General features: G+C 67.3%; 56 protein-coding genes, 1 tRNA gene and 1 pseudogene (1 of these 58 cut by a window edge). 24 read left to right on the top strand and 34 right to left on the bottom strand.

The window, feature by feature from the left end; genetic code table 11:
* The 3 genes in view from AB9O74_RS13005 to AB9O74_RS12995 are tightly spaced (at most 32 nt apart) and all read right to left on the bottom strand, a layout consistent with a single transcriptional unit that may run on beyond the window.
* Positions 1-1,216, bottom strand: the 5' portion of a protein-coding gene (locus AB9O74_RS13005; protein WP_369349611.1) for a metallophosphoesterase. It extends 134 nt beyond the left edge of the window; the window shows 1,216 of its 1,350 coding nt (coding positions 1-1,216); the start codon lies at positions 1,214-1,216; the stop codon falls past the left edge of the window.
* A 32-nt stretch (positions 1,217-1,248) separates the two neighbouring features.
* The gene (locus tag AB9O74_RS13000) at positions 1,249-2,367 is read right to left on the bottom strand and encodes a phytase (protein ID WP_369349546.1); all 1,119 of its coding nucleotides are present in this window, start codon (positions 2,365-2,367) and stop codon (positions 1,249-1,251) included.
* The gene (locus tag AB9O74_RS12995; protein ID WP_369349545.1) at positions 2,367-4,937 is read right to left on the bottom strand and encodes a TonB-dependent receptor; all 2,571 of its coding nucleotides are present in this window, start codon (positions 4,935-4,937) and stop codon (positions 2,367-2,369) included. The genes AB9O74_RS13000 and AB9O74_RS12995 overlap by 1 nt, the downstream gene beginning before the upstream one ends.
* 162 nt (positions 4,938-5,099) lie before the next feature.
* Here AB9O74_RS12995 and upp point away from each other — a divergent pair, with 162 nt between their 5' ends.
* Together upp and AB9O74_RS12985 are read left to right on the top strand one after the other, a co-directional pair.
* Positions 5,100-5,735 carry a uracil phosphoribosyltransferase gene (gene upp, locus AB9O74_RS12990; protein ID WP_346477916.1) on the top strand — a complete coding sequence of 212 codons (636 nt, stop codon included), beginning with the start codon at positions 5,100-5,102 and terminating at the stop codon, positions 5,733-5,735.
* A 106-nt stretch (positions 5,736-5,841) separates the two neighbouring features.
* Complete coding sequence (locus tag AB9O74_RS12985) at positions 5,842-6,126, top strand: PsiF family protein (protein ID WP_369349544.1); 285 nt, start codon at positions 5,842-5,844, stop codon at positions 6,124-6,126.
* 121 nt (positions 6,127-6,247) lie between these two features.
* On the opposite strand, the gene AB9O74_RS12980 is transcribed toward AB9O74_RS12985, so the two are convergent.
* The 6 genes from AB9O74_RS12980 to rsmD all read right to left on the bottom strand — a co-directional run bounded on the left by AB9O74_RS12980 (position 6,248) and on the right by rsmD (position 11,033).
* The gene (locus AB9O74_RS12980) at positions 6,248-7,135 is read right to left on the bottom strand and encodes an MBL fold metallo-hydrolase (protein WP_346477915.1); all 888 of its coding nucleotides are present in this window, start codon (positions 7,133-7,135) and stop codon (positions 6,248-6,250) included.
* Between the two features lie 96 nt (positions 7,136-7,231).
* A complete protein-coding gene (ggt, locus tag AB9O74_RS12975) occupies positions 7,232-8,968 on the bottom strand; it encodes a gamma-glutamyltransferase (protein ID WP_176989702.1) in 1,737 nt (578 codons plus the stop codon).
* On the bottom strand, positions 8,965-9,249 hold the full coding sequence (locus AB9O74_RS12970; protein WP_019183239.1) for a YfhL family 4Fe-4S dicluster ferredoxin: 285 nt from the start codon (positions 9,247-9,249) through the stop codon (positions 8,965-8,967). The genes ggt and AB9O74_RS12970 overlap by 4 nt, the downstream gene beginning before the upstream one ends.
* A 125-nt stretch (positions 9,250-9,374) precedes the next feature.
* On the bottom strand, positions 9,375-9,866 hold the full coding sequence (locus AB9O74_RS12965; RefSeq protein ID WP_070427135.1) for a hypothetical protein: 492 nt from the start codon (positions 9,864-9,866) through the stop codon (positions 9,375-9,377).
* Positions 9,867-9,913: 47 nt separating this feature from the next.
* Positions 9,914-10,423: a pantetheine-phosphate adenylyltransferase gene (coaD, locus tag AB9O74_RS12960; RefSeq protein WP_019183241.1), complete on the bottom strand. Its 510-nt coding sequence runs from the start codon at positions 10,421-10,423 to the stop codon at positions 9,914-9,916.
* 7 nt (positions 10,424-10,430) lie between these two features.
* Positions 10,431-11,033 carry a 16S rRNA (guanine(966)-N(2))-methyltransferase RsmD gene (gene rsmD / locus AB9O74_RS12955; RefSeq protein WP_346477913.1) on the bottom strand — a complete coding sequence of 201 codons (603 nt, stop codon included), beginning with the start codon at positions 11,031-11,033 and terminating at the stop codon, positions 10,431-10,433.
* Between the two features lie 285 nt (positions 11,034-11,318).
* Between rsmD and htpG the strand changes: the two genes are divergently transcribed.
* A complete protein-coding gene (gene htpG, locus AB9O74_RS12950; protein ID WP_179459204.1) occupies positions 11,319-13,217 on the top strand; it encodes a molecular chaperone HtpG in 1,899 nt (632 codons plus the stop codon).
* Positions 13,218-13,266: 49 nt separating this feature from the next.
* Here htpG and AB9O74_RS12945 read toward each other — a convergent pair whose 3' ends face one another.
* The gene (locus AB9O74_RS12945; protein ID WP_369349543.1) at positions 13,267-13,563 is read right to left on the bottom strand and encodes a hypothetical protein; all 297 of its coding nucleotides are present in this window, start codon (positions 13,561-13,563) and stop codon (positions 13,267-13,269) included.
* Positions 13,564-13,728: 165 nt separating this feature from the next.
* On the opposite strand from AB9O74_RS12945, the gene ftsY reads away from it, so the two are divergent.
* From ftsY to AB9O74_RS12930, 3 genes are read left to right on the top strand one after another with little or no spacing between them, the layout of a single operon-like run.
* The gene (gene ftsY / locus AB9O74_RS12940; protein WP_369349542.1) at positions 13,729-15,192 is read left to right on the top strand and encodes a signal recognition particle-docking protein FtsY; all 1,464 of its coding nucleotides are present in this window, start codon (positions 13,729-13,731) and stop codon (positions 15,190-15,192) included.
* Between the two features lie 50 nt (positions 15,193-15,242).
* Positions 15,243-16,382 (top strand): A/G-specific adenine glycosylase, encoded by a 1,140-nt coding sequence (gene mutY, locus AB9O74_RS12935; protein ID WP_369349541.1) that lies wholly within the window; start codon positions 15,243-15,245, stop codon positions 16,380-16,382.
* 4 nt (positions 16,383-16,386) lie between these two features.
* On the top strand, positions 16,387-16,656 hold the full coding sequence (locus tag AB9O74_RS12930; RefSeq protein ID WP_019183247.1) for an oxidative damage protection protein: 270 nt from the start codon (positions 16,387-16,389) through the stop codon (positions 16,654-16,656).
* Positions 16,657-16,679: 23 nt separating this feature from the next.
* Here AB9O74_RS12930 and AB9O74_RS12925 read toward each other — a convergent pair whose 3' ends face one another.
* The 10 genes from AB9O74_RS12925 to AB9O74_RS12880 all read right to left on the bottom strand — a co-directional run bounded on the left by AB9O74_RS12925 (position 16,680) and on the right by AB9O74_RS12880 (position 23,751).
* A complete protein-coding gene (locus tag AB9O74_RS12925; RefSeq protein WP_176989695.1) occupies positions 16,680-17,144 on the bottom strand; it encodes a DUF6491 family protein in 465 nt (154 codons plus the stop codon).
* Positions 17,145-17,249: 105 nt separating this feature from the next.
* Complete coding sequence (gene lolD, locus AB9O74_RS12920; protein WP_369349540.1) at positions 17,250-17,963, bottom strand: lipoprotein-releasing ABC transporter ATP-binding protein LolD; 714 nt, start codon at positions 17,961-17,963, stop codon at positions 17,250-17,252.
* On the bottom strand, positions 17,956-19,197 hold the full coding sequence (locus AB9O74_RS12915) for a lipoprotein-releasing ABC transporter permease subunit (RefSeq protein WP_176989693.1): 1,242 nt from the start codon (positions 19,195-19,197) through the stop codon (positions 17,956-17,958). The genes lolD and AB9O74_RS12915 overlap by 8 nt, the downstream gene beginning before the upstream one ends.
* A 23-nt stretch (positions 19,198-19,220) precedes the next feature.
* Entirely contained in the window at positions 19,221-19,670 is a 450-nt protein-coding gene (locus AB9O74_RS12910; RefSeq protein WP_369349539.1) for a hypothetical protein, read from the bottom strand.
* Positions 19,621-19,869, bottom strand: coding sequence for a succinate dehydrogenase assembly factor 2 (locus AB9O74_RS12905; RefSeq protein ID WP_019183252.1), 249 nt, complete (start codon positions 19,867-19,869; stop codon positions 19,621-19,623). Before AB9O74_RS12905 ends, AB9O74_RS12910 begins: the two co-directional genes overlap by 50 nt.
* A 105-nt stretch (positions 19,870-19,974) precedes the next feature.
* The gene (locus AB9O74_RS12900; protein ID WP_088432210.1) at positions 19,975-20,760 is read right to left on the bottom strand and encodes a succinate dehydrogenase iron-sulfur subunit; all 786 of its coding nucleotides are present in this window, start codon (positions 20,758-20,760) and stop codon (positions 19,975-19,977) included.
* 163 nt (positions 20,761-20,923) lie between these two features.
* A complete protein-coding gene (gene sdhA, locus AB9O74_RS12895; RefSeq protein WP_354274217.1) occupies positions 20,924-22,714 on the bottom strand; it encodes a succinate dehydrogenase flavoprotein subunit in 1,791 nt (596 codons plus the stop codon).
* 31 nt (positions 22,715-22,745) lie between these two features.
* Positions 22,746-23,132: a succinate dehydrogenase, hydrophobic membrane anchor protein gene (sdhD, locus tag AB9O74_RS12890; protein WP_176989690.1), complete on the bottom strand. Its 387-nt coding sequence runs from the start codon at positions 23,130-23,132 to the stop codon at positions 22,746-22,748.
* Positions 23,129-23,521: a succinate dehydrogenase, cytochrome b556 subunit gene (gene sdhC, locus AB9O74_RS12885; protein WP_179459214.1), complete on the bottom strand. Its 393-nt coding sequence runs from the start codon at positions 23,519-23,521 to the stop codon at positions 23,129-23,131. Before sdhC ends, sdhD begins: the two co-directional genes overlap by 4 nt.
* Before the next feature lie 56 nt (positions 23,522-23,577).
* On the bottom strand, positions 23,578-23,751 hold the full coding sequence (locus AB9O74_RS12880) for a DUF1674 domain-containing protein (protein WP_176989688.1): 174 nt from the start codon (positions 23,749-23,751) through the stop codon (positions 23,578-23,580).
* Positions 23,752-23,790: 39 nt separating this feature from the next.
* On the opposite strand from AB9O74_RS12880, the gene AB9O74_RS12875 reads away from it, so the two are divergent.
* Complete coding sequence (locus AB9O74_RS12875; RefSeq protein WP_369349538.1) at positions 23,791-24,660, top strand: folate-binding protein YgfZ; 870 nt, start codon at positions 23,791-23,793, stop codon at positions 24,658-24,660.
* A 124-nt stretch (positions 24,661-24,784) separates the two neighbouring features.
* Here the strand turns inward: AB9O74_RS12875 and AB9O74_RS12870 are convergent, their stop codons facing one another.
* Positions 24,785-25,876, bottom strand: a complete 1,092-nt coding sequence (locus tag AB9O74_RS12870) for an ABC transporter ATP-binding protein (protein WP_176989686.1) — start codon at positions 25,874-25,876, stop codon at positions 24,785-24,787.
* Positions 25,877-26,230: 354 nt separating this feature from the next.
* On the opposite strand from AB9O74_RS12870, the gene zwf reads away from it, so the two are divergent.
* The 5 genes from zwf (at position 26,231) to AB9O74_RS12845 (ending at position 32,221) form a co-directional block, all read left to right on the top strand.
* Positions 26,231-27,670: a glucose-6-phosphate dehydrogenase gene (zwf, locus tag AB9O74_RS12865; protein WP_369349537.1), complete on the top strand. Its 1,440-nt coding sequence runs from the start codon at positions 26,231-26,233 to the stop codon at positions 27,668-27,670.
* Complete coding sequence (glk, locus tag AB9O74_RS12860; RefSeq protein ID WP_176989684.1) at positions 27,667-28,674, top strand: glucokinase; 1,008 nt, start codon at positions 27,667-27,669, stop codon at positions 28,672-28,674. Before zwf ends, glk begins: the two co-directional genes overlap by 4 nt.
* A complete protein-coding gene (gene pgl / locus AB9O74_RS12855) occupies positions 28,671-29,393 on the top strand; it encodes a 6-phosphogluconolactonase (RefSeq protein WP_176989683.1) in 723 nt (240 codons plus the stop codon). The genes glk and pgl overlap by 4 nt, the downstream gene beginning before the upstream one ends.
* Before the next feature lie 45 nt (positions 29,394-29,438).
* Positions 29,439-31,355, top strand: coding sequence for a phosphogluconate dehydratase (edd, locus tag AB9O74_RS12850; protein WP_369349536.1), 1,917 nt, complete (start codon positions 29,439-29,441; stop codon positions 31,353-31,355).
* 206 nt (positions 31,356-31,561) lie between these two features.
* Positions 31,562-32,221, top strand: coding sequence for a bifunctional 4-hydroxy-2-oxoglutarate aldolase/2-dehydro-3-deoxy-phosphogluconate aldolase (locus AB9O74_RS12845; protein ID WP_176989681.1), 660 nt, complete (start codon positions 31,562-31,564; stop codon positions 32,219-32,221).
* 54 nt (positions 32,222-32,275) lie between these two features.
* Here AB9O74_RS12845 and AB9O74_RS12840 read toward each other — a convergent pair whose 3' ends face one another.
* From AB9O74_RS12840 to ispG, 3 genes are all read right to left on the bottom strand, one after another.
* The gene (locus tag AB9O74_RS12840; RefSeq protein WP_019183265.1) at positions 32,276-32,923 is read right to left on the bottom strand and encodes a response regulator; all 648 of its coding nucleotides are present in this window, start codon (positions 32,921-32,923) and stop codon (positions 32,276-32,278) included.
* A gap of 222 nt (positions 32,924-33,145) precedes the next feature.
* The gene (locus AB9O74_RS12835; protein WP_369349535.1) at positions 33,146-33,853 is read right to left on the bottom strand and encodes a phosphatase PAP2 family protein; all 708 of its coding nucleotides are present in this window, start codon (positions 33,851-33,853) and stop codon (positions 33,146-33,148) included.
* Positions 33,834-35,099: a flavodoxin-dependent (E)-4-hydroxy-3-methylbut-2-enyl-diphosphate synthase gene (gene ispG / locus AB9O74_RS12830; RefSeq protein WP_313212901.1), complete on the bottom strand. Its 1,266-nt coding sequence runs from the start codon at positions 35,097-35,099 to the stop codon at positions 33,834-33,836. Before ispG ends, AB9O74_RS12835 begins: the two co-directional genes overlap by 20 nt.
* A gap of 144 nt (positions 35,100-35,243) precedes the next feature.
* On the opposite strand from ispG, the gene AB9O74_RS12825 reads away from it, so the two are divergent.
* Together AB9O74_RS12825 and AB9O74_RS12820 are read left to right on the top strand one after the other, a co-directional pair.
* Positions 35,244-36,470 (top strand): ATP-binding protein, encoded by a 1,227-nt coding sequence (locus tag AB9O74_RS12825; RefSeq protein ID WP_346478635.1) that lies wholly within the window; start codon positions 35,244-35,246, stop codon positions 36,468-36,470.
* Positions 36,467-37,051 carry a response regulator transcription factor gene (locus AB9O74_RS12820; RefSeq protein WP_176989677.1) on the top strand — a complete coding sequence of 195 codons (585 nt, stop codon included), beginning with the start codon at positions 36,467-36,469 and terminating at the stop codon, positions 37,049-37,051. Before AB9O74_RS12825 ends, AB9O74_RS12820 begins: the two co-directional genes overlap by 4 nt.
* 70 nt (positions 37,052-37,121) lie before the next feature.
* Here the strand turns inward: AB9O74_RS12820 and AB9O74_RS12815 are convergent, their stop codons facing one another.
* From AB9O74_RS12815 to pcnB, 7 genes are all read right to left on the bottom strand, one after another.
* Positions 37,122-37,646, bottom strand: a complete 525-nt coding sequence (locus tag AB9O74_RS12815) for a hypothetical protein (RefSeq protein ID WP_369349534.1) — start codon at positions 37,644-37,646, stop codon at positions 37,122-37,124.
* Between the two features lie 434 nt (positions 37,647-38,080).
* A complete protein-coding gene (gene pgi / locus AB9O74_RS12810; RefSeq protein ID WP_369349533.1) occupies positions 38,081-39,595 on the bottom strand; it encodes a glucose-6-phosphate isomerase in 1,515 nt (504 codons plus the stop codon).
* Positions 39,592-39,972: an aspartate 1-decarboxylase gene (panD, locus tag AB9O74_RS12805; protein ID WP_019183273.1), complete on the bottom strand. Its 381-nt coding sequence runs from the start codon at positions 39,970-39,972 to the stop codon at positions 39,592-39,594. Before panD ends, pgi begins: the two co-directional genes overlap by 4 nt.
* Before the next feature lie 247 nt (positions 39,973-40,219).
* Positions 40,220-41,062, bottom strand: coding sequence for a pantoate--beta-alanine ligase (gene panC, locus AB9O74_RS12800; RefSeq protein WP_176989674.1), 843 nt, complete (start codon positions 41,060-41,062; stop codon positions 40,220-40,222).
* Positions 41,059-41,874: a 3-methyl-2-oxobutanoate hydroxymethyltransferase gene (gene panB / locus AB9O74_RS12795; protein WP_176989673.1), complete on the bottom strand. Its 816-nt coding sequence runs from the start codon at positions 41,872-41,874 to the stop codon at positions 41,059-41,061. Before panB ends, panC begins: the two co-directional genes overlap by 4 nt.
* Positions 41,875-41,905: 31 nt before the next feature.
* A complete protein-coding gene (gene folK, locus AB9O74_RS12790; protein WP_369349532.1) occupies positions 41,906-42,394 on the bottom strand; it encodes a 2-amino-4-hydroxy-6-hydroxymethyldihydropteridine diphosphokinase in 489 nt (162 codons plus the stop codon).
* A gap of 3 nt (positions 42,395-42,397) precedes the next feature.
* Positions 42,398-43,765: a polynucleotide adenylyltransferase PcnB gene (gene pcnB, locus AB9O74_RS12785; protein ID WP_369349610.1), complete on the bottom strand. Its 1,368-nt coding sequence runs from the start codon at positions 43,763-43,765 to the stop codon at positions 42,398-42,400.
* 50 nt (positions 43,766-43,815) lie between these two features.
* Here pcnB and AB9O74_RS12780 point away from each other — a divergent pair.
* Positions 43,816-43,890 (top strand) — tRNA-Glu (locus tag AB9O74_RS12780).
* A 149-nt stretch (positions 43,891-44,039) separates the two neighbouring features.
* Here the strand turns inward: AB9O74_RS12780 and AB9O74_RS12775 are convergent.
* Positions 44,040-45,470, bottom strand: a complete 1,431-nt coding sequence (locus AB9O74_RS12775; protein ID WP_369349531.1) for a sugar porter family MFS transporter — start codon at positions 45,468-45,470, stop codon at positions 44,040-44,042.
* Between the two features lie 139 nt (positions 45,471-45,609).
* On the opposite strand from AB9O74_RS12775, the gene AB9O74_RS12770 reads away from it, so the two are divergent.
* Positions 45,610-46,542 (top strand): SMP-30/gluconolactonase/LRE family protein, encoded by a 933-nt coding sequence (locus tag AB9O74_RS12770; RefSeq protein WP_369349530.1) that lies wholly within the window; start codon positions 45,610-45,612, stop codon positions 46,540-46,542.
* Between the two features lie 105 nt (positions 46,543-46,647).
* Positions 46,648-46,971, top strand: a complete 324-nt coding sequence (gene fdxA, locus AB9O74_RS12765) for a ferredoxin FdxA (RefSeq protein WP_123728932.1) — start codon at positions 46,648-46,650, stop codon at positions 46,969-46,971.
* Positions 46,972-47,041: 70 nt separating this feature from the next.
* On the opposite strand, the gene AB9O74_RS12760 is transcribed toward fdxA, so the two are convergent.
* Both AB9O74_RS12760 and dapA read right to left on the bottom strand, forming a co-directional pair.
* Positions 47,042-47,566 (bottom strand): hypothetical protein, encoded by a 525-nt coding sequence (locus AB9O74_RS12760; protein ID WP_176989670.1) that lies wholly within the window; start codon positions 47,564-47,566, stop codon positions 47,042-47,044.
* 26 nt (positions 47,567-47,592) lie between these two features.
* Positions 47,593-48,486 carry a 4-hydroxy-tetrahydrodipicolinate synthase gene (dapA, locus tag AB9O74_RS12755; protein ID WP_176989901.1) on the bottom strand — a complete coding sequence of 298 codons (894 nt, stop codon included), beginning with the start codon at positions 48,484-48,486 and terminating at the stop codon, positions 47,593-47,595.
* A gap of 164 nt (positions 48,487-48,650) precedes the next feature.
* On the opposite strand from dapA, the gene AB9O74_RS12750 reads away from it, so the two are divergent.
* The 7 genes and pseudogenes from AB9O74_RS12750 to AB9O74_RS12720 form a co-directional block, all read left to right on the top strand.
* Positions 48,651-49,211 (top strand): glycine cleavage system protein R, encoded by a 561-nt coding sequence (locus tag AB9O74_RS12750; RefSeq protein ID WP_019183297.1) that lies wholly within the window; start codon positions 48,651-48,653, stop codon positions 49,209-49,211.
* A 78-nt stretch (positions 49,212-49,289) separates the two neighbouring features.
* Positions 49,290-49,769: a peroxiredoxin gene (locus AB9O74_RS12745; protein ID WP_176989669.1), complete on the top strand. Its 480-nt coding sequence runs from the start codon at positions 49,290-49,292 to the stop codon at positions 49,767-49,769.
* 81 nt (positions 49,770-49,850) lie between these two features.
* Entirely contained in the window at positions 49,851-51,248 is a 1,398-nt protein-coding gene (locus tag AB9O74_RS12740; RefSeq protein ID WP_176989668.1) for a PhoH family protein, read from the top strand.
* A 23-nt stretch (positions 51,249-51,271) separates the two neighbouring features.
* Positions 51,272-51,751, top strand: a complete 480-nt coding sequence (locus AB9O74_RS12735; RefSeq protein WP_176989900.1) for a hypothetical protein — start codon at positions 51,272-51,274, stop codon at positions 51,749-51,751.
* Between the two features lie 30 nt (positions 51,752-51,781).
* Entirely contained in the window at positions 51,782-52,453 is a 672-nt protein-coding gene (locus AB9O74_RS12730; RefSeq protein WP_369349529.1) for a YoaK family protein, read from the top strand.
* Between the two features lie 43 nt (positions 52,454-52,496).
* The gene (thiD, locus tag AB9O74_RS12725; RefSeq protein ID WP_369349528.1) at positions 52,497-53,306 is read left to right on the top strand and encodes a bifunctional hydroxymethylpyrimidine kinase/phosphomethylpyrimidine kinase; all 810 of its coding nucleotides are present in this window, start codon (positions 52,497-52,499) and stop codon (positions 53,304-53,306) included.
* Positions 53,303-54,259 (top strand): annotated as a pseudogene (locus tag AB9O74_RS12720) (alpha/beta fold hydrolase); the annotation flags it as partial. The gene thiD and the pseudogene AB9O74_RS12720, both read left to right, overlap by 4 nt.

The raw sequence follows: 54,259 nt of genomic DNA, 5'->3' as shown, positions 1-54,259 counted from the left end.
ACAGGCGGCCGGTGACGGTGCGCGCCTCGTAGCGCAGGTGCGTCGGATCGATCTTCAACACCTGGAACAGCTGCGTGTCCTCCCCCACCGGCGCCATGGTGGTGCGGGCCTCGTCGGAGAGCCGGTACTGCTTCGGCCCGGCGACGGTGACGACGAACTGCGGCGTCGCGCCCTGCCCTTCGCCACGGCGGCCGTAGGTGTGGTCGTGTCCCTGCAGGACCAGATCGACCTGGTGGCGGCGCACCACCGGCAGCAGCACATCGCGCAGTTCGGTGTTCTCGCGGCCCTCGCGCGGGGAATAGAACGGCTGGTGCAGCAACACGATGCTCCACGGGTGCGGATTATCGGCCAGCACCGTGTCAAGCCAGGCGGCCTGCGCCTTGGCCGTGCCCAGATCGAGCGCGGAGGTACCGTCGAGCACGGCGATGCGCACGCCCTGGTAGTCGAACCAGTAGGTACTGGTATCGGCGGCGTCCACGCCGTTGCGCGGCAATGCGAACGTCACCGGCCAGTGGCGGCCCAGCACGCGGCGCTCCTGCGGCGTGTCTTCGAACTCCTCGAAATACTCGTGGTTGCCGATCGCCGGGGCGACCGCGGTCTCCTGCGGCAGCCAGCCGGCGGCCGCGAACCACTCGCCCCACTCGCTGTCATCCTGCCCGTCGCCGCCACTGACCAGGTCCCCGGCGAACAGGCTCAGGCGCGCGTCCGGGGCCGCCTTGATGCCGGCCCGCATGACCCGGGAAACGTGGCTGAGGTTCTTGTTCTGGGTGTCACCGAAATACAGCAGCGTGAGCGACTGATCGGCACGCCCGGCGGTGCGCAGCTGGTTCCAGGCACTCCAGGTGTTCTGGCCCTGCACGCGCCACAGGTACAGGGTGTCCGGCTGCAGGCCGGTCACGTCGGCACGGTGATGATGGGACGCGCCGAGTTCAGTGGTCAGCGCCTGGGTGGTCGCGGTGACGCGGGTCGGCGTACCGACATCCGGTGAGTCGCCGGCCACGACCCATTCCAGCACGGGCGCCTTCACCGAGGTGTCGGTACGCCAGGCGACCGAGAAGCCACGCGCGGCGTCCTGCGCCGGCGAGGCGACCAATCGATCCGGGAAGCCGGTCGCTGCGTAGTGGCGGTTTCCGGCCGGCACCTGGGTGTTCGGCTCGGCACCCTTCTCGGCATCTTTCTTCGCCACGGCACTGCCGCTGCACAGCAGCAGCGCCATCGCCAGGGCGGTCAGAGCGGCAGGAACGCGGCTCACGCGCCACACTCCAGCGGCAGCGACAACTGCTTGGCGATGCTCGCCCAGTCGAACGCCACCACGCCCTGGTCATCGTGCACCGCGTACAGCGCGCCATGCGGGAAACGTGCGGACGGCGCCTGCATCGACCAGATGCCGTCGGTGTTGGCCACCGTATTGCCCTGGAACGCGCCGACATGTTTCAGGCTGTGCCGGTCGAACAGGTGGAACACACTGCGCTGCTTGCCCTGCTCCGTGGTGATCCACCAGCCATCCTTGCCGCAGGTCCGCAGCATCACCCCTTCGGCCTGGGCCTGGAACGCATCGCGTCCGAAGGTGGTGCCGCTGAAACGGCCTTCCAGCGTGTAGACCTTGAACTCGCTGGCGTAGGTTTCGTCTTCTTCGGCGATCAGCAGGCGGTCGTTGGCCGGGTCGCCCCAGATCGATTCGACCACCCGCAGCGCGCCCGCTTCGGTCGTGTCACCGATGCTGGCGGTGAGCGTGGCCTGCGCCTTGCCGTCCTGCACGGTGAGCGCGTAACGGCGCACGCGCTTGTCCAGTTCGGCCAGCGGCGGCAGCACGTCGTTGCCCTGCGCGTCTTCGCCGGCATCGTAGGAATCGGTCACGTACACGTCGTAGCCGCTGCCCTGCTTGTTCACCCACAGGCCGTAGGGCTTGCGCAGGTCGTCGGCGGCGAACACACCCAGCGGGGTGAAGTCCGGCAGCTGCAGCACCTGCACGCGATGGTTGTCGCGCTCCACGATCAGCACCAGATCATCGACCACGGCGATGCCGTTGGGGCGGTCGAACTGGCCGGGGGCGGTGCCGAGGCTGCCGACGTCACGCAGCTTCGCGCCGGTCTGCCCGTCGTAGACCACCAGCTTGTCAGTGGCCTTGGCGGTCGCGATCAACCAGACCTGGCCCTCGGGCGTGGTCCAGCTGGCCGGCGAGTCGATGTTGTCGTCCGGGGTCATCGGGGTCAGGAACGCCTCGGCGACCGTGGCGACATCGCGTGCGGCGGAGGCGTCGGCCGCAGCCGTCGGGGCGACCGGTGCCGCAGCGTCGGGCGTCGCTGGCGGCGTGCAGGCGGTCAACAGCGCCAGCGCGAGCAGGCTCAGGCAATGGGAGGCGCGCATCACAGGGCCACCTTCAGGCCGAGGGCGTAGGTGCGGCCATATTCTTCGTTCTGCAGGGTGCGCGAGCGCACGCCCTGGTAGAGCTCCAGCGGCTTGTCGAGCAGGTTCTGGGCTTCGAAGTAGAGGCTCACGTTGGCGGTGAACTTGTAGTCCAGGCTGAAATCGAGCTGGGTATTGGGCGCCACGTAGATATCGTAGGCGCGGCTGTCGCCCAGCGAATCCAGGTACTCGCTGCGGTAGACCGCAGCCACGCGGGTGCTGAAACCGGCCTTTTCATAGCCCAGGTGTGCGCTGTACACATGCTTGGAGGCGCGCGGCAGCATGAAATCGTCGCGCTCGCGGCCGGCCACGCCGGGATCGAAATCGGTGTCCAGCCAGGTGCCGCTGGCGCCGACCAGCAGGCCATCCCAGCCCGCGGGCAGAAAGGCAAGCTGCTGCTGCCAGTTGAATTCCGCGCCCTTGACCGTGGCCTTGTTGCCGTTGATCACACGGGTGACCTCGAAGTCCGGGTACGCGGGATCCGTGTTGCTCACCGTGTTGACGATATAGCCATCGATCGACTTGTGGAACACGCCCAGCGAGACGATGCCGGTGCTGCCGAGATACTTCTCGAGCGACAGGTCGATGTTCTTCGATTCGTACGGATCCAGCTGCGGATTGCCGATCCGGACTTCCTCGTCGCCCCGGCTCAGACCGACGCGCGGCGCCACATCGCCGAACGACGGGCGCGAGACGGTCTTGTTGGCGGCCGCGCGCAGCACCCAGTCATCGCCGGCGTCGTAACGCAGGTGCAGGCCGGGCAGCACGTTGGTGTAGCTGCGGCTCACGCTCAGCGGCGTGACCGTGAAGCTGCGGCCGTTGCTGGCCACTTCGACGCTGTTGCCGGTCGCGCTGAACTGGGTGTTCTCCACGCGCACGCCGCCGATGATGCGCAGCGCGCCGACATCCCAGGTACCCATCGCATAGCTGGCGAAGATGTCTTCGCTGGCGGTGTAGTCCTCTTCCAGCGAGGTCAGCGCATTGCCGCCGGCGTCCTGCGGACGGGCGCTGTACTGGCCGCCATGCTGGGCCCAGTAGCGACGCATGGCGTCCGAGCTCATGCCCTGGCCGAGGCTGCCACCGCGGTGATCGGGGGTGGCGGCGGTCCAGTCCGACAACGCCACGTCCGGGCCGACGCGCAGTTCGCGCTCGTCGACATTGACGTCGCGGTCGCGCCAGCGGCCGAGCAGGCCGAACTTGACGCTGGAGGAATCCCCATCGAAGCGCACGTTGATCTGCGCACTGCGCTCGCTGTCGTTGACCTGCTTCGGCGAGAGCACGAAGCGGTCGAAATCGTAGTTGCCGTTGTCCATCCACTGCGCGCTGGTCAGCGTATAGCGCGGGATGCCGCTGTTCTGATCGACGCTCGCGCCGAGGTCGTCGCCGTTGTACTCGAAGCGCGCCTCCATCTCATCGTTGACGCGCTCTTCGGTGCGGGTGTAGCCGACCTTGTAATCGATCACTGCATTGGTGAGGCGGTTTTCGCCACCGGCGCTGGTGGTGAAGGTATTTTCCTTCTTGGTGCGGTAACGCATCCGCTTCTGGATCGCATCGGCCGGCAGGTCCTCGACCCGGTACTGGTTGTTGCCCAGCGCGGTGACCTCGCCATCGCCGAAGTTGAAGATCGTGCGCTGGCGGGTTTCTGCATCGTCGAACTGGCTGTACAGCGTGCGCAGGTAATAGCGGTTGTCTTCATCCGGACGCCAGTCGAGATTGAGGTTGGCGCCGATGCGCTTGCGTTCGATCTCGTACTTGCGCTGCTGCAGGCTGTTGGCGAACAGGTCGTCCTCCGCACCGCCGTCGAATTCGCCGTACTCCACTTCGGTGTTGTCCGACTCGAACTTGCGGTTCTGGTAGTTCACGCCCAGCGCGACGCCGAACGTATCGGCGAACACTTCGCTGTAATTGATCGCCGCCTTCGGGCTGGTGTTGCCGGAGAGCTGCTGGTGGCTGGCTTCGATCTTGCCGCGCAGGTTGCGGCCTTCGCGGTCGAAGGCGGAGGCGGACTCGACCAGGATCGCACCGCCGATCGCGTCGCCGGGCATGTCCGGGGTCGGCGATTTGACCACGCGCAGGCGCTCGGTCGAATCGGAGGGAATCACGTCCAGCGGCGCCGCACGGCTCGAATCTTCCGGGGTGCCGATGGCGATGCCGTCGACACTGACGCTGTTGAGGTTGGCATCCAGGCCGCGGATGACCACGAAGCGCCCCTCGCCCTGGTCACGGGTGACGCTGACGCCCGGCAGGCGCTGCAGCGATTCGGCCACGTTCTTGTCCGGGTAGACGCCCATGGCATCGGAGGAGACCGCATCTTCGATCGCATCGCTGCTGCGCTTGAGGTCGACCGCACGGGTCTGCGACTCCAGCTGCGGGCGGACCTCGACGCGGTCCAGGTCGATGGCGGCGGCCCCGGCGGCGGCGCTGCCGGCCACCGTGCTGCCATCGGGGGTGTCGGCGGCATGCGCCGACGGGGTGATCACCGCCAGCAACGAAAGGCTGATCGCCAGGCCCAACGGACGCTTCTTCTGCACTGCATTCCCCAATCTGTGTAAAGAATGGGTCAGCACGGTATGTCCGGGAGGTTGCATGGGGATGACACCGGGGACATCGAGGCGATCAGTGGCGGCTTCGGCTTTTGGCTTCGGTGGGGTGTTGCGGCACACTATCGGCCTCTCCTTTGCCAGTCTCCCCCCATGAAAATCGTCGAAGTGCGCCATCCGCTGGTGCAGCACAAGATCGGCCTGATGCGCGATGCGTCCCTGAGCACCAAGGACTTCCGCGAGCTGGCCAATGAACTCGGTGGGCTGCTTGCCTATGAGGCCACCGCCGATCTGGAGACCGAGGCCCACACCATGGCGGGCTGGGCCGGGCCGGTGACGGTGCAGCGCATCGCCGGGGCCAAGATCACGGTGGTGCCGATCCTGCGCGCCGGCCTGGGCATGCTCAGCGGCGTGCTCTCGCTGATCCCGGCTGCGCGCGTGAGCGTGGTCGGCCTGCAGCGCGATGAGGAAACCCTGCAGCCGGTGCCCTACTTCGAGCGCCTGACCGGCCGCCTGGAAGAGCGCGATGCGCTGATCCTGGACCCGATGCTGGCCACCGGCGGCACCCTGATCGCCACCATCGACATGCTCAAGCGCGCCGGCGCCCGCCGCATCAAGGGCATCTTCCTGGTCGCCGCACCGGAAGGCATCGCCGCGGTGCAGGCCGTGCACCCGGACGTGGAAATCTTCACCGCCGCGATCGACGCCCAGCTCAACGACAAGGGCTACATCCTGCCGGGCCTGGGCGATGCCGGCGACCGCATTTTCGGGACCCGCGTGGTCGGTTGACCCACGCGTTGGCTGGCGGCCCTGCGCGGCCGCCGGCTTCTTCACGCGGCCTGCTCAGGGCGAGGCAGAAGCTGCGCGCAACCCTACCCGTGCGTGGAGTGTTGCCATGAAGACTGCGTCCCTGCTGGCCTGCCTGCTGCTGATCGGCAGCCCCGTGCTGGCCCATGCCGCTACCCCGCAGCAGCAGCGCATGGCCGACTGTTCGGCCAAGAACAAGGGCAAGACCGGCGAGGACTACAAGTCCGCGCAGAAGGCCTGCCTGAGCGCGCCGGCACCGGTGGCGACCACGCCGCAGGAACGCATGAAAACCTGCAATGCCGATGCCGCCGCGAAGAAGCTGGCCGGCGATGCGCGCAAGACCTTCATGAGCGGGTGTCTGAAGGCGCATTGAGGATCGCGCCGGTTTTGGACGGTGCGTGGATGGGGTGCCGTGCCGACCAACGGTCGGCACCTACCGGCTTGCTTGGACGGACGACCAACGGTCGGCACCTACCGGTGTGGTTGCGCAGGCGTTACGCCAGCGCGCGGGCCTTCAGTTCGCCCTGTTCGTGCAGGGTGCCGAAGCGGCCCTTCTCATCGCGTGACACCTGCGCCAACGCGCAGTGCGGGTCATGGGTGAAGAACAGATGGACGTTGCGGGCGAACTTGTCTTCCAGGAAGCTGCGCTTCTCGTCGATCAGCAGCTCGGCGTTGCGGTCGTAGCCCATGGTGATCGGGACGTGCACCCATGAGCGGCCCGGGATCAGGTCCGCACAGAACACCACGCCGCCTCGCGGCTGACCCTCCACGGTCTCCGGCCCGATGATCTCCGCCAGCATCAGGCCCGGGGTATGCCCGTCGCTGAAGCTGAAACGCACGCTGTCGCCCAGGGTCTTGGAGTACGGGCCATCGACGATTTCCAGCCGACCGCTCGCCTCCAGCAGGCCGGGCAGTTCCGGAATGAAACTGGCGCGGTCGCGCGGATGCGGATGCAGCGCGCGGGCCCAGTGCTCGGCCCCGACCAGGAAGGTCGCATTCGGGAACAGCAGTTCGGGCGAGCGGCCCTCGCTCCACGGCGCCAGCAGGCCGCCGGCGTGGTCGAAGTGCAGGTGGCTCAGTACCACCACGTCGATGTCTTCGTGCTCGAAACCCGCCTCGCGCAGCGATTCGATCAGCACGTGGCTGGGTTCCTGCACGCCGTAACGGTCCCGCAGTTTCGGCTCGAAGAAGGCGCCGATGCCGGTTTCAAACAGCACGGTCTTGCCGGCCAGCGGGCTGGCCAGCAGCGCGCGGCAGGCCAGCTCGATCCGGTTGAGATCGTCCGGCACTGCCCATTTTTCCCAGACCGCGCGCGGCGCATTGCCGAACATCGCGCCGCCGTCGAGTTTCTGCGAGTTACCGCGGATGGACCATAGTTTCATCCGCAAATTATCGTCGCGCGACCGTTAAATATTCGCTAGCCGTCGCCCATGAAAAAACCCCGCCACTGGGACGGGGTTTTTCGTTTCCGCACTCAATCAGTGTGCTTGGCTGACCTTGGCGCTGCCCACCGGATTGCGCGGATCGCTGCCACCGCTGAGCACGTTGCTGCGGCGGTCCCATTCCACGGTCTGCAGGTTGCCCCAGACGTGGCTGGAACCCCGGCCGCCGGCGGCGCTGTCGCCCGGCAGATCGATCTTGTGGCCCATCGCCTGCAGCTGCTTGATGGTATCCGCATCGAAGGTGCCGTCCTCGGCCTCGATCAGGTCCGGCAGCCACTGGTGGTGGTAGCGCGGCAGCGCGGCGACCTGCTGGGCGGTCAGGCCGTCGTCGTAGCCCAGGATGCCGAGCAGCACCATGGTGATGATGCGGCTGCCACCGGGCGTACCGAGCACCACGACCTTGTCGGCGGATTCCATGAAGGTCGGCGTCATCGAGCTGAGCATGCGCTTGCCCGGCTTGGGTGCGTTAGCCGCATAGCCCATCACACCGAAAGCGTTGGGCGTGCCCGGCTTCAGCGCGAAATCGTCCATTTCGTTGTTCAGCAGCACGCCGGTACCCGACGGAATCAGGCCCGAGCCGTACAGCAGGTTCACGGTCTGGGTCGCACCGACGCGGTTGCCCTCGCGGTCGATGATCGAGAAATGCGTGGTCTCGTCATCTTCCAGCGGGGTCGGGTTGCCCGACAGCAGATCGCTCGGGGTGGCCTTCTCCGGGTGGATGGTGGCACGCAGGCCCTGGGCGTAGTCCTTGCTGGTCAGCACCTTCTGCGGGATATCCACGAAGTCCGGGTCACCCAGGAAGAAGGTGCGGTCGCGGTAGGCGCGGCGCATCGCTTCCACCACCAGATGGGTGCGGTGGGCCTGGTCCATCGACTTCAGGTCCCAGCCTTCCAGGATCTGCAGCATGGCGGCCAGCGCAATGCCACCGGAGGACGGCGGCGAGGCGGTGGTGATGGTCCAGTCGCGGTACTTGAACGCGATCGGCTCGCGCAGCTTGACCCGGTAGCCGGCCAGCTCCTCGGCGGTCCAGTGGCCGCCGGCCTGCTTGACGCCCTTGAGCAGCAGCGTGCCGGTCTCGCCGCGGTAGAACCCATCAAAGCCCTGGTCGGCCAGGCGCTCCATGGTCCGCGCCAGTTCCGGCTGGCGGAACAGGTCGCCCTCGGCGATCGGCTTGCCATTGCGCTCGTACACCTCGCGCGTGCCGGGATAGCGCTGCATCACCTCGCGCCGGGACTGATAGCCCTTGGCCATGCGCGCATACACCGGGAAGCCCTCGCGTGCGATGCGCATCGCCGGTTCCAGCGAGGTCTTCAGCGGCAGCTTGCCGTGTTTGGAGGACAGCTCCACCAGCGCTGCCGGCAGGCCCGGAATGCCGGCCGACCACGCACCGTTGACCGAACGGTCGCGGTCCAGCTCGCCCTTCTTGTCCAGGAAGGCGGCCGGCGTCGCGGACTGCGGCGCGGTTTCGCGCGCATCCAGCATCACGTCCTTGCCGGTGGCGGCATCGTGCAGCAGGAAGAAGCCGCCGCCGCCAAGGCCCGAGCTGATCGGCTCGACCACCGCCAGGGTGGCGGAGACCGCCACGGCCGCATCAAATGCATTGCCGCCCTTGGCCAGGATTTCCATGCCGGCTTCCGTCGCCAGATGGTGACCACTGGCGACGGCCACGCCATCCGGATGTTTGGCCAGGACCGCCTGCGCGGATCCGGCAGCCCAGGCACTCGGGGCCACCAGCAGGACGAGCAGCAACCAACGACGCGACAGCGTTCTCATTTCGGCAGAAACTCCGTGACATACAATTCGGGATGATCGCGCTGCAGCCCGCGCAGTTTGGCGAGCAGGGCGTCCTGGGTTTCCGGAATGTCCGGATCGGGATCGATGCATTCGACCGGGCAGACGACCACGCACTGGGGTTCGTCGAAATGCCCCACGCACTCGGTGCAGCGGGCCGGATCGATCACGTAGATGGTTTCACCCATCGAGATGGCCTGATTGGGGCAGGCCGGCTCACAGACGTCGCAATTGACGCAGAGCTCATTGATTTTCAGCGACATGGCGTTACTCCACGCCCGCGCCGGCGGATGAGAACCGGCCCACGCGGGCGCGCGGGCCGGTCATCGGTGACGCCCCTGCGGGCGCCACCCGGGCCGCGCACAAGGCGCGGCCGCCACTGCACGGGTTACTTGGCTTCGACGAAGATGTACTCGGCGCCGGTCGGCTGGATGATCGACTGGACGCGGGCGTTGTCGGCGGCCTTGCCGATGAAGACCACGCGCACACCCTTCATCGAGTCCGGCGAGACGTCCTTGAACACGGCCTGGATCATGTCGGCCATCTTGGCCGAGGCCGAGGAACCGAAGGCCAGCATGTTGCCCGGCTGCACGCCACGGGCGACGGCCTGGGTGGCGCTTTCGACCTGACGCTCATACTTGGCGGCGAATTCCGGATCCGATTCCGGCGAGAGGTAGTACAGGTACGGGCTGTTGCTGATGTTGCCCATGTTCTGCACGGCCACGGCCTGCAGGTACTTCTTCCAGCCGGCATCGTCATCGGCAGCCGGGGCGACCAGCGCCTGCTGGGCTTCGACGACCGGTGCGGCCTCTTCCTTCTTGCAGGCGGTGAAGGCCAGCGCGAACGACGCGATCAACATGGCACGCATGGTGTTGTTCATGGAATTCCTCCCTTGGTGATTCTTGGTATGTATGGGTCTGACAGGTACTACGCTTGGCCCGACTTCGCTTCACGGACCTTGCGCAGCGCCTCAAGCACGGCGGACGGCACAAAGCCGGACACGTCGCCGCCCAGGCGGGCGATCTCGCGGACCAGCGAAGACGAAATGAAGCTGTGCTGCTCGGCCGGGGTCAGGAACAGCGTCTCGACCTCCGGGATCAGATGACGGTTCATGCTCGCCATCTGGAATTCGTATTCGAAATCGGACACCGCGCGCAGGCCGCGCAGCAGCACCCCGCCCTGCACCGAGCGCACGAAATGCGCCAGCAGGGTATCGAAGCCACGCACTTCCACGTTGCGGTTGTGGCCCAGCGCATCGCGGGCCAGCTGAACGCGCAGCTCCAGCGGCAGCGTCGGCCCCTTGGACGGACTCTGCGCCACGCCCACCACCACCTTCTCGAACAGGGGCGCAGCGCGGTTCACCAGATCGATGTGACCGTTGGTGATCGGATCGAAGGTGCCCGGGTACACGGCAATGCGGCGGTTGGCCACGGTCATACGTCAGCTACGCGTGTTGGTCTGGTGAAAGTGTAGCAGTGGCGCGCCGATACAGGGCAAAACGGACCTCCCGGGTGCCCCCCTCGCGGTGCAGCAGCCACGTCGCGGGCATCTTCGGCGCCTGATCGGCCGGCGACTCCACGTACAGCCAGGCATCGGCGGCCAGATGCGACGGCAGGCCGGCGATCACCGCCTCCCACAGCCCATCGGCAAACGGCGGATCGACGAACGCGATATCCGCCAGCGGCCCGGCCGGCTGCCGCAGCCACTGCAGCGCATCCGCCTGGACCACCGCGATCTGGTCCTGCGCCCCCAGCCTGGCGACCGACTCGCGCAACTGCCGGGACAATGCCGCATCGCGCTCGACCAGCGTCGCCTGCGCCGCCCCGCGCGACACCGCCTCCAGCCCCAGCGCCCCGCTCCCGGCGAACAGATCCAGCACCCGCGCCCCGCCCAGGCGCGGCATCAGCCAGTTGAACAGCGTCTCCCGCACCCGGTCACTGCTGGGCCGCAGCCCCGGCGACAGCGGTACCGGCAGCTTCGTATTACGCCACCTGCCCCCGATGATCCGCACCTGGCCCACGGCGGCTGCCGGCTGGCGCGGCTTCATGCGTGGCTCCTGGGGCAGAGGGCGATGGGAGGGGCGAACGGGCGGAAACGGGTCATGGGCACGGATGGCAGGCAGTTCAGGACGACATTCTAGGCGGTCCGGTGGTTGCCTCCACCCGCGACCCGATGCCGGAAGGAAATGCAGCCACGCATGGCGTGGCTCTACCGGCCGCACGTACGACCTACGTGCCGAGGGCGGCGGCCTTGAATTCGGGACAATCCACCCCTACCCCTTGAGCCAGCCGCCGCGCCGGGCGCGGCAATGTCCCAAGGAGCAACACGACCCATGACCGTGCAGACCCAAAAAGAAACCCTGGGCTTCCAGACCGAAGTCAAACAGCTGCTGCAGCTGATGATCCACTCGCTGTACTCCAACAAGGAAATCTTCCTTCGCGAGCTGATCTCCAACGCGGCCGACGCCTCGGACAAGCTGCGCTTCGAAGCGCTGACCCAGCCGGACCTGCTCGAGAACGACGGCGACCTGCGCATCCGCGTCAGCTTCGATGCCACGGCCAACACCCTGACCATCGACGACAACGGCATCGGCATGAGCCGTGACGAAGCGATCGCCCACCTGGGCACCATCGCCAAATCCGGCACCGGCGACTTCCTGCGCCAGCTCTCCGGCGACCAGAAGAAGGACTCCCAGCTGATCGGCCAGTTCGGCGTTGGTTTCTACAGCGCCTTCATCGTCGCCGACCAGGTCGACGTCTACTCCCGTCGCGCCGGCCTGCCCGCCAGCGAGGGCGTGCACTGGTCCTCGCGCGGCGAAGGCGAGTTCGACGTGGAAGGCATCGACAAGCCCGAGCGCGGCACCCGCATCGTCCTGCACCTCAAGGATGACCAGCGCGACTTCGCCGACGGCTGGCGCCTGCGCGGCATCATCAAGAAGTACTCCGACCACATCGGCCTGCCGATCCAGATGGTCAAGGAACATCACGGCGAAGACGCCCCGGCCGAGATCGAATGGGAAACCGTCAACCGTGCCAGCGCGCTGTGGACGCGGCCGCGTACCGAGATCACCGACGCCGAGTACCAGGAGTTCTACAAGCACGCCGCGCACGACCACCAGGATCCGCTGGCGTGGAGCCACAACAAGGTGGAAGGCAAGCTCGAGTACACCTCGCTGTTGTACGTCCCCGGCCACGCCCCGTTCGACCTGTACCACCGCGATGCGCCCAAGGGCCTGAAGCTCTACGTCCAGCGCGTCTTCGTCATGGACCAGGCCGAGCAGTTCCTGCCGCTGTACCTGCGCTTCATCAAGGGCGTGGTGGATTCCAACGATCTCTCCTTGAACGTCTCGCGCGAAATCCTGCAGTCCGGCCCGGTCATCGATTCGATGAAGTCGGCGCTGACCAAGCGCTCGCTGGACATGCTGGAGAAGCTGGCCAAGGACAAGCCGGAGGTCTATGCCGGCTTCTGGAAGCAGTTCGGCCAGGTGCTCAAGGAAGGTCCGGCGGAAGACTATGGCAACCGCGAGAAGATCGCCGGCCTGCTGCGCTTCGCCTCCACCCATGACGACAGCGGCGAGCCCAGCGTCTCGCTGGCCGACTACGTGGGCCGCATGATCGAGGGCCAGGACAAGATCTACTTCCTGACCGGCGACAGCCACACCCAGGTCAAGGACAGTCCGCACCTGGAAGTGTTCCGCAAGAAGGGCGTGGAAGTGCTGCTGCTCACCGACCGCATCGACGAGTGGCTGATGGGCTACCTCACCGAGTTCGACGGCAAGTCGTTCGTCGATGTCGCGCGTGGCGATCTGGACCTGGGTGCGCTGGAAAGCGCCGAAGACAAGCAGGCCCAGGAAGCCGTCGCCAAGGACAAGCAGGCGCTGGTGGACCGCATCAAGACCGCACTGGGTGACGACGTCGCCGACGTGCGCGTTTCGCACCGCCTGACCGATTCGCCGGCGATCCTGGCGATCGGCGAACAGGACCTGGGCCTGCAGATGCGCCAGATCCTGGAAGCCAGCGGCCAGAAGGTGCCCGACAGCAAGCCGGTGTTCGAATTCAACCCGGGCCATCCGCTGATCGGCAAGCTGGACCAGGAAGGCGATGCCGCGCGCTTCGACGATCTGAGCCGCGTGCTGTTCGACCAGGCCGCGCTGGCCGCGGGCGACACGCTGAAGGACCCGGCGGCGTACGTGCGCCGGCTCAACAAGCTGCTGCTGGAGCTGTCGGCGTAACGGGCGCTACGGGAGGGTGCCGGCCACAGCGGCCGGCACACCGACCGGATCAGGCCCAGCGGTCCAGCAGGGTGCCCAGCATCTCGTCCTGACGGCGGACCACCGTCGCGTTGGCGGCAAACGCCAGCGCGGCTTCCCTGGCCGTCAACACGTCCGCGATCGGCGCATTGGCGTCGTCCGGCGCGGTAACCACGGTGGCGGTGACGCCGCCTCCTGCCGCTGTCGTCTGGGCGACACCCAGCCGGGTGGTCTCCGTGACCGGCAGCCGTGCCACGTTGGAGGCTGCGGCCTGCACGCCCAGCGAGGCAGCGCGCATGCCTGAGCTGGCAATGGACATCACGCTCATCGTTCACCGTTTCGTTGTTCTGGCCGCACCCACATGGCGCAGCCCTTCACAACAGGTAACGGCCGCATCGGCCATTACTTGAGTCCCGCCCCACCGCACCTGCACGCCCATGGGCCTTCGGGGCGCAGTGGTAGCATACCCCTCTGATTTCAGCGTCTTTTGCCAATGCTCAGCTTCTTCCGTCGCAAAAAGCCCCAGGACGCCCCGCAAGAGGCGGCCAAGACCCAGCATTACTCCACCGAGGAGCTGGCTGCCGCGTTTCCGCAGGCCACTCCTGAGCCTGGAGCACCGCCGGCGCCTGCGCCGCTGCCGCCCGTGGTGGAAACCGCTGTTCCCGCTGCCGAGCCCGCCGCTCCGGTAGAGCGCGTGATCGCGCCGACCCCGGTGATTCCTGCGCCTGTGGTTCCCGCGCCGGTTGTGCCTGCCCCTGTGGTGCCTGTGCCCGTGGTGGCTGCGCCGGTGGCCCCGGCCCCGGTTGCGCCCGCACCCGTGGTGGCTGCTCCGGTTGCACCGGAACCGATCGCCCCCGCGCCTGCGGTGACCGCACCGGTTCAAGCACCGATCGCCCCGGTAAGCGCACCCGCGCCCGCTGCTGTCGCACCACCGTCTGTCGCTCCGGTTGCTCCGGTTGCTCCGGTTGCTCCAGCCCCGGTCGCCCCGACCATCGTGACCGAGCGCCCGACCTCCCACGACATGGCCCCCGCCGCCGCCGGCAAGAGCGGCTGGCGCGAGCGCCTGCGCAACAGCGTGATCGCACGCAGTTTCGGCGGCCTGTTCTCGCGCAATCCCAAGCTCGATGACGACCTGCTCGACGAGCTGGAAACCGCGCTGATCACCGCCGATGTCGGCGTCGGCGCGACCACCGCGCTGGTCGAAGGCCTGCGCAAGCGGATGAAGGCGCGCGAGTTCACCGACGCCAATGCACTGCTGACCGCGCTGCGCGCCGAACTGATCGCGATCCTGCAGCCGGTCGCCAGGCCGCTGGTCATCGACCGCACCGCCAAGCCGTTCGTGGTGCTCACCGTCGGCGTCAATGGCGTCGGCAAGACCACCACCATCGGCAAGCTGGCCAAGCGTTTCAAGGACGACGGGCACAGCCTGATGCTGGCCGCCGGCGATACCTTCCGTGCCGCTGCCGTCGCGCAGTTGCAGGCCTGGGGCGAACGCAACGGCGTCGCCGTGGTCGCGCAGGGCCAGAACGCCGATGCGGCCTCGGTCGCCTTCGATGCGCTGCAGGCCGGCAAGGCCCGCGGCACCGAAGTGCTGATCGCCGATACCGCCGGCCGCCTGCACACCCAGGCCGGCCTGATGAACGAGCTGGGCAAGATCCGCCGCGTGCTCGGCAAGATCGATCCCGATGCCCCGCACGAAGTGCTGATGGTCATCGATGGCACCACCGGCCAGAACGCGCTGTCGCAGCTGCGTCAGTTCCATGCGGCGGTCAACGTGACCGGCCTGGTGGTGACCAAGCTGGACGGCACGGCCAAGGGTGGCGTGGTGTTCGCGCTGGCCCGTGAGTTCGGCATTCCGATCCGCTTCTGCGGCATCGGCGAGCGCCCGGAAGACCTGCGCGTGTTCGATCCGGAAGCCTTCGTCGACGCACTGCTGCCGGAAGCACTGGGCGCCTGAGCCGATGCAGCCACGCATGGCGTGGCTCTCCCCCTTCCTCCGGAACCTGCATGACCCGCCAGCCTCCCGCCAGCGCCCCGGTGCCGACCGACGATGTCTTCGTCGCGCGGCTGCTGCACTGGTTCGACGACCACGGCCGGCATGACCTGCCGTGGCAGCACCCACGCAGCCCGTACCGGGTGTGGCTGTCGGAGATCATGCTGCAGCAGACCCAGGTCGGCACGGTCATCCCGTACTTCCTGAAATTCCTCGATGTGTTCCCGACCCTGCCCGACCTGGCCGCGGCCAGCAATGATGCGGTGATGGCACAGTGGGCCGGGCTCGGGTACTACGCCCGTGCACGCAACCTGCATGCCGCTGCACAACGCTGCGTCGAACTGCACGACGGCGAGCTGCCGCGGGATTTCGATGCGCTGCACGCGCTGCCCGGCATCGGCCGCAGTACCGCGGGCGCGATCCTCAGCCAGGCCTGGAATGATCGGTTCGCGATTCTCGACGGCAACGTCAAACGCGTACTGACCCGCTATCACGGCATCGAGGGCTTCCCGGGGCTGCCGGCGATCGAGAAGCAGCTGTGGGCGGTGGCCGAGGCGCACGCGGCGCAGGTACCGGCATCGCGCATGGTCGATTACACCCAGGCGCAGATGGACCTGGGCGCCAGCGTCTGCAGCCGCAGCCGACCGGCCTGCGTGATCTGCCCGCTGCAGGCCACCTGCGTGGCGCGTCGCGAGGGCCGCACCGATCAGCTGCCGACGCCCAAGCCGGGCAAGACCCTGCCCGAACGCGAGGCGGTGGCGCTGCTGCTGCGCGATGCGCGCGGCCGGGTGCTGCTGCAGAAGCGGCCGGACACGGGGATCTGGGCACAGCTATGGACCCTGCCCCAGGCCGACAGCGGGGTCGCGCTGCAGGACTGGTTCGACGCGCACATTGAGGGTTCGCTGGACGATGCCGAGCCGTTGCCGGTGCTGGAGCACACCTTCAGCCACTACCGGCTGCACCTGCAGGTGCTGGTGGCAACGGTGCAGGGCCTGCGCAACGAGGCCGAGGGGCTGCGCTGGGTCGCCGCCGAAGAACGGGCCACGCTGGGCCTGCCCGCGCCGATCCGCAAGCTGCTGGAGACCGGTGCACCGCCCGCTCAGCCCAAGCGCCGTACAATGCGGCGCGCAGCAACATCCCAAGACATCGAGTAACGCTATGCCCCGCACCGTTTTCTGCCAGTACGAACAACGCGACGCCGAAGGCCTGGACTTCGTGCCCTACCCCGGCGAGCTGGGCCAGCGCATCTTCAACCATATCGGCAAGCCGGCGTGGGCCGCGTGGCTGGCGCACCAGACCATGCTGATCAACGAAAACCGGCTGTCGCCGCGTGATCCCAAGCACCGCGCGTTCCTGGAAGAGGAACTGGTGAAGTATCTGTTCAGCGGTGGCGCCGAAAAGCCGGCCGGATTCGTTCCGGAGGCGTGACCTTGGCCGGCCAGCGGCCGGCACTACCGGGTTGGCGCCTGCTGGCCTTCTTCGCGCTCCTGCACCTGTGCCTGGCGCAGCGCCTGTTCCGAGCTGCGCAGAGCCTTGGTGTCCAGCTTGCGGATGCTGCTGATGAAGCACGGCATGTTCATCGGTCCGGGCGTGGGGTCACGCACCAGCACCTTGTCGAAGCGGGCCGATACACGGCCGACCCGGCTGGTCAGGCCGATCGCCGGGGCGTAGTCCAACCCCTGGCACGGCCCGGTCAGTTCCAGCAGATAGCCTTCGCTCGGGCGCGTCCACACCGCCAGCGCGCTCTCGCCGAGTTCGGTCCAGCCTGACAGCGAACCGTACAGCGGCATGTCCTGCTGCGGCGGCCCGGCGTGGGCCCGGTAGAGATCGAGCTTCTGCGCGGTGGATAGGCGGCCGGTACTGGCGCACGCGGCCAGCCCAAGGCACAGGGCCGCGATGGCAAGGGTCTGCTTCATGACGCCTCCTGCTGGGGACTGTGCGCCGATCATGCGCCGCCCGGCGTGCTCCCGGCGAGAGGAACCCGCCGGGTGTTCAGCGCTCAGGCAGGCATGGATGCCTGCTCAGACCTCGCTGTGGGCCAGGCTGTGCAGCCGCCCTTCGCGCAGCTCCAGCACGCGGTCCAGCTTGCGCGCCAGCGAGCGATCGTGGGTCACCAGCACCAGGCTGGTGTGGTGTGCGCGGTTGAGCTCCAGCATCAGCTCGAACACGGTCGCCGCCGTCTTGTCATCCAGGTTGCCGGTCGGCTCGTCGCCGAGCACGCAGGCCGGCCGGTTGACCAGGGCGCGGGCCACGGCAGCGCGCTGGCGCTCACCACCGGAGAGTTCACCGGGCTTGTGGTCCAGGCGATGGGCCAGGCCGACCGACTCCAGCAGCGCCTGCGCGCGGGTGCGCGCGTCCTCCACTTCTTCGCCCCCGAGCAGCACCGGCATCATCACGTTTTCCAGCGCGGTGAATTCGGGCAGCAGGTGGTGGAACTGGTAGACGAAGCCGAGCGCGCGGTTGCGCAGCCGGCCGCGCTGACTGTCGGACAGGCCGGACATGCGCTGGCCGGCCACATAGACCTCGCCCGCCGTCGGGGTATCCAGGCCGCCCAGCAGGTGCAGCAGGGTGCTCTTGCCGGCGCCGGAGGCACCGATGATCGCCACGGTTTCGCCGGCAGCCACGCGCAGGTCCAACCCGTTGAACACGGGCGTCTGCATGCGGCCTTCGGCGTAGGTCTTCGCCAGGGCTTCGGCGCGGATGACTTCCTCGCCCAGGGTGAGTGCTTCATTCATAACGCAGGGCCTCCGCCGGCTGGGTGCGTGCCGCGCGCCAGGCGGGATACAGGGTGGCAAGGAAGCTCATGACCAGCGCCACGGCCGTGATCATGATGATGTCCGGGGTCTGCATGTCGGTCGGCAGGCCGGTGATGTAGTAGACGTCTTCCGGCAGCAGCTTGACGTTGAACAGCGTCTCGATCGCACCGAGGATGCGCTCCAGGTTCAAGGTCAGGGTGATGCCGCCGATCACGCCGAGCACGGTGCCGAAGATGCCGATCAGCGAGCCCTGCACCATGAACACCTGCATGACCCCACCCGGGGTGAGCCCGAGCGTGCGCAGGATCGCGATGTCCGCCTGCTTGTCGGTGACCAGCATCACCTGCGAGGACACCAGGTTGAAGGCGCCCATGGCGATGATCAGCGAGAGCAGGATGCCCATCACCACTTTCTCCATGCGCAGCGAGTGGTAGAGGTTGGCGTTCTGCTGGGTCCAGTCGCTGACGCGGTAGGCGCCGGTCAGGTTGTGGGCAAGATCGACACCGACGTCCAGCGCCTTGTCCATGTCATGCAGCTTGAGGCGCACGCCGGTGACGCCGTCGATGCGCAGTACTTTTTCCAGATCGGCCATGTTGGCGTATGCCACGCCACGGTCGACCTCGTTGTAGCCGGCTTCGAAGATGCCACTGACGGTGAAGCGCTTCATGCGCGGGATCGCACCGATCGGCGTGCCCTGCACTTCCGCCAGCGTCACCAGCACGGTATCGCCCACGCCGACACCGAGGTAGATCGCCAGTTCCTGGCCGACCAGCAGGTTGTAGCTGCCCGCGGTCAGGCTGTCGAAACTGCCCTTCTTGACCTTCTGGTTGATCACCGAGACGTTCGGCTCCAGCGCCGGGTCGATGCCCTGCACGATGGCGCCCTGCACGCGGGGACCGCTGAGCATGGCCTGGATTTCGATGTACGGCGCCGCGCCGGCGACACGCGGATCCTTTTTCGCCACCTCCACCGCATGCGCCCAGTCGGCCATCGGCGCGCCGTCGGTGGTGATGGTGGTATGCGCGGTCATCTGCAGCAGGCGATCGCGGATTTCCTTCTGGAAACCGCTCATGACCGCCAGCGTGGTGATCAGCACGGTCACGCCCAGGGCAATGCCGAGGATCGAGGCCATGGAGATGAAGGAGATGAAGCCGTTGCGGCGTTTGGCGCGCAGGTAGCGCAGGCCAATCGAGACAGGTATGGGTTTGAACATGCAGGTACGCCGGACAATTCAGGCTATGGTGCCACTGCAGGGGGTGAACGGGAAATGCAGTGTGCCCGGACGGCTAGTCGCAGTTCACGTGCCTGCCCCTGCGGGAGGGTATCGGGCCAGAACAAACGCCAGTGGCGGCGCCCCTCGTGCCGCCAGGCCAGCTGCACCAGCGGGCCGCGGCGCCGCATCTGCAGCTCCTCGACCGGCGCGTCATCCACCTGCGCCGGGGCGTCATCGACCGGGATCAGGAAGACGCACCCCGGGCGGCGCGCATAGCGCCATGCCTCCCACCAGGTACCGGCCATCGCCACCACGCCCAGCCCCAGGCCCCACGGCGCGGGCAGATCGGTCGCCCACAGCGCCCAGGGCATCAGCGCCCCCATGGCGATCAGCGCACGGCACTGCCAGCGCGAGGGATGCCACTCACGCCGGAAGGGCGCGGATCCGGGCGATGAGGGCGGCGGGCGCGGCATGCGGGCACTCCTCGTAGCCCATGAACCAGCGCCACAACTTATCGTCCTCGCTCTCGAGCAGGAACAGGAAAACCTCGCGCTCGTCTGTCGGTGCCTGCAGCCAGCAACGGTCCAGATAACGGCCGAACAGCTGGTCCAGCTCGCGCATGCCACGGCGGCAACGCCAGCGCAGCTTTTTCAGTTCGGTTGCTTCATCCATTTTCTGCGTTTCCAGATAAGGCAAAGCCACGCATGGCGTGGCTCTACCGTTTCGATCGATTTCTGCAGAACCCCGCATGGCGTGGCGCTACAGGACACCCCTGGATCAGGCGCGGCGCGCCATCATCAGCTTCTTGATCTCGGCAATGGCCAGCGCCGGGTTCAGGCCCTTCGGGCAGGTGCGTGAGCAGTTCATGATGGTGTGGCAGCGGTACAGCTTGAACGGGTCTTCCAGCTCGTCCAGGCGCGCACCGGTGTCTTCATCGCGCGAGTCGATGATCCAGCGGTAGGCCTGCAGCAGGATGGCTGGGCCCAGGTAACGCTCGCCGTTCCACCAGTAGCTCGGGCAGCTGGTCGAGCAGCACGCGCACAGGATGCACTCGTACAGGCCGTCCAGCTTCTTGCGGTCTTCCGGCGACTGCAGGCGCTCGCGGTCCGGCGGCGGCGGGGTCTGGGTACGGATCCACGGCTTGATCGAGGCGTACTGCGCGTAGAAGTGGGTCAGGTCCGGCACCAGATCCTTGACCACGCTCATGTGCGGCAGCGGGTAGATCGGCACTTCAGCCTTGCCGCAATCGGCAATCGCGCGGGTGCAGGCCAGCGTGTTGGTGCCGTCGATGTTCATCGCGCACGAACCGCAGATGCCCTCGCGGCACGAACGGCGGAAGGTCAGGGTCGGATCGATCTCGTTCTTGATCTTGATCAGCGCGTCCAGGACCATCGGGCCGCAGGCGTCCAGATCGATCTCATACGTATCGGTGCGCGGATTGCTGTCGTCGTCGGGACTCCAGCGGTAGATCTTGAAGGTGCGGGTGTTCTTCGCACCGGTCTGGGCGGGGAAGTGCTTGCCCTTTCCGATCTTGGAATTCTTGGGGAGGGAAAACTCGGCCATGGCTGTTCTCGTTGGCTCAGGCGGCTCGCGCTGCGGAGCAGGCGCGGGTAGCACGGAAGATGAGGAAGTCGACACCACCGGCCAGCGGCGCACGCGCCACCCCACCCGTGCGGGTGGCGGCGGTCGCGAGCGCTGCGTGGACGGAGGTCATGCCGCAGGTCTCTTAGTAAACGCGCGGCTTGGGCGGGACGACGTCCACGTCCTTGCTGAGCGTGTACATGTGGACCGGACGGTAGTCGAACTCGCACTTGCCGTTTTCGTCGACGTTGACCAGCGTGTGCTTCTGCCAGTTGACGTCGTCGCGGTCCGGGAAGTCCTCATGCGCATGCGCGCCGCGGCTTTCCTTGCGCTGTTCGGCCGAGTTGATCGTCGCCACCGCGTTGAGCAGCAGGTTGTTCAGCTCGTAGGTTTCGATCAGGTCCGAGTTCCACACCAGCGAACGGTCGGAGACCTTGACGTCCTGGAAGGAGTCGAAGATCTCGGCCATCTTGCTGCAGCCCTCTTCCAGCGTCTTGCTGGTGCGGAACACCGCCGCGTCGTTCTGCATGGTGCGCTGCATGCGGTCGCGGATGACCGAGGTCGGGGTGTCGCCGTTGGCGTAACGCAGCTTGTCGAGCAGGCCCAGGGCCTTGTCGCAGGCATCGGACGGCAGGGTCTTGTGCGGTGCGCCGGACTTGATGGTGTCGGCGCAGCGGTTGGCCACCGCACGGCCGAACACGACCAGATCCAGCAGCGAGTTCGAGCCCAGGCGGTTGGCGCCGTGCACGGACACGCAGGCCGCTTCGCCGATGGCGTACAGGCCCGGCACGACCGCATCGGGGTTGTCGCCGACCTTGCGCACGACTTCGCCGTGGTAGTTGGTCGGGATGCCGCCCATGTTGTAGTGCACGGTCGGGATGACCGGGATCGGCTGGGAGTGCACGTCCACGCCGGCGAAGATGCGCGCGCTTTCGGCGATACCCGGCAGCTTGTCGTCGATGACGCCCGGGCCGAGGTGGGTCAGGTCGAGCAGGATGTGATCCTTGTGCTCGCCGACGCCGCGGCCTTCGCGGATCTCGATGGTCATCGAACGCGACACCACGTCGCGCGAAGCCAGATCCTTGTAGTGCGGTGCATAGCGCTCCATGAAGCGCTCGCCGTTGCTGTTGCGCAGGATGCCGCCTTCGCCGCGCACGCCCTCGGTGATCAGGCAGCCCGCGCCGTAGATACCGGTCGGGTGGAACTGCACGAACTCCATGTCCTGCATCGGCAGGCCGGCACGCATGACCAGACCGCCGCCGTCGCCGGTGCAGGTGTGGGCCGAGGTGGCGCTGAAGTAGGCGCGGCCGTAGCCGCCGGTGGCCAGCACCACGCCGTGGGCGCGGAACAGGTGCAGCGAGCCGTCGGCCATGTCCAGCGCGAGCACGCCGCGGCAGACGCCTTCGTCATCGAAGATCAGGTCGAGCGCGAAGTACTCGATCATGAAGCGCGCGTTGTGGGCCAGCGACTGCTGGTACAGCGTGTGCAGCATGGCGTGGCCGGTACGGTCGGCGGCGGCGCAGGTGCGCTGCGCGGACGGGCCTTCGCCGTACTTGGTGGTCATGCCGCCGAACGGGCGCTGGTAGATCTTGCCCTCTTCGGTACGGCTGAACGGCACACCGTAGTGTTCCAGCTCGATGATGGCCGGGATCGCTTCGCGGCACATGTACTCGATGGCGTCCTGGTCACCCAGCCAATCCGAGCCCTTGATGGTGTCGAAGAAGTGGTAGCGCCAGTCGTCTTCGCCCATGTTGCCCAGCGCGGCGGAAATACCGCCCTGCGCGGCCACGGTGTGCGAACGGGTCGGGAAGACCTTGGTCAGACAGACCGTCTGCAGGCCCTTGGCGGCAAGGCCGAACGTGGCGCGCAGGCCAGCACCGCCGGCGCCGACCACGACCATGTCGTACTTGTGTTCCGTAATCTTGTAAGCGGACATCTAATCTGGATTCCTGTCTTGGTGCCTGGACTCAGGCGACGCCGAGCGCGATGCGGGCGACCGCAAAAACACTGACGATCCCGCCGAGCACGGCGATGAACTTCACCGTGGTCTGCAGCGCCAGGGCCAGCAGCGAATTGTGGATGTAGTCTTCCAGCACGACCTGCAGGCCGAGCTGGGCATGCCAGAACATCGCGACCAGGAAGCCGACCAGCAGCACCGCGTTCCACGGCTTGGACACCGCGTCGGTGGCGGTCACGTAATCGGCGCCGATCAGGCTCAGCACGAACACCAGGAACCAGATGGTCAGGCCGACCAGCGCGGTGGCGGTCAGGCGCTGCAGCACGAAATGCTCGGTGCCGGTCTTGGCGGCGCCCAGGCCACGCACGTTCTTCAGCGGGGTACGGTACTTGTTCATGCGGCCGCTCCCAGGAAGACGTAGGCCCAGATCAGGGCGGTGATCACCAGGCTGGCGAAGACCGAGACCCAGCTGCTGCGCACGAAGGCGGGAATGGAGAAGCCGATCGCGAAGTCCTGCACGATATGGCGGATGCCATTGCACAGGTGGTAGGCGAAGGACCAGCTCCAGGCGAACAGGAACAGCTTGCCGTACCAGCTGCCGGCATGGCCGGTGAAGCAGTTCCAGGATTCAGGGCCCATCATCAGGGCGAGCAGGCCGCCGGCGATGATCAGGGCTCCAACAGACAGAAAGATGCCGGTGGCTCGATGCAGGATCGAGGTGGCCATCTGAATCTGCCAGCGATACACCTGAAGGTGCGGGGAAAGGGGACGTTCTCTGGCGGCCATTCGCTGGGCTCGTTGTCTCGGCTGGGCGGCGCAATGCCGCGTTGGCTCAATGCTGATCAGAAATCGATGCAGCGTCCGTTTTTTTCCCAATCTCCGTACCGCACCGGATCAAGTCCGCCGCGGCCGCCGATTTCCAAAGGCAATGCGTCGGTCTCGGGAAGCGGCTGCTTCTCCGGTACCAGCGTGCCTTCAGCTTCAGAATCTGGAGTGGGGGTTGTTTGGCCTATCATGGGTGTTCTCGCAACGCACAAATTTTAGACCCCGTTCACGTGCCTGACAACCTGCCCTCCGATTTCGCCGGCTTTTCGCGCCTCCCCGGTCACCAGCTGCTCAGCCTCAGCGGTGCCGATGCGGCAGCGTTCGCCCATGCCCAATTCTCCAGCGATGTCGCCGCCCTGCCCCTGCGGCATTGGCAGTGGAGCGCCTGGCTGACGGCCAAGGGCCGCACCATTGCTGTGTTCCAGCTGTTGCGGCTGGACGAGGAGCGCATCGTGCTGCTGCTCGCCGACGGCGACGCCGATGCGATTGCGTCGCAGTTGCAGCGTTTTGTATTCCGCCGCAAGGTCCGGATCGAGGTGCGCAACGACCTGGCCGTGGTGGCGAGCTTCACCGCCCCCGAAGCGGCCTCCGGCGCCGCGATTGCGCAACTTGCTGGCGAAACCGTGGAATTGGACCTGGGCAGCGACGCGCTTCCGCGCAGCCTGCGGATCGGTGCCGCCGATGCCGTGGCCGCCGCCGCGGACAGCGCGGATATCGCACTGGCCTGGCGCCAGTCCGACCTGCGTTATGGGCTGCCGCGACTGGACGCCGATCAGCGTGAACAGTGGACGCCACAGCAGCTGGGGCTGGACCGCCTGAACGGGTACAGCGTCAAGAAGGGCTGCTACCCGGGCCAGGAAATCGTGGCCCGCACCCATTTCCTGGGCAAGGCCAAGCGCGCCCTGCAGCTGCTGCGGGTCGTGGAGGGCACGACCAGCGGCACGCAGGTGCAGCAGAACGAGGCGGCGATCGGCACGGTCGCCTCGGTGGCCGGTGACCTGGCCCTGGCAGTGCTGCCGCTGGAGATCGCGCCGGAGCCGTTGACGGTCGGCGGGGTTGACGCCGCCCACCTGCCCTTGCTGGACGGCCTGGCGCGGTAACAGGCATCGACCGTTGGTCGATGCGTACGCGCCCCGGTCCGATCACGGTCACGACCAACGGTCGTGACCTACTCCCCGGTAGGCGCCGACCGTTGGTCGGCGCACCGCGTAACCCGTCCCCGCCTTAGGCGTCGTTCAAGCGCTCGCCGGTCTCTGCATCGAAGAAATGCAGGCCCTGCGGGTGGATCGCCACGCGGATCGGCTCGCCAACGGACGGCAACGCCTGCGGCGCCACGCGCATCACCAATGGCTGGCCGCCGCTGGTCATGTTGACGAAGATCTCGTTGCCGACCGGCTCGATGCCATCGATCATCGCCTCGAACGCGGTCGCATCCCCGGCCGCGGCCGGCTGCAGATGCTCCGGGCGCACGCCCACGGCGATCGCCCTGCCGACCCATGCCTGATCGATCCGGGCCTGGCCCAGCGGTGCGGTCAGTGCGGTGTCCTGCACGGCATAGCCACTGTCGGTGCGCTGCAGAGTGCCGCGCAGCACGTTCATCGCCGGGCTGCCGAGGAAGCCGGCCACGAACAGATTGGCCGGACGGTCGTACAGCGCCATCGGGGTATCGATCTGCTGGATCACGCCATCCTTCAGCACCACGATCCGCTGGCCCAGGGTCATCGCTTCCACCTGATCGTGGGTCACGTAGATCATGGTGGTGCCGAGCTTGCGATGCAGCTGCGCGATTTCCGTGCGCACGCTGTGGCGCAGCTTGGCGTCCAGGTTGGACAGCGGCTCATCGAGCAGGAACACCGCCGGCTCGCGCACCAGCGCCCGGCCCAGCGCGACGCGCTGACGCTGGCCGCCGGACATCGCCTTGGGCAGCTTGTCGAGCATGTCGGTCAGGCCCAGCGTTTCGGCCGCCTCGCCCACCCGCTTGCTGATCGTGGCCTTGTCGTGCCCGCGCAGCTTCAGACCGAAGGCCAGGTTCTCGGCCACGGTCATGTGCGGGTACAGCGCATAGCTCTGGAACACCATGGCGATGTCGCGGTCCTTGGGCGCCACGTCGTTGACCACGCGGTCGCCGATCGTCAGCGTGCCGCCACTGATTTCTTCCAGGCCGGCGACCATGCGCAGCAGTGTGGACTTGCCACACCCCGACGGCCCCACCAGCACCATCAATTCACCATCGGCCACTTCGAAGGTCGCGCCCTGCACGGCCACCTGACCGTTGTCGTAGACCTTGCGAACGCCCTGCAACTGCACTTTTGCCATATCACCATTCCAGTCCGCCCGGTCTCCGGGCTGTTATGCGGAACTGCCTTCGGCCCTCCCGATGGCAGGTCGATGGCGTGGTGCCGCATGACGGCGACCACTGCAATCGAATACAGTCTGCGCATTCTGCCATGTAAACGTTTTCACGTGGCACTATCCGATAGTCGGCCGTGACCTGGATGCCGGGGAGGATGCGATATCCCCCACGACACCGGGTTGGCAGGCCATCATGCCGGGCGGAATCCATGGGGCGTGCTGCACCTGCAACAAGCAGACAACGGACCCCGCCCGACCCCCGAGAACTTAGACGAGAAGCGATTGACAACGATGTCACCCGGATCTGAAACTCGAGCGATGCACGACACCCTTTTCCTGTTTGGCGCCACAGGTGACCTGGCCCAGCGCTATCTGTTCCCCTCGCTGCTGCGATTGCTGGGTGACGGTCTGCTCCCCGAGGACTTCAAGGTCCGTGCGCTGGCGCTGTCGCCGCACGATACCGAAGCCTTCCGCGAGATCCTGCGCCCGCGCCTGCAGCAGGCCATGCCGATGGCCAGCCAGGACGACATCCACTCGCTGCTCCAGCGCATCGACTACCGCTCGGTGGATCTGCGCGATCCGGACTCGGTGGCCGAGTCGGTCAGCGATCTGGTCGACCGCCACTGCGTGAGCTACCTGGCCATTCCGCCGGGCCTGTACATCTCCACCTGCGAAGGGCTGGCCAAGGGCGGCGCGTTGGCCGCTCCGCACCGCCTGATGCTGGAGAAGCCGATCGGCAGCGACAGTGCCAGCGCCGAGGAGATCATCTCCACCATCGGCCAGTGGATCGACGAAGACCGCGTGTTCCGCCTGGATCACTACCTGGGCAAGGCCGCGGTGCAGAACCTGATCGCGCTGCGCTTCGGCAACACGCTGCTCGAAGCGGTATGGAACCGCAACTACATCGAATCGGTGCACATCCTGGTCGCCGAGAGCGAGGGCGTGGACGGTCGCGATGCCTACTACGCCCGCTCCGGCGCGCTGCGCGACATGGTCCAGAGCCACATCCTGCAGTTGCTCTGCCTGGTCGCGATGGAGCCGCCGGCCTCGCTGGAAGCCGACCGCATCCGCGATGAAAAGGTCAAAGTGCTGCGCGCCCTGCGCCCGCTCACCGCCAAGCACGCCGCACGCGACAGCGTGCGCGGCCGCTACACCGCCGGCACCATCAACGGCCAGCCCGCGCAGGCCTACCAGCCGCCGGAAGGCAGCGATGTGGAAACCTTCGCCGGGGTCACCGCGCATATCGACAACTGGCGCTGGTCCGGCGTGCCGTTCCACCTGGTCACCGGCAAGCGCCTGGCCGAGCGCACCACCCGCGTGGTGGTCACGCTGAAGCCGGTCACCCACTGGCTGTTCGAGCGCCCGCACCGCCGCAACGCGACCCCGAACCGCATCACCTTCCAGCTGCAGCCGCAGGAGAACATCGAGCTGGGCCTGATGAGCTCGCTGGCCGGCCCGGAATGGGGCGCGCTGGAACTGCATCCGCTGGAACTGGAACTGTCCGTGCCGACCGGCCTGCACCGTCGCATCGCCTACGAGCGCCTGTTCCTGGATGCGTTCAACGGCAACCATGCGCTGTTCGTGCGCGATGACGAAGTGCGCGCCGCCTGGGCCTGGATCGACAGCGTCAGCGACGCGTGGAAGGAAGCCAAGCTGCCGCTGCAGCCCTACCCGGCCGGCGAATGGGGTCCGCGGGAAGCCACCGGCTTCCTGCCCGCCGACGCCGAGGCCGACGCTGTCCACGGTGATCAGGCATGACGGTGTTGTCCCAGCCGGTCCTCGTCGCGGATATCGGAGGTACCAACGCACGCTTCGCCCTGGCCGATACCTCGCTGGCCGCGCCGCTGCAGCAGGACAGCATCCGCGAGTTCCGCGTCGCGGAGTTCCCGTCGCTCGGTGAGGCGGCGCGCCACTATCTGGACGAGATCGGCGCGGAGGCAAAACGCGGCGTGTTCGCCGTGGCCGGCCGCGTCGACGGTGACGAGGCGCGCATCACCAATCACCCGTGGGTGATCTCGCGCATGCGCACCGCGCACATGCTCGGCTTCGACGAGCTGCACCTGATCAACGACTTCGCCGCCCAGGCGATGGCGATTTCGCTGCTGCAGCCGCAGGACGTGATCCAGGTCGGCGGCGCGGCGTGGGTGCCGGGCAAACCCGGCCAGCCGCGCAACTATGCGGTGATCGGCCCGGGCACCGGGCTGGGCGTGGGCGGGCTGATCCTGCGCCACGGCCGCTGCTACCCGCTGGAAACCGAAGGAGGCCACGTCAGCTTCCCGCCAGGCACGCCAGAGGAGATCCGCATCCTGGAGATCCTGTCCGAGCAGTTCGGCCGTGTCTCCAACGAGCGCCTGATCTGCGGCCCGGGCCTGGTCAACATCCATCGCGCCGTGTGCGAGATGGCCGATATCGATCCGGGCCAGCTGCAGCCAGTGGACGTCACCGCGCGTGCGCTGCATGGCGACCCGCAGGCGATGCGCACCGTGGATGTGTTCTGCGCGGTGTTCGGCGCGATCGCCGGCGACCTGGTGCTGATGCAGGGCGCCTGGGACGGCGTGTTCCTGACCGGCGGCCTGGTGCCGAAGATGCTCGATTCGCTGCAGCACTCCGGCTTCCGCCAGCGCTTTGAACACAAGGGCCGCTTCTCTTCGATCATGTCCAAGGTGCCGTCACTGGCGGTGATGCACCCCAGCCCCGGCCTGCTCGGCGCGGCCGCGTATGCGGCGGATGTGGAACGCGATCTGCCGGGAGGCACCGCATGAATACCCTGGATACGTCCGATCGTTTCACCCTGATCCGCCATGGCGATGCCGATGGCTGGATCGAAGCCGTCGCCGCCGAAATGGCGGCCGAGCTCAACCGCGACATCGCCGAATTCGGCCGGGCGCGCATGCTACTCTCCGGCGGCACCACGCCGGCGCCGGTCTACCAGGCGCTGGCCGAGCTGGACGTTCAATGGGACCGGGTGGAAGTGAGCCTGGTCGATGAGCGCTGGCTCTCGCCGCAGGATCGCGACAGCAATGCATGGCTGGTGAAGGAGAGCTTCCTCACCCGTGCCGAAGGCGCGCATTTCGATCCGCTGGTGCGGGTCGGCAAGCCGTTGCCCGAGTGCGTCTACAGCGCCAACCTGCAGGCCCAGCACAGCCAGCGGCCCTGCCTGAGCGTGCTCGGCATGGGCAATGACGGCCACACCGCCTCGCTGTTCCCGGGTTCGAAGGATCTGACCCGCGCACTGGAAAGCACCCTGCCCTACGCGGCGCTGGATGCCACCGGCTGCCCCGGTGCCAACCAGTGGCCGCTGCGCATCACCCTCACGCCACACGGCCTGAAGCAGAGCCGCCAGCGCCTGTTGCTGCTGCGTGGCAAGCAGAAGCTGGAAGTGCTCAAGCACGCGCTGGAAAGCAACAATCCGCAGCTGTATCCCATCCTCAACGCGATCGATCTCGACGGCGCGAAACTGCGCGTCCACTGGTGTGACTGAGTTGCCCCGGTGTTGTTCCGTTCGCCTTCTCATAGCCGGTAGCCAATGAGCCTGCATCCCAAACTCCATGCCATCACCGAGCGCATCGTCCAGCGCAGCGTCGCCTCCCGCGCCGCCTACCTGGCCGGTGTCGACGCGGCGCTGCGCGACGGTCCGTTCCGTTCGCGCCTGAGCTGCGGCAACCTCGCCCACGGGTTCGCCGCGTGCGGCCCGACCGACAAGTCGCGCCTGCGCGGCGGCGTGACGCCCAACCTGGGCATCATCACCGCGTACAACGACATGCTCTCGGCGCACCAGCCGTTCGAGCACTACCCGGAGATCCTGCGCGAAACCGCGCGCGAACTCGGCGCGACCGCACAGGTTGCCGGTGGCGTGCCGGCGATGTGCGACGGCGTCACCCAGGGCCGCGGCGGCATGGAGCTGTCGCTGTTCTCGCGCGATGTGATCGCCCAGTCGACCGCGATCGGCCTGAGCCATGACATGTTCGATGCCAGCGTCTACCTCGGCGTCTGCGACAAGATCGTGCCGGGCCTGCTGATCGGTGCGCTCGCTTTCGGCCACCTGCCGGCGATCTTCCTGCCGGCCGGCCCGATGACCCCGGGCATTCCGAACAAGCAGAAGGCCGAAGTGCGCGAGCGCTATGCGGCCGGCCAGGCGACCCGCGAGGAACTGCTGGAAGCCGAAGCCGCCTCGTACCACGGCGCCGGCACCTGCACCTTCTATGGCACCGCCAACTCCAACCAGACCCTGCTCGAGGCGATGGGCGTGCAGATGCCGGGCGCCTCGTTCGTCAATCCGGATACGCCGCTGCGCGATGCACTGACCCGCCAGGCGGCAGTGCGTGCGCTGGAGATCAGCGCGCTGGGCGACGACTTCCGACCGCTCGGCCGCTTGATCGACGAACGCGCGATCGTCAACGCCGTGGTCACCCTGATGGCCACCGGCGGCTCGACCAACCACACCATCCACTGGATCGCAGTGGCGCGTGCGGCCGGCATCGTGCTGACCTGGGACGACATGGACCAGCTCTCGCAGCTGATCCCGCTGCTGGCCCGCGTCTATCCGAACGGCGAAGCCGACGTGAACCGCTTCGCTGCCGCGGGCGGCACCGCGTTCGTGTTCCGTGAGCTGATGGAGGCCGGCCTGATGCACGCCGACCTGCAGACCGTGGCCGAAGGCGGCATGCCGCAGTACGGCCAGGAGCCGGCGTTGCGCGACGGCAAGCTGACCTACATCGATGGTGTGCGCGAGAGCGCCGATCCGGATGTGGTGCGTGGCGTGGCCAATCCGTTCGAATCCCAGGGCGGCCTGCGCCTGCTGCGCGGCAATCTCGGTCGGTCGCTGATCAAGCTGTCTGCGGTGAAGCCGGAATTCCGCACGATCGAAGCGCCGGCGGTGGTGGTCGATGCGCCGCAGGTGCTGAACAAGCTGCACGCAGCCGGTGTGCTGCCGCACGATTTCGTTGCGGTGGTCCGCTACCAGGGCCCGCGCTCCAACGGCATGCCGGAGCTGCATTCGCTGGCGCCTCTGCTGGGCCTGCTGCAGAACCAGGGACGCCGGGTGGCGCTGGTCACCGATGGTCGTCTGTCGGGGGCCTCGGGCAAGTTCCCGGCGGCGATCCACATGACGCCGGAAGCGTCGCGCGGCGGTCCACTGGCGCGGGTGCGCGAGGGCGACATCATCCGTCTGGATGGCGAGGCCGGCACGCTGGAACTGCTGGTGGATGCGGCGGAGTTCGCGGCTCGCGAGCCGGCGCCGAACACGGCACCGGCGGGGAACGATCTGGGCCGCAATCTGTTCGCGATGAGCCGCCGTCTGGTGGGCCCGGCCGATCAGGGCGCGATGTCGATTTCGTGCGGGCCGGCGGCCGATGACGGCAGCATCTGGAACTACGATGCGGAATACGAGCTTGGGCATGATGCGGCGGCTGCGGATGCGCCGCATGAGGGTAAGGACGCGTGAGCTGACGCAAAAGCGGCGGCTGGGTGTTCTGGTTGAGGCAGCGGGATGGCCCCAACCAGGACGCGCCGTGAACCCATCCATGGGGGCTCGTAAAGCGGCATCCATGCCGCTTAACGGTCCTGGTTGGGGCCATCCCGCTGCCTCCGGACACTTTTCGGCGCGTCATTTGCGCTGCACACATTGATGAAAAGAAGGATTGGAAACGCATGAGCATCGCCGAACATCAGAAACGCGCTGAAACCCTGTTGACGGCTGCCGGCATTCTGCCGGTGGTGACGGTGCATACGCTGGATCAGGCCCGTGCGGTCAGCGCGGCGTTGCTGGAGGGCGGGCTGCCCGCGATCGAGCTGACGCTGCGTACGCCGGTGGCGATGGAGGCCTTGGCGATGCTCAAGCGCGAGCTGCCCGATGTGGTGGTGGGTGCGGGCACGGTGTTGACCGTGGAGCAGATGCAGCAGTCGATCGATGCGGGTGCGGATTTCCTGGTCACGCCGGGTACGCCGGCGCACATGGCCGATGCGTTGGCGCAGGCCGCGTTGCCGGTGGTGCCGGGTGCGGCGTCGCCGACCGAAATGCTGGCGCTGTATGCGCGCGGCTTCCGGGTCTGCAAGTTGTTCCCGGCCTCGGCGGTGGGCGGCCTGGCGATGATCAAGGGTCTGGCAGGTCCGATCCCGGATCTGAAGCTGTGCCCGACCGGTGGCATCACCGAAGACACGGCGGCCGAGTACCTCGAGCAGAAGAACGTGGTCTGCATCGGCGGTTCGTGGATGGTGCCGGGCGGGTGGATCGAGCGCGGTGAGTGGGACAAGGTGCGCGAGAGTGCGGCCCAGGCCGCGAAGATCGTGGCGCGGGTCCGCGCGCACTGAACGAAAACGCCCGGGCATGCCCGGGCGTTTTTCCATCCGCCGCCAGCACGCGGATTACATCGGGCGTGCCGGATCCACCAGACCGTACTGGCTGGCCATGCGCGCGAGCGCGATGTTGTCGTTGATGCCCATCTTCTCGAACAGGCGCGCCTTGTGCGTGTTGACGGTCTTCGCGCTGAGGCTCAGGCGCTTGGCGATGTCTTCCTGGCGCAGGCCCTGGGTGAGCAGCAGGGCCACTTCCAGTTCGCGCGGGGACAGCGTGTCGAACGGCGAGTGGTTGCCTTCCACGTTCGACAGCGCCAGGTTCTGCGCGATGCTGTTGCCCAGGTAACGGCGACCCAGCGCGGCATCGCGCACCGCACGCAGCAGTTCCTGCGCATCGCAGGCCTTGCCGATGTAACCGGAGGCACCGGCTTCGAGCAGGCGCTTGGGCATCGGGCCGTCTTCAAGGACGGAGACGATCACCACGCGGGTGCCGTGATCGCCACGGACCACGCGTTCGGTGACCTCCATGCCGCTCACGCCCGGCAGGTGCAGATCGCACAGCACGACGTCGGGCCGCAGGCGGCGGATATCCGGCAGCGCATCTTCACCGCTCTCCGCCTCACCGACCACCTCGATGTCGGTCTCGTTGGAGAGGATCATCTTCATGCCCGTACGCACCAGAGCATGATCGTCCACCAGATACACTCGAATCGTCATCCGCCAACCTCGTCAAACTTTGTGAACGGGGGCAAGCCTAGCCGCGGGATGTGTCGATCACAAGGAACCGGGTTCCCCATCATCGCGTTCTGGTCCGCGCATCACAGACATGCTGTCCTGCCCCTCCCCCTGTGCCTCTCACCCTCGCCTGATCCAATGGAGCAGCCTATGGGTGCAGCCCGCTTTCATGCCGCTTTCGGCCAGTTTACCGCCGTATTCGTTTCAGTGGCGATGCCGCCACGGATGGCGGCGGCGGAACATGACCAGGAAGCACCCTACCACCCAGACCAGGGCGGCACACCAGCCGGCCAGGATGTCGGAGGGGTAATGGACGCCGAGGTAGACCCTCGAGAGGCTCACCAGCACCGCGAAGGTCACCGCAGACAGGGCCACCGGCCAACGCCAGCGGGTGTTCCAGGCCAGCAGCACCAGGGTGACGGCCAGGGTCATCGAGCCCATCGCGTGGCCGCTGGGGAAGCTGAAGGTGCTCTCCGGGGCGATCGATTCCCACAGGCTGGGGCGGTCACGCTGGAAGAAGCGCTTGCTGCCCAGGTTCAGCAGGGCGGAGCCGACGAAGCAGATCGCCACGAAACTGGCTTCGCGCCAGCGTTTGCGCCAGACCAGCAGGGACACGATCAGCACGTCGGCCGGGATCAGGAACCACTCGTAGCCCAGCTTGGAGAGCAGCACGAAGATCGCGTCCAGCCCCGGCGAATGCAGCCCGTGCATCTTCCACAGCAGGGGCGCGTCGAAATAGATCGATTCCAGTTCGTGGACTTCGTCGGCCAGCGCGACGAACCCCGCCAGCGGCAACAGCACGCCGACGAACAGCAGGACGAAGCGCCAGGCGTTGCGGCCCATCCAGTGGCGGAAACCGGCCGCCGGCTCCGGGGCGGCCAGCACTGCCGGCTTATCCCGCGCGTCGGACATAGGTCCGTTCGACGTACGCGTCGATCAGCGCCACGAAGTCCTGGGCGATGTTGTCGCCGCGCAGGGTCACCGTCTTCTCACCGTCCACGAAGACCGGTGCAGCCGGGGTTTCGCCGGTGCCCGGCAGCGAGATGCCGATGTTGGCGTGGCGCGATTCGCCCGGCCCGTTGACGATGCAGCCCATGACCGCCAGGGTCATGCTCTCCGCGCCGGGGTGGCTCACTTTCCAGACCGGCATCTTCTCGCGCACATGGTTCTGCACGACCTTGGCCAGTTCCTGGAAGAACTCCGAGGTGGTCCGGCCGCAGCCCGGGCAGGCCGTGACCAGCGGCGTGAAGGCCCGCTGCCCGGTGGTCTGCAGCAGCTCCTGGGCCACGATTACCTCGGCCGTGCGCGACTGGCCCGGCTCCGGCGTCAGCGAAATACGGATGGTATCGCCGATGCCTTCCTGCATCAGCACGGCCAGCGCCGCCGAGGAAGCGACGATGCCCTTGCTGCCGATGCCCGCTTCGGTCAGGCCCAGGTGCAGCGCGAAATCCGAGCGCTGGGCCAGGTCGCGGTACACCGCGATCAGCTCCTGCACGCCACTGACCTTGGCCGAGAGCACGATGCGATCGCGCGGCAGGCCGAGCTCGACAGCGGTTTCAGCCGAATCCAGCGCCGAACGGATCAGCGCTTCGCGCAGCACGCGGCCTGCATCCCAGGGCTGCGCGCGCTGGCTGTTCTCGTCCATCAGGCGCGCGGCCAGGGACTGGTCCAGCGAGCCCCAGTTGGCGCCGATGCGGACCGGCTTGTTGTAGCGGATCGCGAACTCGATCAGCTGCGCGAACTGGGTGTCCTTCTTCTTGCCGAAGCCGACGTTGCCCGGGTTGATCCGGTACTTGGCCAGGGCCTCGGCGCAGGCCGGTTCCTGGGTCAACAACTGGTGGCCGTTGTAGTGGAAGTCGCCGATCAGGGGGACATCGATCCCCATCATCTGCAGCTTCTCCACGATCCGCGGGATGGCCGCGGCCGACTCGGGATTGTTGACGGTCAACCGCACCATCTCCGAGCCCGCACGCCACAGTTCGGCCACCTGCTTCACGCTGGAGGCGACATCGGCGGTGTCGGTGTTGGTCATCGACTGCACCACCACGGGATGGCCCCCACCCACGACCACGCCGCCGATATGGACAGGCTGGGTCTGGCGGCGGGCCCACACGGCGGAGTCGGCGGGTTGGGTCGGTCGGGTCACGGCGTCATGCATCCGCCTATTTTAGCGCGCCAGGCGCACGCTGAGGTGCTTGCCGTTGGTTGCCGCTCATGTTCAGCACTCCCGCTGCGCGGCCCCGCAGCGATGCGGCCGATTGTCGCAGGCAGGCATAGGCGGGAGCGCATACGATGTGCGGACATGACCGGTACCGACGCCCCCTTCCTCCGCACCCTGTGCAGCCTGCGCTGGCTGGCCGTGGCCGGCCAGGCCGCGACGATCCTGGTCGCCACCTCGGTACTGGGGCTGGAACTGCCGCAACTGCCGCTGTGGGCCGGCGTTGCCGCGCTGACCCTGTTCAACCTGTACGCGCAGCTGCGTGTCCAAGGCCCCGATACGGCCCCGGTCACCGCCTTCGGCCACATCCTGGTGGATGTCACCGTGCTGACCTGGATGGTCGGGTGGAGCGGCGGCATCGCCAATCCCTTCGGCTCGCTGTTCCTGATCCTGATCGCGCTGGCCGCGCTCGCCCTGCCCCTGCGCTGGACCCTGGCCGTGGCCGCGGCCTGCCTGATCGGTTACGCGGTGAGCGGCGTGTTCGGCCTGCCGCTGCCGAGCGGCTACTTCACCGGTGCGCAGATGCAGCAGTGGGGCGTGGTCTGCAACTTCCTGCTGTCGGCGACCGTGGTGCTGGTGTTCGCGACCCGGCTGGCGATCGCCCTGCGCCAACGCGAGCATGAGCTGGCGATGCTGCGCGAACGCTTCGTGCGCAACGAGGGCATCGTCGCGCTGGCCACCCACGCCGCCTCGGTCGCCCACGAACTCAATACGCCGCTGGCGACCATGACCCTGCTCGCCGACGACATCGCCGACCAGACCGAAAGCAGCGAGGTCCGCGATGACGTGGAAACCCTGCGCGAGCTGCTGGTGCAGTGCCGTGAGCGCGTGCTGGCGCTCGCCCGCCCGGCCGCCGGCGATGCGCCGGGCCGCGACGCGGTGACCCTGCCGCAGGTGCTGGAACAGTGGCGGCTGGTGCGCCCGACCATCGCACTGCATCGCAATGAGGATGCCCCGCTGACCCTGCCGCTGGACCCGGGCATCGGCCACCTGCTGATGGTGCTGCTCAACAATGCCGCCGACGCCGGCGAGAAGGCCGACCGCGCGCAGGTGGATCTGACGCTGCGCATCGAAGGCGACGATCTGATCGGCGAAGTGCGCGATTACGGCCACGGCTTCGACGCCCGCGAGGCGGTGCTGCCCGGCACGCTGTTCAACAGCGGCAAGACCGACGGCATGGGCGTCGGCCTGGCCCTGTCCCACGCCACCATCGAGCGCCTGGACGGCGAGCTGTGGATGCGCCCGGCCAAGGGCGCCGGCACCCGCGTCGGCTTCCGCCTGCCTCTGTCCCCACGGGAGACTTCCGCATGACCACCTTCACTCCGGCGCCCGGCCTGGCCAGCCATGGCCTGCTGGTCGACGACGACGAACTCTATCTGCGCACGCTGCAGCGCAGCCTGGCCCGCAAGGGACTGGAAACCGTGACCGCCAGCGACACCGCCTCGGCGCTGCTGCTGGCGCGGCAACAGCCGCCGGCCTACGCCTTGATCGATCTCAAGCTCGGCACCGAATCCGGCCTCGCCCTGATCCAGCCGCTGCGCGCCCTGCGCGAAGACATGCGGATCCTGCTGGTGACCGGCTATGCCAGCATCGCCACCGCGGTGGAGGCGATCAAGCTCGGCGCGGACGACTACCTGCCCAAGCCGGCCACGGTGCCGATGATCCTGCGCGCGCTCGGCGAGGAAGACGATGGCCCGGCCGACGATGGCGACATGGAGCCGCCGGATGCGATGACGCCGATCAGCCGGCTGCAGTGGGAACACATCCAGCAGGCGATGCATGAGACCGGCGGCAACGTCTCCGCCGCTGCGCGCCTGCTCGGCATGCACCGGCGATCGCTGCAGCGCAAGCTGGCCAAGCGGCCGAGCCCGGAGCGCGATCCGACGCGGTGAGGCCGGTGCAATCGGTCCACGTGGGTGCAGCGCGACGTGCCCCCCGGGCCACTGTGTGGCTCGGCTTCCTTCAAGGTTCGAGAAGAATCCGCACGTCCATCCCTTGCGCACGGGCGTGTGCCTGGACTTCCGCGCTCCACTGGACCATCCCCCCGCGCAACAGGTCGCCCCGGCTGGGCAGCACTTCGCGCCTGGGGCAGTAAAGATCCAACAGCAGGCGGTTGCGCGCCTCAACGGTCATCTCGGCACCCGCCGAGCTGGCGGCAATCGCGTCCGCTCGCGCAAGAGCACCCTCGTCCAGGGTACCTTCCTCGTGGCGAAGCAGGACCAGAACCGGCACGTCCATCCCCTGCTGCACCGCAGCCTGCAATCGATCATGCCCGTCAAGCACGACATGGGCCTGCAGCCCGCTGACCCACATCAGCAGCACCGGCGGGAGCGTACCCGCGCGGGCATGTCGCGCCCAGGCATTGACCCGTCCATTCTGGGCGGGCGATGGGGAACGCAACGGAATCGGTGCGACTGGGCAGCCGAGGGTAATGTCCGACCAGTCCAGCGCATCCAATGCTGGACGTGCCAGTGCAAGGGCGGCCATGTCGGGTCGAATCGAGACCGCAGCGCTGCCATGCAGCGAAGGCTGCAACAACCATTGGCCACCGGCCAAGGGAGAACTGCCGGATCCAGCCAACGCCTCAGCGAAGAATCGGGCCCATCCAGCGCGCGCCCGAGCAGGGTCGGCCGCATGTTTTTCGCACACCTGGGCGGCCGTGATTGGAGGCACGATGCCGGGGGACAACGGCGAGTCACTGCGAAGCAGGTCTACCCCCCAGTAGTCCCTCTCCACCCGGGCCCACAGCATTGCGCGGTCGCCTGCGGCCACCCGCAGGCAGTGGGGTGGACACACCGAGACAGTAAACGCAGGCGGCGTGCACGCCGAAACGTCGAGGAGCAATCCGCCCCAGACCCCGGGCTGCTTTCGCTGCCCGAGATCACGCCAGTGCATGGACACCCCCATCGCAGGCTCCGCGATCAGGCCTTCAGTTCAGCCAGAATCGCGCGGGTCACCGGGTCATCGATGACCACGTCCTCGCCCTGCAGGGCAGGCAACAGGCCACTGGCCAACTGCTTGCCCAGCTCCACGCCGAACTGGTCGAAGGCGTTGATGTTCCAGATCAGCGACTGCACGTACACGGCGTGTTCGTACATCGCGATCAGCGCACCCAGCGAGTGCGGGGTCAGCGCGTCGAGCAGGATCAGCGTGCTCGGGCGGCCGCCGGGATACTCGCGGTGCGGATCATCGCTGCCCTGGCCGTTGGCCAGCGCTTCGGTCTGCGCCAGCAGGTTGGCCATCAGCGCCTGGTGGTTGACCACGTAGGGATCATCGTTGCGTACGCAGCCGATGAAATCGGCCGGGATCACGCTGGTACCCTGGTGCAGCGCCTGGAAGAAGCTGTGCTGCACATCGGTGCCCGCCCCGCCCCACCACACCGGCACGGTGTCGCTGGCGACCGGGCTGCCATCGAGCTGCACGCGCTTGCCCAGGCTTTCCATCACCAGCTGCTGCAGGTAGGCCGGCAGCAGCGCCAGGCGCTGGTCGTAGGTCATCACCGCATGCGTGGCATGGCCGAGCAGGTTGCGGTTCCAGATGTCGGTCAGCGCGTGCAGCACCGGCAGGTTCTGCGCGAGCGGTGCGGTCAGCGCGTGCTCATCCATCTGCGCCGCGCCCTCGAGCAGCTGCTCGAAGCGCGTGAAGCCGATGGCCAGTGCGATCGGGAATCCGACCGCCGACCACAGCGAATAGCGCCCGCCGACCCAGTCCCACATCGGCAGCACGCGGCCGGCGGCGATCGAGAAGGCCTTGGCCGCACGCTCCGGATTGGCGCTGACCGCATACAGGCGTTCGCTGCCGCCCAGCCAGTCGTGCAGGATCTGCCCGTTGAGCAGGGTTTCCTGGGTGCCGAAGGTCTTGGAGATCAGGATGCCGGCGGTGGTGGCCGGGGCCAGCGTGGCCAGCGTGCGCTGCATCGCCGCGCCGTCCACGTTCGAAACGAAATGCACGCGGAAGCGTGCGCCGGTGACCGGACGCAGCGCGTCGGCCACCAGACGCGGACCGAGGTCCGAGCCGCCGATGCCGACGCTGACGATATCGGTGATGTTGGTGGCTTCCAGCGCGGCGATCAGCTCGCCCATCTGCTGGCGTACCTGCGCGGCGGTAGCGAAGGCCTCGCCGGCCACCGGTGCGCCGCTGGCATCCCCGCGCAGCGCGGTGTGCAGCGCGGCGCGGCCTTCGGTCACGTTGACGGTTTCACCGCGGAACAGGCGCTGGAAGCCGCCGGCGACATCGCGCTCGGCGGCCAGCTGCAGCAGTGCGTCCAACGCCGCGCGGTCGTATTTCTGCCGCGCGAAATTGACGTACAACGGACCGACCCGCAGCCCCAGCGATTGTGCGCGGCCCGGTTCGGCGGCGATCAACGAAGGGATGCTCGCGCCACGCAGGCGCTGGGCATGGGAATGAAGCGGGTCGAATCCGTTGTGCTGTGTCATGCGGCCTGTGTCGGGATCGTGTCGTTGGTGTGGGAGATCTGGTTCTTGCCGTCCACATATACCAACTTCGGCTTGAAGCTGTCAGCTTCTTCTTCGCTCATGCTGGCGAAGGCCGCGATGATGATGATATCGCCCACCTGCACGTGGCGCGCGGCGCCACCGTTGAGCGACACCACACCGCTGCCGGCTTCGGCGCGGATGGCATAGGTGGAGAAACGCGCACCGTTGGTGACGTCCCAGATGTGCACCTGCTCGAACTCACGGATGCCGGTGGCAGCCAGCAGGTTGTCATCGATGGCGATGGAACCTTCGTAGTTCAGCTCGGAATGCGTGACGGTGGCGCGGTGGATCTTGGTCTTCAGCAGGGACAGGTGCATGGCGACGGGACAACGGTAAAGGAAAGGGAAATTCTAGCACCCGCTGGATCAGCGGCAGGGCGCGCAGCGCCGGTCCCGGGAGGGGGCTGCCGGCGGTTCAGCATCGTCACGACCCACACCCGACCCCGTAGAGCCACCCCATGGGTGGCTGCGCGGGATCTCAGGTCACCGCCGCCGGACGGTAGGCGCACCGTAGAGCAGCCACGCGTGGCGTGGTTCCACCCCCGCCCCGCCCGGGGTTCGCCCCTCAGAACTCCAGGTTGTCGATCAACCGGGTGTTGCCGATCCGCGCGGCGATCAGCGCTACGCGGGTGCCGTCGTTGGCATCGGCCGGCTCGGAGAGGTCCGGCAGGCGCACCACGGCGTAGTCGACCTGGAAGCCCGCCGCCTGCAGTGCGGCGGCCGCCTCGGCCTCGATCAGGCTGCGGCTCTTGCCGGCGATGAAGCCTTCGCGCATGCCCAGCAGAACCTGGTGGATGCTGGTCGAGACCGGGCGCTGTTCGGCGTTGAGGTACTGGTTGCGCGAGCTCATCGCCAGGCCGTCGTCTTCACGCACGATGTCGCCCCCGACGATCTGGATCGGGAAGGCCAGGTCTTCCACCATCTGGCGGATCACCGCCAGCTGCTGGTAATCCTTCTTGCCGAAGGCCGCCACGTCCGGCTGGACCTGGTTGAACAGGCGCGAGACCACGGTGCAGACGCCATCGAAATGGCCCGGGCGGTGCGCGCCCTCGAGCAGGCCGCTGATGCCCGGCACGTTGACGCTGGCCGCCAGCTCGACGCCGAACGGGTACATCGATTCAACGGTGGGCAGCCACAGCACATCGCACCCGGCCTGCTCCAGCCCGGTGGTGTCGGCTTCGGGCGTGCGCGGATAGCGGGTGAAATCCTCGTTCGGGCCGAACTGGGTCGGATTGACGAACACGCTGGAGACCACGCGGTCGGCGTACTGCCGTGCCAGCGTGACCAGCGAATAATGACCTGCATGCAGGTTGCCCATGGTCGGGACCAGCGCGACGCGCAGGCCCTCGCGCTTCCAGCCGTTGACGACGGCGCGCAGACGGGACAGTTCGGTGACGGTTTCGATCATGAGGCGTAGGCGTGTTCTGCGTCGGGGAAGGAGCCGTCGCGCACGGCGTCGGCGTAGGCACGGACCGCACCGGCAACCGACCCGCCTTCGGCAAGGAAATCCTTGACGAACTTGGGACGGCGATGGCCGCTGTCCAGACCGAGGAAATCATGCAGCACCAGCACCTGGCCATCGCAGTGCGGGCCGGCACCGATGCCGATGGTGGGCACACTGATGTCCGCGGTGACCTGGGCAGCCACCGGCGTCGGCACGCATTCGAGCACGACCAGGCTGGCGCCGGCAGCGACCGCGGCCTTGGCGTCGTCGCGCAGCTGCTGGGCGGCATCGCCACGGCCCTGCACGCGGTAACCCCCCAGGCGCAGCACCGACTGCGGGGTCAGGCCCAGGTGCGAGCAGACCGGAATCTCGCGCTCGACGAGGTAACGAATGATGTCCAGCTTGAAGCCGGCACCTTCGATCTTGACCATCTCCGCACCGGCCTGCAGCAGGCGCAGCGAGGCATCCAGCGCGCGCTCGGGCGTCGCGTCGGCGCCGAACGGCAGGTCAGCCACCAGCAGCGCGCGTTGCAGCACGCGGGCCACGGCGCGGGTGTGATAGACCATATCGTCGGTGGTCACCGGCAAGGTCGAATCGTGCCCCTGCACCACCATGCCCAGCGAGTCGCCGATCAGGATCAGGTCCACGCCGTTGGCGTCGAAGCTGCGGGCGAACCCGGCATCGTAGGCGGTCAACATCACCAGCTTCTGCCCAGTGCGCTTGGCCTCCGCCAATGCGGGGACGGTCCAGGGCTTGCTGTCTGCGTGGGTACTCATGAGCTGATAACCGGTGGCGATAAGCCCCGCATTATCCTCCTATTGGAGAGATCCCGCAGGCCTCGACCCGCATCACAGCATCCCGCACGCGGCCGTGCCCGGGAATGGTGGCGTCCGGCGCGATCTCGGCCAGCGGCAGCAGCGCGAACGCACGCGCGTGCAGATACGGATGCGGCACCTGCAGCTGCGGCAGATCGATGATCTCCTCGCCGTACAACAGCACGTCCAGGTCCAGCGCGCGCGGGCCCCAGTGCACGGCCGGATCGCGCACGCGGCCGAAGTGGCGCTCGATCTCCAGCAACGCCTCCAGCAGCGCGGGCGCGGGCAGCGCGGTATCGAGCACCGCGGCGGCATTCACGAACGCCGGCTGGTCTTCGTTGCCCCAGGCCGGCGTGCGGTACAGCTGCGAGCACGCGCGCAACGTGGTCTGCGGCAGCACCGCCAGCGCCTGGAACGCATCGCGCAGCGTCTGCGCGGCGTCCCCGAGATTGGCGCCCAATCCGATACAGGCCAGGGTCACGGCTTACTCGCCTGCCACTCCACCGGGACGACGACGGCGGCGGCGACGCTTGCGCGGTGCACCGTCTTCGCCCTCGCCATCGGCCTGGGCCGCATCCAGGGCCGAGTCGAGCCCGGTACCGGACTGCAGCTGGGCCTCGCGCCAGAACGCCACGTCCGCTTCATGCTCGCTGGAGGCGACCTGGCGCAGGACCAGGAAGTCGTAGGCGGCGCGGAAGCGCGGGTGGGTCAACGTACGGATCACGCGCTTGCGCTGGCGCGAGGCGAAGCGGCCCTGCAGCAGCCAGATTTCCTGCATCGGCAGCGAGAAGCGGCGCGGCAGGGCGATCGTGGTCAGCTGGTGCAGGGTCACGCGATCCGCGGCGCGGCGCTGTGCCTCTTCCAGTGCGACGCCCTGCTTCTGCAGGCTGGCCAGGGCGCGGCAGAAGGCCGGCCACAGCAGCAGCGCGAACAGGAACGACGGCGACACCGGTTCATCGTTGGCCACGCGCAGATCGGTGTTGTGCAGGCCTTCGATGACCATCCGGCGCAGCGCACCGCTGCGGTTGCTGCGCAGGGCGGCGGCGCTCTCCGGGAACATGACGTCGAGCAGACCGTAACGCTCCAGGCCTTCGAAGCTGGCCACGCCATGCCCGGACAGGAACAGCTTGAGCACTTCCTCGAACAGGCGCGCCGGGGCGGCCTCGGCCAGCAGGTTGGCCAGGCGCGGCAGCGGCTCGGCGGTCGCCTCTTCGATCTGGAAGCCCAGCTTGGCCGCCAGGCGCACTGCGCGCAGCATGCGTACCGGGTCTTCCTGGTAACGCTGCTCGGGGTCGCCGATCAGCTTCATCAGGCGTGCCTGCACGTCTTCAAAGCCACCGGTGTAATCGCGCACCGAGAAATCCTCGATCGCGTAGTACAGGGCGTTGCAGGTGAAGTCGCGGCGGATCGCGTCGTCTTCGATGCTGCCGTACACGTTGTCGCGCACGAGCATGCCGTTTTCCATCTCACGGTCGCCGCTGCCATCGTCGATGTTGGCGCGGAAGGTGGCGACCTCGATGATCTCGCGGCCGAACACCACGTGCGCCAGGCGGAAGCGGCGGCCGATCAGCCGGCAGTTGCGGAACAACTGCTTGACCTGCTCGGGCGTCGCGTCGGTGGCGACGTCGAAATCCTTGGGGTGGCCGTTCACCAGCAGATCGCGGACGGCGCCGCCGACCAGGTAACCGGCAAACCCGGAATCACGCAGCCGGTACAGGACGCGCAGGGCGTTCGGGCTGATGTCCTTGCGGGAGATGTTGTGCTGATCGCGCGGGATCACGCGCAGGCTGAACGGTGATGTAGCAGAGGAATTGATGTTGGCGCTTCCGGTTGAGTTTTCGGGATTGCCCAATGGCATCTAGGTCCATATACTAGCGCGCTGCGCAGTTCGCGACAAAGCCTGCTCCCTTCGTCTAATGGTTAGGACGTGGCCCTCTCAAGGCTAAAACAGGGGTTCGAGTCCCCTAGGGAGCACCAGTCGCGGTGCAGAAAGCCAAAAACCCCGCCACGGCGGGGTTTTTTGCGTTCCGGACCCCGGTCTGTCGCGTCTGACCCGCCCGGCCTGGACCGGGGCGCACGCTCCCCGACCCGGCCCCGGCCCTGCGCGCAGGGCCGTCGGAAGCGGCTCAGCCCTCCATCTGCTCCAGTTCCTTGCCCTTGGTCTCCTTGACGAAGCGGAGCACGAAGAACACCGAGATCACCGCCGCGACCGTATAGATGCCGTAGGCCCCGGCCAGGCCGATGCTGGCCAGCAGGACCGGGAAGGAGACGGTGATGGCGAAGTTGGCGGTCCACTGCGCCGCGCCGGCCACCGCCAACCCCGAGCCGCGGATCTGGTTGGGGAACATCTCGCCCAGCATCACCCACATCACCGGGCCCCAGGACATGTTGAAGAAGATCACGTAGATGTTGGCCGCCACCAGCGCCAGCACGCCCATGCCGTCGCTCAACTGCAGCTTCCCGCCGGCATCGAGCGAGCCGCTGGCAAAGGCAAGTGTGACCAGGGCCAGCGAGACCGCCATGCCGACCGAACCGATCCACAGCAGCGGCTTGCGCCCGATACGGTCGATCAGGACCACGGTGATCAGGCAGGCGCCGATGCTCAACGCTCCCGACAGCACGTTGATCAGCAGCGCGTCGCTCTCGGAGAAGCCAACCGCCTGCCACAGCACCGCGCCGTAGTAGAAGACGACATTGATGCCGACCAGCTGCTGGAACACCGCCAGGCCGATGCCGATCCAGACGATCGGACGCAGCCTGCCGGTGGCCTTGCCGACCAGGTCGGAGAAGGTCGGGCGATGCTGGTCCCGGGACAGCGAGCCTTCGATCTCGGTGATCTTGGCCTGGGCCTCGGCCGCACCGTACAGACGGGTCAGCACGGCCAGGGCCTGGTCACGGCGCCCTTTGACCACCAGGAAGCGCGGGCTCTCGGGGATCACCAGCAGCAGGCACAGGAACAGCAGCGAGGGAATGGCCTGCATCCAGAACATCCAGCGCCATGCCGCCTGCCCCAGCCACAACGCCTCGGTGGAGGCACCGGCCGCCTTGGCCAATAGATAGTTGCTGAGGAAGGCGCAGAACAGGCCGCTGATGATCGCGATCTGCTGCACCGTCGCCAGCCGCCCCCGATACCGGGCCGAGGCGACCTCGGCGATGTAGGCCGGCGACATCACGCTGGCCGCACCGACCGCGAAGCCGCCGATGACCCGGGCGATGATGAACACTGCGGAGCTGTGTGCCGCGCCTGCCGCCAAGGCGGAGAACAGGAACATCGCCGCGGCGATGATCAGCACCCCGCGACGACCAAGCCGGTCGCCGAGGCGGCCCGCGAAGAACGCGCCGATCGCGCAGCCGAGCAGCATCGAGGCGACCTCGAAGCCGATCCCGGCCGAACTGGACTGGAAGGTGTCCTTCAGGCCATCCACGGTGCCGTTGATCACGCCACTGTCGAACCCGAACAGGAAGCCACCGATGGTGGCCACGCAGCTGATCAGGATGATGAAGCCGGTGTTCTCGCCGCTGCCGGCGCGGGGACTGCTGAGCGAAGCACTGGACATGGGAAACCCTGGGTCGAAGGGACGCTGCGGATCCGCGCAGCAGGGACGGGTGGACCAGATTCTCACACCTGCAGCGGACACGGTATTGATCGACCGGATGGCAGAATGCAGCAGCCCCTGCTGTCGTGAGATTTGCCCCATGCCCGATGCCATCGCCGCACCCTCCACCGCTGTCGCGGCTGTCCCCCTGCTGGTCGACAGCCGTTGCACCCATGGCGAAGGCGCCCTGTGGTCGGCACGGCGGCAATGCCTGTTCTGGGTGGACATCAGCGAGCGCCGGCTGTGGCAGCACCGTACCGCCGATGGCAGCCACCGGAGCTGGTTGCTGCCCGACCGCCCCGGCTGCCTGGCCGAGGGCGAGGACGGCCGCCTGCTGATCGCGCTGGCCGGTTCGCTGCAGCGCCTGGATCTCGACCGCGATGGCGATGCCCCCGCCCCGCCCCTGGAATGGCTGGCCGATGTGCAGCCCGAGGTCGCGGACACGCGCAGCAATGACGGCCGGACCGACCGCGCCGGCAACCTGGTATTCGGCACCATGAGCGAGGATCCTGCGCGTGCGCCGCTCGGCCGCTTCTACCAGTTCTCGATGCGGCACGGCCTGCGCGAACTGAACCTGCCCGCCGTCGTGATCCCCAACGCGATCTGTTTCAGCCCGGACGGCACCACGATGTACTTCTGCGATTCGGTGCGCCCGGCGCTGTGGTGCTGCGACTACGACGCCGGACGCGCGCACTGCGGCCCACCCCGCCTGTTCGCTGCCCTGCCCGATCCGGGCTGGGAGCCCGATGGCGCCATCGTCGATGCCGAAGGCGGCATCTGGAATGCGCAGTGGCGTGCTTCCCGCGTGGTGCGCTATCGACCCGACGGCCAGGTCGACCGGGTGGTGCTGCTGCCGGTGCGGAACCCGACCTGCGTCGCACTCGGTGGGCCGTCGCTGCGGCAGTTGATGATCACCAGCTCCCGGCTCGACCACACCGACGCGGAACTGGCGGCCAGCCCCCGCGCGGGCGGCGTGTTTGCGCTGGAAACCGGCATCGCGGGCCTGCCCGAGCAGCCCTTCAGCTGGTCCTGAGCCTTGCGCCGAGGGCATTTCGGGGTTTGAGGCACGATCCGATCCCGCGCCACGGACCAACCTGTTCTAGAATTGTCCGGCTTACTGTCGGATCCAGATCCAGCCATGCCTTTTGTCGTCACCGAAAACTGCATCAAGTGCAAACACACCGATTGCGTGGAAGTGTGCCCCGTGGATTGCTTCCATGAAGGCCCCAACTTCCTGGTGATCGACCCGGATGAGTGCATCGATTGCACCCTGTGCGAACCGGAGTGCCCGGTCAACGCGATCTTCCCCGAAGACGACGTGCCCGCCGGGCAGGAAGCGTTCGTGGCGCTGAACGCCGAACTGGCCCAGGCCTGGCCGGTGCTGACCGTGCGCAAGGACCCGCCCGCCGATGCCGGCGAATGGGACGGCAAGCCGGACAAGCTGAAGCTGCTGGAACGCTGAGCCTCCGGGTTCCGGCGGCAACGAAAAAGGGCGCCGAGGGCGCCCTTTTCGTTTGTCTGAGACGGTCCGGTTACGGAGCCAGCTTCGCCTTCAGCTCACCCAGCAGCTTGGTCGGGGCTGCGGCGGTCGCCGGCAGGCCACGCGGATCCACGGCGGAGACGTAGGCACCGGCATCGACGGCGACCACGCGGACCAGGAAGTCGCTGCCTTCGAAGGCCACGTCGTAGGAACCGAGCAGTTGGGCCTTGCTGGCGATCTTCACGCCTTCAACGGACTCCAGCGCGGTGCCGACCTTGGCGAACACCTCTTCCTTGGTACCCGGCACGGTGAAACCGGCATTGTTGGCGGCAGCCTGGGTCGAGGCCGGGGCCGGACGCGCGGCCTGCGAGGCCAGCGAGGAGCTGGTGGCAGCGGTGGCGGCGGCCTGGCCGGCCGGGACGTTCAGATCCGGCGGCACTTCCAGCGGACGGACTTCCGGGGCCAGAGCGTAGTCGCCCTTGGCGCCGCGCTTGAAGCAACCGGTGGTGCCGATGAGGGTGGCGGTAGCCAGGATCGCGAAGGACAGCACGCGGAAGGCGGAAACGGATTGACGCATGGGAATCTCCTGGGTGACCACTGTCATCAGTGGTTGGATAGTGCTTCCAGCGCACCGATATCGGTGGCCAGGTGTTCGGCAGCGGCGTGATGGGCCGCGGACAAGGGCAGCAGCGGCAGGCGCAGGCCGTCACCAATGCCGATCCGGCGCAGCAGGTCCTTCACCGGGATCGGGTTGGACTCCACGCCGCAGAATTCATGGAAGGGCTCAAGACGGGCGTCCCACGCCTCGGCCGCCTCGCGCTCACCGGCCGCGGCCAGGTCGCACATCCGGCGGTAGGCCCCCGGCAGCGCGTTGGAGCCGACCGAGATCAGGCCATCCACGCCGGACAGGATAGAGCGCGCGGCGGTGCCATCGTCGCCGCTGAGAATGACGAAGTCCGGCGAACGCAGGGCCAGCAGCGCATGGACCCGGCCGACATCGCCGACCGCTTCCTTGATGCCCACGATGTTCGGGTGGCTGGCCAGCTCGGCCACGGTTTCGGGCAGCATGTCGCAGCCGGTGCGCCCGGGCACGTTGTACAGGATGACCGGCAGGCCGCCCTGGTCGGCCACCGCGCGGTAATGCGCGATCAGGCCGGCCTGGGTCGGGCGCACGTACGGCGGGGTCACCACCAACGCGTGGGTGGCGCCGTTGGCGGCCGCCCGGCGGGTCTGCTCGATGGTTTTGGCCGTCCCCGACAGCCCGGTCCCGGCCAGCACCGGAATGCGCCCGGCCACGGTTTTGACCGCACTGCGCAGCAGCTGGTCGTATTCGTCGTCGGACAGGGCCGCCGCTTCACCGGTCGAACCGGCCACCACGACACCGTGAACACCACCCTCCAGTTGCAGATGCAGCAGGCGCTGCCAACCGTCGGGATCCAATGCGCCGTTCGCCTGGAAGGGCGTCGCCAGCGCGGTGATGAGACCGGAAAGGGACAAGGACATCGTGCTCGGAAGAAAGGGGGCACCCTGCCTGCGTAAACGCCGGCCAGATGTACGTTGCATGTTACTTGCGGGTCGAAAGCGCGGGCAAGTATGCTGGACTCCGGCGAACGTGCCGTCGTCCGGCCGTTCAGACTCACCTTGCATCACCCGGAACCATCTTGACCGACACTACGCCGCGGCCTGCGCCGACCGAAAACCACCTCCTGATCAACGCCTATACGACGCATCCGGAGTCCCCCCTGCTGCCTGTGACCCGGCGTATCGCCGACAGTGGCTGCAATCTGGTCGATGCCCGCCTGGCCACGGTCGGTCGCGACGTCTCCGTCACCGCCCTGGCCACCGGCTCGTGGGATTCGGTGGCCAAGCTGGAAGCGATGCTGACCCGGCTCGAGCGCGAGGAAGGCCTGAAGCTGGTCTGGTACCGCACCGGTGCCAAGCAGGCGCAGTCCAACCTGCTGCCCTACATCGTGGAAGTGATCGCGGCCGACAAGCCGGGCATCCTCTTCCAGCTGGCCGATTTCTTCGACCGCCAGGGCATCACCATCGAGAACCTGCAGAGCACGCGTTACCGCGCGATGCAGACCGGTGCGGAAATGTTCTCGGCACAGGTCACCATCGGCGTGCCGGCCAACATGCACATCGCCGCGCTGCGCGATGATTTCCTCGAGTTCTGCGATCACCTGAACCTCGATGCGATCATGGATCCGATGAAGTTTTGATGTTTCGCGCGTTCGTCACGGGCGCGCGGGGTTTCATGCAGGTGTAGTAGACGTACCCCAGGATCCGGAAAGGAACCCATGAACGACGGCGACACCCTGGACAGCACCACCCTCGCACTGCCGCTGGCCTTGTCCGGCGGCGAGACCACCACCCTCGGCGATCTGGCCGGCCAGTGGCTGGTGCTGTACTTCTATCCCAAGGACAGCACCCCGGGCTGCACCACCGAGGGCATCGATTTCAACGCGCTGCTCCCGCAGTTCACGAAGGCCGGCGCCCGCGTCTTCGGCGTCTCCCGCGATTCGGTCAAATCCCACGACAACTTCTGCGCCAAGCAGGGCTTCGCCTTCCCGCTGATCAGCGATGGCGACGAAGCGCTGTGCACCGCGTTCGACGTGATCAAGCTGAAGAACATGTACGGCAAGCAGGTGCGTGGCATCGAACGCAGCACCTTCCTCATTTCGCCGGACAGTCGTATCGTGCAGGTGTGGCGCAAGGTCAAAGTGGCCGGCCACGCAGACACCGTCCTTGAAGCCCTGAAGGCCGCGAAAACCCAGTGATCAACCCGGCACCCCCAATGGCCATCACCCTGCCCCGCAGGTCGTGATGGCTTGTCCCTGTTCTGCCACCAGGAATTGACGATGACCCGAGGCAAGCGCATCTACGTACTGGATACCAACGTGCTCATGCACGATCCGACCGCGCTGTTCAAGTTCGAGGAGCATGATGTCTACCTGCCGATGCAGGTGATCGAAGAGCTGGACAACGGCAAGAAGGGCACCACCGAGGCGAGCCGCAATGCGCGCCAGGTCAGCCGCTTCCTCAATGAGCTGGTGCAGGCCTCGGGCCTGGACAACCTGGCCGATGGCATCCCGCTGCAGCGCCCGAACGGGCTGCAGCTGCGCGGCAAGCAGAGCGTGGGCCTGCTGCGGTTCCAGACCAGCCACTTCGAGGCCGGCAAGAGCTTCGGTGCGGTCATCCCCGACAACGCCATCCTCGGCGCGATCCTGGCGCTGAAAGAGCAGGTGCCGGAAATCCCGGTGGTGTTCGTCTCCAAGGACATCAACCTGCGGATCAAAGCGGCGATCGCCGGCATCGTGTCCGAGGATTACGAGAACGACCGCGCGCTGGACGATTTCAGCCTGCTCTATACCGGTGCCACCGAGCTGCCGGAAGACTTCTGGAAGAAGCACACCGACAACCTGCGCAGCTGGAGCGACAAGGGCCGCACCAGTTACGAGATCATTGCCAGCGAAGACGAGAACTGGCATCCCAACCAGTACGCCTACCTGCCGGGCGACGATGAAGTCGAACTGCGCGTGGCCAAGATGGACGGCGACAAGATCACGCTGTCGCTGGTCAACGATTTCCGCCATGGCAGCCACGCGGTGTGGGGCATCAGCGCGCGCAACCGCGAACAGAACTTCGCGCTCAATGCGCTGATGGATCCGGAGATCGATTTCGTCACCCTGCTCGGCACCGCCGGCACCGGCAAGACCCTGCTCGCGCTGGCCGCCGGCCTCGCCCAGACCATGGACCAGCAGCGTTACCGCGAGATCATCATGACCCGCGCGACAGTCAGCGTCGGCGAGGACATCGGTTTCCTGCCCGGTACCGAGGAAGAGAAGATGACGCCGTGGATGGGCGCGCTGACCGACAACCTGGAAGTGCTCACGCATACCCAGGAAGGCGGCGCATGGGGCCGTGCGGCGACCAACGACCTGATCGCCAGCCGGATCAAGATCCGCTCGCTGAATTTCATGCGCGGCCGTACGTTCCTGTCGCGCTATCTGATCCTGGATGAAGCGCAGAACCTCACTCCCAAGCAGATGAAGACCCTGATCACCCGTGCCGGCCCCGGCACCAAGATCGTCTGCCTGGGCAACGTCGAACAGATCGATACCCCGTACCTGACCGAGACCACCTCGGGCCTGACCTACGCGGTGGACCGCTTCAAGAACTGGCCGCACAGCGCGCACATCACGCTGCGTCGTGGCGAGCGTTCGCGCCTGGCCGATTACGCTTCGGAGGTGTTGTGAGCCGTTCCCTGTCACGTGCCGTCCTGCCGCTGGCGCTTGCCGCGCTGGCGGCGGCCTGCACGCCCGCCAATACGCGGCCGGGCGCCAGCGTCCCGACCGCGATCAAGACCGGCCAGTCCTGGGTGGTGACGCGACCGGTGGTCGCCGCCCAGGTGCTGGACACCTGCTCGCGCGACAGTCCCGGCCGCGAGGCCGGGCGGGTCACCGGTTACTGGGCGCCCAGCCGCAAGGAGGTCGAGCAGTTGGAGGCCGCATTGCCGACGCTGGAGGCGCAGGTGCCAAAGGCCGCCGATTTCGATCGCCAGTACGTCGGCATCGAAATGAGCGGACGCAAGCTGATCTACCTCAATGCCTTCCATCTGCCGGATGACGCCGACATCGATCCGGCCCGCGAAGCGATCCGGGTCTGCGATGGGGGCGCGCAGTTCTGGGGCGCGGTGTTCGATCCGGCCAGCGGCAGCTTCTCGGATGTGCAGTTCAACGGCCCGCCCCCGGGTCGTTGATCGTGCCGTGACCCCCACCGCGCACGCCGGATGAGCATCCGGCTGCCCACCTGGGTCTGGATCGGGGCGATCGCCCTGTCCTGCGTGGCCGGGATGGTCAACGTGGTCGGCTTCCTGGGGTTCGAGCACCAGGCGGTGAGCCACATGACCGGCACCACCAGCCAGCTCGGCATGGCGCTCGCCCAGCGGGACTGGCGGGTGGTCGCGCATCTATGGGGACTGCTGATCGCGTTCTGTGCAGGCGCCACGCTCAGCGGCATGATCATCCAGGACAGCGGCCTGCAGCTGGGCCGCCGTTATGGCGTGGTGCTGGCGCTGGAATCGCTGTTGCTGCTGATCGCGATCCCGCTGTTCAAGCAGCAGCAGATCTGGGGCGCACTGGCGGCGGCGATGGCCTGCGGCCTGCAGAATGCGATGGCGACCACCTTCAGCGGCGCGGTGGTGCGCACCACCCATCTCAGCGGCATGTTCACCGACCTGGGCATCGGCCTGGGCCATCTGCTGCGCGGCCTGCCGCTGCCGGTCCGGCGCCTGACCCTGAGCGGACTGATCATCAGCGGTTTCCTGGCCGGCGGCGTGATCGGTGCCATGTTGTTCCTGCGCTTCGGCTACGACGCCCTGCTCGCCCCCGCCCTGCTGACCGGCGGCACCGGGCTCGGCTACGTGCTGTACCGGCAGTGGGCGCTGCTGCGGGCGCGCTGAGGGCGCGGCAGCAATGCCGCGGCAAACATTGCACAATCGGGGCATGACACCGTCCAGCCCCGTTTCCGCCCTGACCATCGCCGGCTCCGATTCCGGCGGGGGTGCCGGCATCCAGGCCGACCTGAAGGCCTTCGCCGCCCATCGCGTGCATGGGCTCTCCGCGATTGCCGCGCTGACCGCACAGAACACCCGTGGCGTCATCGCCGTGCACGTGCCGCCGCTGGATTTCCTGCAGGCGCAGATCGATGCCTGTTTCGCCGACTTCGACATCCATGCAGTGAAGCTGGGCATGCTGGCCAACGCCGAGGTGATCAGCCTGGTCGCCGACGCACTTGAAAAGCACCGGCCACCGCACGTCGTGCTGGATCCGGTGATGGTCGCCACCAGCGGCGCCAAGCTGCTGGAGGACAGTGCACTGGCGGCGATGCGTACCCGCCTGATCCCACTGGCCACGCTGCTGACGCCCAACATACCCGAAGCCGAGCTGCTGCTCGGCCGCCGCATCGTTACCGCCGAAGATGCAGAAGATGCCGCCGACGCGCTGCTCGAACTGGGTGCCGGTGCGGTACTGCTCAAGGGCGGCCATCTGGACGAAGGCAGCCGCGTGATCGATCGCTACTTCGACGGTGTGACCCGCGAAGAATTCATCCATACGCGGCTGCCCGTGGATGCGCACGGCACCGGCTGCACGCTGGCCTCGGCCATCGCCGCACAGCTGTGCCAGGGGCTGTCCTTGCCGAACGCCTGCGAAGCGGCCATCGATTACGTCGCGCGCGGGCTGCAGAGCGGCTATTACCCCGGCCGCAGCGAGGTGCTGGTGATCGACCACTTCGGCGCGGCACGCCCGGCATGATCGACGCCTCGCCCCTGCCCGTGCAGGCCGCAGACGGCCATCGCTTCGAGCTGCTGGCGCGCGTCCCCGTGCAGCCCCGCGCGCGGCTGCTGTGGCTGCCTGCGCTGGGTGTCGCCGCGCGGCACTACCTGCCCTTCGCCGAGGCGCTGGCCGCACGCGGCATCGCGGTGTACCTGCACGAGTGGCGTGGCAATGGAAGCAGCAGCCTGCGGCCCTCGCGCACGCAGGATTGGGGCTATCGCGAAATCCTCGAGCAGGACCTGCCGGCGAGCCTCGCAAACGTGCCAGGGGACTCTGAAACACCGTTGATCATCGGCGGCCACAGTCTCGGCGGCCAGCTCGCCTGCTGCTTCGCGGGGCTGCATCCGCAGCGTTTTGGCCGCATCTGGCTGGTGGCCAGCGGCACGCCGTACTGGCGCACCTTCCCTGCCCCGCGTGGCTGGACGCTGCCGCTGGTATATCGCTTCCTGCCCTGGCTGGCCCAGCGCCAGGGGGTCCTGCACGGCAAGAAGCTCGGCTTTGGCGGCACCGAGGCACGCGGGTTGATCCGCGACTGGTCGCGCGTGGGCCTCAACAACCATTACGCGGCCGTCGGCATGGCGGCCGATCTGGAGGCCGGCATGCGCGACCTGCGCGGCCAGGCCACCGCGGTGGTGATGGCGCCCGACTGGCTGGCCCCGACGGGATCGATGCAGGGCCTGCTGGCCAAGATGCCGGGCATGCGTGCGCAGCTCAGCGTGATCAGTGCGCAGATGCTGGGCGCGCGTGCCGATCACTTCGCGTGGATGAAAACGCCGGAAGCCGTGGTGGAGCGGCTTTTTCATTCATTTGAATGAAGACCTTCACAAAAACCGTTGACGAATGCGACGCCGATCCGCATAATTCCGCTCCTGTTGACGCGCCCGTAGCTCAGTTGGATAGAGTACCTGGCTACGAACCAGGCGGTCGGGAGT

It is taken from the genome of Stenotrophomonas sp. JAG2 (assembly GCF_041080745.1).
In the GTDB taxonomy this organism is placed as follows: Bacteria; Pseudomonadota; Gammaproteobacteria; order Xanthomonadales; family Xanthomonadaceae; genus Stenotrophomonas; species Stenotrophomonas maltophilia_AA.
This window is presented reverse-complemented; position numbering and strand designations above follow the sequence as displayed.

Excerpts from the sequence above, each read along its gene's own strand:
- edd (WP_369349536.1), top strand. The coding sequence starts at position 29,439 with ATGAGCCTGCATCCCAAACTCCATGCCATCACCGAGCGCATCGTCCAG.
- AB9O74_RS12760 (WP_176989670.1), bottom strand. The coding sequence starts at position 47,566 with ATGCGTCAATCCGTTTCCGCCTTCCGCGTGCTGTCCTTCGCGATCCTG.
- sdhD (WP_176989690.1), bottom strand. The coding sequence starts at position 23,132 with ATGAACAAGTACCGTACCCCGCTGAAGAACGTGCGTGGCCTGGGCGCC.
- AB9O74_RS12845 (WP_176989681.1), top strand. The coding sequence starts at position 31,562 with ATGAGCATCGCCGAACATCAGAAACGCGCTGAAACCCTGTTGACGGCT.
- AB9O74_RS12815 (WP_369349534.1), bottom strand. The coding sequence starts at position 37,646 with ATGGCCGCCCTTGCACTGGCACGTCCAGCATTGGATGCGCTGGACTGG.
- AB9O74_RS12775 (WP_369349531.1), bottom strand. The coding sequence starts at position 45,470 with ATGTCCAGTGCTTCGCTCAGCAGTCCCCGCGCCGGCAGCGGCGAGAAC.
- AB9O74_RS12925 (WP_176989695.1), bottom strand. The coding sequence starts at position 17,144 with ATGAAGCAGACCCTTGCCATCGCGGCCCTGTGCCTTGGGCTGGCCGCG.
- upp (WP_346477916.1), top strand. The coding sequence starts at position 5,100 with ATGAAAATCGTCGAAGTGCGCCATCCGCTGGTGCAGCACAAGATCGGC.
- AB9O74_RS12880 (WP_176989688.1), bottom strand. The coding sequence starts at position 23,751 with ATGATAGGCCAAACAACCCCCACTCCAGATTCTGAAGCTGAAGGCACG.
- ispG (WP_313212901.1), bottom strand. The coding sequence starts at position 35,099 with ATGCATGACGCCGTGACCCGACCGACCCAACCCGCCGACTCCGCCGTG.
- AB9O74_RS12820 (WP_176989677.1), top strand. The coding sequence starts at position 36,467 with ATGACCACCTTCACTCCGGCGCCCGGCCTGGCCAGCCATGGCCTGCTG.
- ggt (WP_176989702.1), bottom strand. The coding sequence starts at position 8,968 with ATGAGAACGCTGTCGCGTCGTTGGTTGCTGCTCGTCCTGCTGGTGGCC.
- AB9O74_RS12930 (WP_019183247.1), top strand. The coding sequence starts at position 16,387 with ATGCCCCGCACCGTTTTCTGCCAGTACGAACAACGCGACGCCGAAGGC.
- AB9O74_RS12900 (WP_088432210.1), bottom strand. The coding sequence starts at position 20,760 with ATGGCCGAGTTTTCCCTCCCCAAGAATTCCAAGATCGGAAAGGGCAAG.
- pgl (WP_176989683.1), top strand. The coding sequence starts at position 28,671 with ATGAATACCCTGGATACGTCCGATCGTTTCACCCTGATCCGCCATGGC.
- AB9O74_RS12745 (WP_176989669.1), top strand. The coding sequence starts at position 49,290 with ATGAACGACGGCGACACCCTGGACAGCACCACCCTCGCACTGCCGCTG.
- AB9O74_RS12770 (WP_369349530.1), top strand. The coding sequence starts at position 45,610 with ATGCCCGATGCCATCGCCGCACCCTCCACCGCTGTCGCGGCTGTCCCC.
- AB9O74_RS12970 (WP_019183239.1), bottom strand. The coding sequence starts at position 9,249 with ATGTCGCTGAAAATCAATGAGCTCTGCGTCAATTGCGACGTCTGTGAG.
- AB9O74_RS12985 (WP_369349544.1), top strand. The coding sequence starts at position 5,842 with ATGAAGACTGCGTCCCTGCTGGCCTGCCTGCTGCTGATCGGCAGCCCC.
- panB (WP_176989673.1), bottom strand. The coding sequence starts at position 41,874 with ATGAGTACCCACGCAGACAGCAAGCCCTGGACCGTCCCCGCATTGGCG.
- AB9O74_RS12825 (WP_346478635.1), top strand. The coding sequence starts at position 35,244 with ATGACCGGTACCGACGCCCCCTTCCTCCGCACCCTGTGCAGCCTGCGC.
- sdhA (WP_354274217.1), bottom strand. The coding sequence starts at position 22,714 with ATGTCCGCTTACAAGATTACGGAACACAAGTACGACATGGTCGTGGTC.
- rsmD (WP_346477913.1), bottom strand. The coding sequence starts at position 11,033 with ATGAAGCCGCGCCAGCCGGCAGCCGCCGTGGGCCAGGTGCGGATCATC.
- AB9O74_RS12910 (WP_369349539.1), bottom strand. The coding sequence starts at position 19,670 with ATGCCGCGCCCGCCGCCCTCATCGCCCGGATCCGCGCCCTTCCGGCGT.
- AB9O74_RS12840 (WP_019183265.1), bottom strand. The coding sequence starts at position 32,923 with ATGACGATTCGAGTGTATCTGGTGGACGATCATGCTCTGGTGCGTACG.
- ftsY (WP_369349542.1), top strand. The coding sequence starts at position 13,729 with ATGCTCAGCTTCTTCCGTCGCAAAAAGCCCCAGGACGCCCCGCAAGAG.
- glk (WP_176989684.1), top strand. The coding sequence starts at position 27,667 with ATGACGGTGTTGTCCCAGCCGGTCCTCGTCGCGGATATCGGAGGTACC.
- AB9O74_RS12915 (WP_176989693.1), bottom strand. The coding sequence starts at position 19,197 with ATGTTCAAACCCATACCTGTCTCGATTGGCCTGCGCTACCTGCGCGCC.
- zwf (WP_369349537.1), top strand. The coding sequence starts at position 26,231 with ATGCACGACACCCTTTTCCTGTTTGGCGCCACAGGTGACCTGGCCCAG.
- sdhC (WP_179459214.1), bottom strand. The coding sequence starts at position 23,521 with ATGGCCGCCAGAGAACGTCCCCTTTCCCCGCACCTTCAGGTGTATCGC.
- AB9O74_RS12945 (WP_369349543.1), bottom strand. The coding sequence starts at position 13,563 with ATGAGCGTGATGTCCATTGCCAGCTCAGGCATGCGCGCTGCCTCGCTG.
- AB9O74_RS12730 (WP_369349529.1), top strand. The coding sequence starts at position 51,782 with ATGAGCATCCGGCTGCCCACCTGGGTCTGGATCGGGGCGATCGCCCTG.
- pgi (WP_369349533.1), bottom strand. The coding sequence starts at position 39,595 with ATGACACAGCACAACGGATTCGACCCGCTTCATTCCCATGCCCAGCGC.
- fdxA (WP_123728932.1), top strand. The coding sequence starts at position 46,648 with ATGCCTTTTGTCGTCACCGAAAACTGCATCAAGTGCAAACACACCGAT.
- htpG (WP_179459204.1), top strand. The coding sequence starts at position 11,319 with ATGACCGTGCAGACCCAAAAAGAAACCCTGGGCTTCCAGACCGAAGTC.
- AB9O74_RS12905 (WP_019183252.1), bottom strand. The coding sequence starts at position 19,869 with ATGGATGAAGCAACCGAACTGAAAAAGCTGCGCTGGCGTTGCCGCCGT.
- AB9O74_RS12835 (WP_369349535.1), bottom strand. The coding sequence starts at position 33,853 with ATGTCCGACGCGCGGGATAAGCCGGCAGTGCTGGCCGCCCCGGAGCCG.
- AB9O74_RS12740 (WP_176989668.1), top strand. The coding sequence starts at position 49,851 with ATGACCCGAGGCAAGCGCATCTACGTACTGGATACCAACGTGCTCATG.
- AB9O74_RS13000 (WP_369349546.1), bottom strand. The coding sequence starts at position 2,367 with ATGCGCGCCTCCCATTGCCTGAGCCTGCTCGCGCTGGCGCTGTTGACC.
- panC (WP_176989674.1), bottom strand. The coding sequence starts at position 41,062 with ATGATCGAAACCGTCACCGAACTGTCCCGTCTGCGCGCCGTCGTCAAC.
- AB9O74_RS12870 (WP_176989686.1), bottom strand. The coding sequence starts at position 25,876 with ATGGCAAAAGTGCAGTTGCAGGGCGTTCGCAAGGTCTACGACAACGGT.
- lolD (WP_369349540.1), bottom strand. The coding sequence starts at position 17,963 with ATGAATGAAGCACTCACCCTGGGCGAGGAAGTCATCCGCGCCGAAGCC.
- panD (WP_019183273.1), bottom strand. The coding sequence starts at position 39,972 with ATGCACCTGTCCCTGCTGAAGACCAAGATCCACCGCGCCACCGTCACG.
- coaD (WP_019183241.1), bottom strand. The coding sequence starts at position 10,423 with ATGACCGTGGCCAACCGCCGCATTGCCGTGTACCCGGGCACCTTCGAT.
- AB9O74_RS12965 (WP_070427135.1), bottom strand. The coding sequence starts at position 9,866 with ATGAACAACACCATGCGTGCCATGTTGATCGCGTCGTTCGCGCTGGCC.
- thiD (WP_369349528.1), top strand. The coding sequence starts at position 52,497 with ATGACACCGTCCAGCCCCGTTTCCGCCCTGACCATCGCCGGCTCCGAT.
- AB9O74_RS12980 (WP_346477915.1), bottom strand. The coding sequence starts at position 7,135 with ATGAAACTATGGTCCATCCGCGGTAACTCGCAGAAACTCGACGGCGGC.
- mutY (WP_369349541.1), top strand. The coding sequence starts at position 15,243 with ATGACCCGCCAGCCTCCCGCCAGCGCCCCGGTGCCGACCGACGATGTC.